A 57,671-nucleotide genomic window follows, 5' to 3' on the forward strand; every position below is an offset into this window, starting at 1 on the left:
ATGGTGTCAGTCCTTCCTGAGGAGGGCCGCCGCGTTGCCGCCGCGTACGGCGTGGAAGTCGGCCTCGGACAGGTGCGCGGCGCGCAGGGCGCCGAGGGGGTCCTCGGTGCCCATGTCGAAGGGGAAGCCGGAACCCGGCAGGACCCGGTCCGCGCCCGCCACCCGGACCGACCGAGGCGAGGGCGAACGGTCCGGCGAAGAGCACGGACGCGGGTTCGGGTTTCACGGACATGTCCTCCTGATCGCGGTGGGACTAATCTGGACCCGCTGCCCGCGATCAGGGAAATAGATTCTGTGGATGACAGTCATCCACCGCAGTTATTTCCGCCGCTCGTCGCCCTACCGCAAGGGACCGATCCCGTGAACCTGGCCCGTCTCGATCTCAATCTCGTCGTCGCCCTGCGTGCCCTGCTCGAGGAGCGGAACGTCACCCGGGCCGGGCAGCGTGTCGGTCTGAGCCAGCCCGCGATGAGCGCGGCCCTGGCCCGGCTGCGCCGGCACTTCGACGACGACCTGCTGGCCCGCGTCGGCGGTCACTACGAACTGACCGCGCTCGGCCAGGTGCTCCTGGACCGCACTTCCACCGCCTACGACGTCCTGGAACGCCTGTTCTCCAGCCAGGCCGACTTCGACCCGGCCAGGGAGAACCGCGAATTCAGGCTGGTCGCGTCCGACTACGCCGTCGCCGTCTTCGGCACCGAACTCGCCCGGGTGGTGCACGCGAAGGGCCCGGGCATCCGGCTCCGCTTCTCCCAGACCCCGCCGACCGTCGTCGACGACACCGCGACCCTGCTGAGCGCCACCGACGGCGTGTTCATGCCGCACGGCGTGATCAGTGACTTCCCCGCCACCGACCTCTACGACGACCGCTGGGTGTTCCTCGTGGCGCGGGACCACGCCGACGTCGGGGACCGGCTCACCCGGGGAGACCTGGCCCGGCTTCCGTGGGTGACGTACCAGCGCACCTATGATGCCCCCGGCGTCCGGCAGCTGGCCATGCTCGGCATCGAGCCGCGCGTCGAGGTCTCCGTCGACAGCTTCCAGCTCCTGCCCCTGATGGTCGCCGGCACCCGGCGCATCGCGCTGGTCCAGGCGCGGCTGGCGCGGCTGCTGGCGCCGATCGCCGCCGTGCGGGTGATGGAGCCGCCCTACGAGGCGGTGCCGTTGCGTGAAGCGCTGTGGTGGCACCCGGTCCACACCCATGACGCGGCCCACATCTGGCTGCGCGAGACGGCCGCGGAAGTCGGGGCCCGACTGTCCCGCACGGACGAGGAGTGACCCGGTGAAGGCACCTCACCAGGTGTCGGCCCTCTCCCGGGCTGCGGTCCCGTGCGGCCCCTGGGACGCGACCGCCGGGACCCGGCGGCTGTCCCTCACGGCCCGACGGGTCCTCGGCATCCGCTGACCGGCATCCGGCCGCATGGGCGCTCCTCGGTTCGCGGAGCACCACGCGGCCGCCCGCCACCCGCCGTCGACGGGCGTTCGTCCCGGCGGTCGTGGCGGGATGCGGGAGTGCGCCATCCCGCGAACTCAGGTGACTCCGGCCGCCGCGACGGTGAGCGCGGTCCGCAGGGTCGCTTCGAGATCGGCCCGGACCGTCGCAGGGTCGGTGCCCGGGTCGGTCGATCGAGCGGCGTGGTGTTCGACCGCGACACGCAGGGCGGCATTGAGCATGGCGGCCCGGACGGCCGGCCGTACGTCGTCGGAGGGCAGGCCGGCTCGCTCGGCCAGGGCGCGCGCGAAGGCGGGTTCCGCCTCGTCGTGGGTCTGCAACCAGACCGCGCGCAGGCCCGGTTCGGTCCGGGTCAGTCGCAGCAGGGCGCCGACGTCCGGTCCGGGCAGAGCCGCATCGGTGGCCCACAGATGGTCGAAGGCGTCCTGCAGCGGCCGGCCGGGGCGCCACTCGCGCAGCGCGGTGGCGATCGCGTCGACGCCGGTCGAGAACAGCGGCCGCACGCAGCTCTCCTTGGTGGGGAAGTAGCGCCAGACGGTGCGCGCCGAGACACCGACCGCCTGCCCGATCTGCTCGCCCGTGGTCGCGTCGACGCCCTGGGCGACGAACAGGTCGACCGCGGCGCGGGCGATCTCCAGCCGGATGGCGGCCTTGCGTTCCTCGGTCAGCGGTGGCCGCCCTGTCCGTCCGCGAGCTGCGGTCATCTGTCCCTGCCCCTCCAGCGCCCGTGGTCGATGTCGTGCCATTCTCCACCCCGACTTTATGTCGCTCAGAGACATAAAGTTGTAGGGTGCTGGCGCGATGCGACAGGAAGACGTCGCGTCAGCACTTATCCGGACGGAGCACTTCATGACCGACGATGTGAACGGGCGCAGCGTGATCGTCACCGGCGCGGGATCAGGCATCGGACGGGCGGCCGCGCTCGCCTTCGCCGCTCAGGGTGACCGGGTCGTCGTGGCGGATCTCAACGCCGAGGGGGCCGGCGCGGTCGTCAAGGAGATCGACGAGGCGGGTGGCACCGCGGTGGCCGTCACGGGCGATCTGAGTGAGCAGGCCGTGGTGGACCGGGTGGCGGCCACGGCGGTGGAGCGGTTCGGCGGCGTGGACGTTCTGGTGAACAACGCCGGGATCATGGACAGCATGTCGGCCCTGGGCGACGTGAGTGACGCTGAATGGGAACGGCTGATCCGGGTCAATCTCACGGCGCCCTTCCTGCTCACGCGTGCCGTACTGCCGCACATGCTGGCCGCGGGCCGCGGCGCCATAGTGAACACCGCCTCGGAGGCCGCCCTGCGCGGAAGTGCGGCGGGTGCCGCGTACACGGCGTCCAAGCACGGCGTGGTGGGACTGACGAAGTCGCTGGCGGTGATGTACCGCAAGAACGGCATCCGCGCCAACGCCGTCTGTCCCGGTGGCACCGCGACCGCCATCTCGGTGGACGCCGACCGGACCGCGCACGGGCCCGCGGCGATCGCCCCCCATTTCGTCAACCTCGGGCGTGTGTCGCGACCGGAGGAGCAGGCGGCGGCGATTCTCTTCCTCGCCTCGAAGGCCGCGAGCAACATCAACGGCGCGATCCTGCCCGTCGACGACGGCTGGTCCGCGGTCTGACACGGCGCCGACCGGTCGCTTCCGGAACGGTCCGGCACCGCTTGCCCGTCGACGCCGGCGGCGCCCGCTCGGCGGCGTCGACAGGGGGTGGCCGCGGGGGCGTTCAGGTGCGGGCGGGAGTCCTGGGCCGGAGGGCCTGGTCCATGGACTCCTCACGCCACCGCTTCAGGAGTGCGTGGAAGGCGAAGGCGCCGTGGGGGTAGGCGGTGGGGCCGTTCGGCCGGCCGCGTCCCTCGGCGTTGTAGTAGCCGGGAGTGCACTCGGCGTGGAACCACTCGTGGTCCGGGGCGTCCTCGGCCAGGGTGGCGAGCCAGGCCTCCTCCGCCTCCCGGGACGGCTCGACGAGGCAGCCCTTCGCCTCGGCGGCAGCGACGAGTGCCGCGGCGTGGACGGCGTGCTCGTCCAGTACGTGCGTGAAGTTGACGCTCGGGGCGCTCTGCGTCCCGCCCATCTGGATCAGGTTCGGGAAGCCGTTGCTGGTGAAGCCGTGCAGCGTGCGCGGGCCCAGCGTGGCCCACGCGTCCTGCAGCCGGGTGCCGCCCCGTCCGTGCACGGGCAGTCGGCCCGAGTGGATGCCGGAGACACCGACGGAGAACCCGGTGGCGAAGATCAGGCAGTCCAGCTCGTACTCGGTGTCGCCGACCACGACGCCGTGCTCGGTCATCCGCTCGATGCCGTGGGTGTCGGCGGTGTCGACGAGGGTGACGTTGTCCCGGTTGAACGCCTGGAGGTACAGGTCGGAGAAGGTCGGGCGCTTGCACGCGTACCGGTACCAGGGTTTGAGCTTCTCCGCCGTGTCCGGGTCGGTGACGACCTCCTCGACGCGCGCGCGGATCTCGTTCATCTTGGCGGCGTCCGCGACCTCGTAGGCCGCTTCGAACGCCGCTCGGTCGGCGGGCCGGCGGAAGCTCGGCAGGAGCTTCTCCAGGAGACCGGCCGACGACGTCCACCGGTCCGCGACGCGGTCCTCCTCGGCGGACTCGCCCGAGACGATGCGCAGGAAGTTGTCGCGACGCTCGCGCGCCCAGCCGTCGTGGTCGGCGCCGACGTCCCGAGCGGTGGTGGGGCGGTTGGCGCGCACGTCGACGGTGGACGGAGTGCGCTGGAACACGTAGAGGTGTCCGGCGTCCTCGGCCAGTTTCGGGACGACCTGAATGCCGGTGGCGCCGGTGCCCACGACGCCCACACGTTTGTCCGCGAGGCCGGTCAGGCCGCCGTCCGGGGTGCCGCCGGTGTAGCCGTAGTCCCAGCGTGACGTGTGGAAGGTGTGGCCCTCGAACTTCTCGATGCCGGGGACGCCGGGCAGTTTCAGCTCGGTGAGGGTGCCGGTGGCCGTGACGACGTACGTGGCCCGGAACCGGTCACCGCGGTCGGTCGTGACGATCCAGGTCCCGGAGGTGTCGTCCCAGGTCAGCGAGGTGACCGTCGTGGAGAACAGGGCGTTTGCGCGGAGGCCGGACTGCTCGGCGATCCGCACCGCGTGGCGGCGGATCTCCTCGCCGGGCGCGTACTTCCACTCCGGCACGTACCCGGTCTCGTCGAGCATGGGCAGGTACACGTGCGACTCGACGTCGCAGTGGATGCCCGGGTAGCGGTTCCAGTACCAGGTGCCCCCGAAGTCACCGCCCTTCTCGATGACACGGACGCGCTCGACCCCTTGCCGGCGCAGCCGCGCCCCCGCCAGGATGCCGCCGAATCCGCCGCCGACGACCGCGACGTCCACCCTGTCCCGCACCGGCTCGCGCTCGGCCGGCTCTCCCGCGTAGGGGTCGGCGGCGTAGTAACCGAACTCCGCGCCGGCGCTGAGGTACTGCCGGGTGCCGTCGGGGCGTACGCGCCGCTCCCGCTCGATCCGGTAGCGCTCCCTGAGGTCCGCGAGCGCCTCGGGCGTCAGCTCCTGTGAATGTGCCATGTGGGGGGACCTGGTTCCTTCCGGTTCGCTGCCAAAAGGCCACCTCGTCCGTGAACTGGGCAAGGGATCACAGGACTTGAGAAGCCATGCACTACGGTAACAAGAACCGGACAGCCTTGTCCGGTTGGTGTGCAGGTTGCTTCCGCATACTTTCGGACAGGAAGAGTGATTCACATGCGACGACTCCCGATCCGACCGCTCGCCGGGCTCGCCGCGGTCGGCGTGCTGGCCCTCACGGGGTGCGGTACGCAGACGGCCGCCGCCCCGGCGGACCCGGGCACCGCCGCGGGGGAGCGGACGATCCACGCGCGGCAGGTCATGCGATTGACACAGGTGCACGAGCAGACCGGGATGACCCTGCTGGAGGGACCGGTCTTCGACGAGGACGGCGAACTGCTCGTCGTCGACGTCACCGCCCCGGCCGGCGAGCCGAAGGTGCTGCGCGTGAACATCCGGAAGAAGACGTCCGAGCAGGTCCACACCGACACGCGGGGCACCTACACCTCGGCCCAGTTCAGCCCGTACGACGGACGGCTCTACCTGACCGACTTCTCCCACGGCGACATCGTGAGCCTGGCCCCGGACGGCGGCGACCCGCGGACCTTCTTCTCCGGCGAGGTCGACGGCGCACGCATGAACCCCGACGACCTCGCCTTCGACCGGGAGGGCAACCTGTACGTCAGTGACTCACGCGGCATGTCCGAGGGCGAGGCGAAGGGGCGCGTGGTCCGGATCGACCGCACGGGGAAGGACGCCACCGTCCTGGCGGACGGCCTCGCCGCGCCGAACGGCATCTCCTTCGACGCGGACCACCGCGGGCTGTGGTTCAGCGAGCTGACGCAGAACCGCATCTCCTACCTCCTCCTGGACGGGGAGGGCTCCGTGGCCTCGCGGCACACCGCCGTACGCGTCGACGGCGGGATCGCGCAGACCGACTCGATCGCGGTGGACGCGGACGGCAACCTCTACCAGGGGCTGCACGGCCGCCCCGCGATGGCGGTGTACAGCAAGAACGGCGACCGCCTGGCGACCGTGGAAGTCCCGGCCCGCGCCGCCGAAGGGCTGGAGTCGGCGACCAACGTGGCCATCACGCCCGGCGGAACCCGGGCCTACATGACGGTCAGCGGGCCGGACGGGGGCTACCTGTACGCCTTCGACGCCCTGGCGAGGGGCATCCGCCAGTCCAACGGCGGCTGACCCCGCTCATCCTCCGTAGGGCCGCACGGGTCCCACCTCGACGCCGAGCAGCCGCCAGGCCGCCTGTGCCCGGCGTTCCCGGTGCTCGCGGGTGGGACCGGTCACGGCACCGGAGACCATACCGACGGCGATCATCAGGTCGTCGGGCTCCGCGGCGAGCCGATGGCCCTCCGGAAGGTGCCCGCGCAGGGCGCGCTCGACTCGCCGGGACAGTGCCGGCACGTACGCGGGGGCGGCGGAACCGCTGCCCGCCCCGTCGGCGTGCAGGATGCTGATGAACGCCGCCGATTCCGTCAGATGCCAGGTCAGCACGCCCAGGACGCCGGCCAGGTCGGTGTCCTCCGCCGCCGCCTGCTCGATCTGCCGGACGTTCTCCTCCAGAACCGCGGTCGCCACGGCGGCCCGGTCGGGGAAGTGCCGGTACAGCACGCCCTGACCGACCCCGGCCCGGCGTGCGATGGCGGACAGCGGGGCGTCCAGGCCGTGTTCCGAGTAGACCTCCCGGGCTGCGGCGATGAGGGCGGTCCGGTTGCGAGCGGCAGCCCTCGGACCGCTGTTCGCGGGCCGCCCTGCGCCGGTCATGGGTTGCTGCTTCACTCCGTGAGGGTATCGGGCCGGTCCCCGGGGGAACCCGCCGTGGATCTCTCCGACGCCGCCGGGCCGCATCCACCGCATCCCCGGATCTGCGAACGCCAGGGCGTACCCGTCCTCACCGACCGCGCCTGCACCGGCGCCGACCCCTGGACCACGACCGGGCCCAGGCCGCCCGGCGGGAACTCACCCGGGCCCGGCGCACCGTCCACCGCGCCCTCGCCCTGGAGAGGTAGTGGTCATCGTTCGACGGACCCTTGGTCCTCGGTTCCCTCGGCAGTCTGCTCCTTTTCGGGCGGCTCGGGCCGAGCCTCGGACTCGAGCGTGCCGTCCAGGCGGATTCCGCGGAACGAAGCCCAGATCACCAGGGCGCCGCCGCACACCACGGAGCAGTCGGCGAGGTTGAATACCGGCCAGTGCGGCAGTTGGATCCAGTCCACGACGTGCCTCTGCCATGGCGAGGGGTCCCGGAACAACCGGTCGGTGAGCGGCCAGTTCGCCGCTCACCTTCCGACACCCCGCCAGGGGCGACCCCTGACGTTCCGGACGGACGGAGGCGCGAACCGACTGCGGGCATGGGCGCAGAGGTGCTCGTGTTCCCGCGCCGGCGGGGCCGGCGCCGCTGGATGCTCGAGCGGTCGATGTCCTGGCCGAGGACCGGGTGGCGCTTCGGGCTTGCGGGGCACGGGCCGGCCACCGGGCCCCTGAACTCGTCGATCTTCACGTACAGTGCGGTGGTGAGGGCGTTCCACGTTCTCGTTCGTCACACAACGAAATCGACGCCCTCTCCGCGTCCGTGAAGAGGCGGACCCGCATGACAGACCGCGATGTCCTGGAGTTCCCGACGGAACGGGACCGCGTCCACGGCCTGCCCGCCGATCACACGAGCGGCCTCCTGCTGCACGCCGACGGCCTCGGCGCACCCCGGATGACGCCGCTCCACCACTTCTCCGTCGACGCGCACCTCGACCATCCCGTAGCCCACCCCGGGGATCCGTCGGTCCTCCGGGAGCGCCGGGTCGACGACGTCGACCCGGTCCGGGCCATGCGCTTCCTCGGCCCCGCCGTGGAGGAGCTCCGCGACCTGGAGAATCCCTTCGGGTCGCTGATCCCCCTTTCCGACAGAACAGATTGGAACCTCTGTGACCGGAAGATCCCCTCGTTCCGCCTGGATGACGGGAATAGTCGCCGCCGGTGTCGCCGCCGGTCTGCTCGGCACCGCGGTCCCCGTGAACGCGGTGGTCGGCGCCGCCGTCACCGACGCCTCGTACGCGTTCACCGCGAACCTGCACATCGGTGACGGCGACCAGACACGGGCCTGCTCGGGCGCGCTCATCGACGCGCAGTGGGTCCTCACGGCCGCCGCGTGCTTCGCCGCCGACCCGGTGGCGGGCGGCACGGTCACCGCGGGCAAGCCCGCCCTGAAGGCGGTGGCGACCGTCGGCCGCAACGACCTCCTGGGCACCGGCGGCCATGTCAGCGAGGTCGTCGAGCTGGCGCCGCGCGAAGGCACCGACCTCGTACTGGCCCGCCTCGCCGCCCCGGCGACCGGCGTCACGCCGGTCCCACTGGCCGCCACGCCCGTGGCCCAGGGCGAGGTCCTGAAGGCGGCGGGCTTCGGCCGTACGAGGACCGAGTGGCGCCCCGACAAGCTGCACGCCGGCACCTTCGGCGTGGACGCCGTCACGAGCGGAACCCTGTCCCTCTCGGGCGCCACCGCCGACGACGCGATCTGCGCGGGCGACACCGGCGGCCCGCTCCTGCGCCAGAAGTCCGGCGGCGGCTTCGAGCTGGTAGGCATCAACACCCGTTCCTGGCAGGGTGGCTGCTTCGGCTCGTCCGAGACGCGTACGGGCGCGGTGGCGACCCGCACGGACGGCATGCGCTTCGGCTCGGCCCTCGCGGCCGGCCAGACGCTCCGGGCGGGCGACGTCCTGGTGTCGGCCTCCGCCCGCGTGGTGATGCGTGCCGACGGCAACCTGGTCGTCACGTCCGTCGCGGGCAAGGACCTGTGGTCCACGGGCACGGCCGGCAACGCGGGCGCGGCGGCCCACTTCGGCGCGGACGGCAATCTCGTGGTGCGCGACGCCGCGGGCACCACGACTCTGTGGCAGTCCGGCACCAGCGCGACCGGCGGCGGAGCGGCCCTCCTGAACTCCGGCGACTTCGTCATCCGCGACGCGTCCGGTGCCGCCGTGTGGTCCAGCAACACCGCCGTCCGCGGCGACCTCGACCACGACGGCCGCAGCGACATGTCGGCCTGGTACGTCTTCCCGCAGGGCACGGACGCCACGTACACCTTCTCCGGCAAGCCGGACGGCAGCCTCAGCGGCTACCAGAAGACGTACACCTCGGCCGTGGGCCAGTGGGGCAACGAGCACATGAAGCGCGTCACCGGCGACTTCAACGGCGATGGCCGCGCCGACTTCGTGGCGATCCAGGGCTACGGCGACAGCAGCGTCAAGCTGTTCATCGCGCTCGGCAAGGCGGACGGCACCTACGGCGAGCCGACCAAGGCGTGGGAGGTGGTCCCCCACCACGTCACCTTCCACGAGTCCTACATGACCCCGCTGGCCGGCGACTTCAACGGCGACGGCTACGACGACGTGGCGATCTGGAACGTGGACAGGACCACGGGTGTCACCAAGCTGTGGACGCTGACGTCGAACGGCAACGGTGGTGTCGTGCGGCTGATCCCGTCCGAGTGGTCTGGCCCCAAGGGCACCTGGCTCGCCTCCCGCTCCAAGTTCGTGACCGGCGACTTCAACGGCGACGGCCGCGACGAGGTGGGCCTGCTCTACGGCCAGGGCGACAACAGCATCAGGACGTACGTCTTCCCCACCACGCCGACCGGTGTCTTCACCACCCCGGCGACGTGGTGGACGGGCCCGGCGGCCACCACGTTCGACTGGAACCGCGCCCGCCCGCGCACCGGTGACTTCGACGGCGACAGCCGCGACGACCTGATGTTCTGGTACGACCACACCGACGGCACGGACACGGTCCGGACGCTTCTCTCCACGGGCACCGCCTTCGGCCCCACGCCGAAGCTCACCCTGAGCGGCCGCCTCGACGTCTCGTCGATGCAGCTGATGGTCGGCGACTACGACGGCGACGGCCGCGACGACCTCGGCGCCATGTACGGCGACTCGTCCACCGGCGTCGTCCGCCTGTGGACCTGGACGGCCAAGCCCGACGCCATGTTCAACGGCGCCCTCCTGGGCTGGGAGTCCTCGCCGAACAGTTTCGTGTACGGCCAGACGCACTTCATGCACCCGTACTACGCCTGACTGCCCTTCACCCACCCGCAGGCCCGGCGCCCTCCCACGGCCGGGCCTGCGGCCGCCCGGGCGGCAGGTGAAGTCGGAGTCGGGTCAGTCGGTCATGCTGCCCATCTTCCAGACGGTCATGGACTTGACGGTGCTGCCGTCGCCGAAGAGGCGCAGGCCGAGGGAGTCCTGGCGGTAGGGGTAGGCACGGGTGGTGATGGACTTGTGGTTGTTCGCGTACGCCTCGATCACCGAGCGGTCGAGGAACACGTCGAGGGTGAGGGTGCCGTTGGAGAGCGTCAGCGGTCCCCTGTGGATGCCGAAGTCCGGTTCGGCGCTGGAGTTGTTCCCGGATCGTGTCCGGTCGACGCCCAGCTGTCCGGCGGGGGCGTCGTAGAACAGGCGGCTCCTTTCCTCGTCACCGGGGCTGCGGAGCACGTCGAGGCCGAACGTGCCGGCGCTGCCGCGTTCCATCGTCAGCTTGATGTGCAGCATGTCCCCCTTGATGCCGGCGAGGCGGGTGTTGGCGTCCGCGAGGGAGGTCGGCGCGGTGATGTCGAGGAGCGGTTCACCGTCGTGGAGGCGGGAGACCTCCTCGACGGGGCGGAATCCGAGGTCTCCGTCGGGCCGCATGGACAGTTCGACGGGCAGGCCCGCGTTGTGGGCCCAGCCGGCGTCGTAGTGGGCGCGTTCGGTGCGCCGGTCCTGGGCGATGCTGAAGACGAGGGAGCGTCCCTTGTCGTCCACCGTTCCGCTGGGGCCGGTGAAGTGGTCGCCGTAGTCCATGAGCCGGGGTTCGGTGGTGTCGGGGGTCCAGCGGCGGGCCTGGGCGTCCCAGGTGCCGACCCAGTAGTGGACGTACTTGCTGCTGTACTCGCCGGGGCCGGCGGGGAAGGCCGGGTTGACGAGCAGGGCCCGGCGCTCGCGGCCCTGGGCGTCCTTCCCGATGGGCAGGAAGGTGGGCAGCTCCCAGACCTGGCCGGTCTTGGGGTGGGCCGCCACGTCACCGACCATCAGGGGGCCCGAGTAGGTCCAGTCGGTGAGGTTCCTGGAGGTGTAGAGGAGGGCGGTGCCGCCGACGTCGGTGCCCGAGGTGGTCTGGACGCCGGAGCCCATCAGCTGGAACCAGGTGTCGCCCTCCTTCCAGACGAAGGGGTCGCGGAAGTCGCCGAAGCGGACCTTGCGCCCGGCACCGACGTTCAGGTCGGCGGTCTGGCTGGTGACCAACGTGGGGTGCATCTTCCACTCGACCAGGTCGCTGTCGCCGGGATCGACGGGGCGCGCGAGGCCGGTCGCCTGGTTGGGGCGCTGGGAGTCGTTGCCGGCGGTGAACAGCAGGACGGGCACGCCGTTCTCGTCGTAGGCGGCGTCGCCGGACCAGACACCGTCGGGGGCCACGCTGTCCTCGGTGGGCGCGAGGGCGACGGGCAGGTCGCGCCAGTGGACCAGGTCCTCGCTCACCGCGTGTCCCCAGGCGATGTTGTGCCAGTAGGGGCCGTGGGAGTTGTGCTGGTAGAAGAGGTGGTACTTGCCCTTGTACTGGACGGGGGCGTGGGGTTCGTTCATCCAGTGGTTCGGGGCGGTGAAATGGTAGCCCGGACGGTAGCGGTCACCGTCGTAGCGCGAACGGTCCATCTCCATCCGGGCCTTGGGGGTAACGCCGCCTGCGAAGGTCTGTACATCCTTCTGGTGACCGGTCGTGACCGACGCCGGGGTGAGGGCACCGTTGTGGATCTTCACCTCGTCGATGAGCCCGTTGAACATGTTGACGGCGAACGTGCCGTTGACGAGGGCGGGCTGGTTGTGACGGCCGATGAGCAGGGGAACGTCGGCCTCGACCAGCCGTGCGGTGGTCGGAACGGCGGTCCGGGCGACCTGCTCGCCGTTGAGGAAGAGCCTGATCGCTCCCTCACCCGGCGCGAACACGGCCGACAGGTGCGCCCACTCGCCCGCGGCCAGGGCCGCCGGCTTCGGGACCGTCGTCTCGTACCAGGCGTCACCGGTTCCGATCCCGAACTGCCACCTGCCGTGCCGGCCGACACCGAGGGAAAAGCCCCGCTTGGCCGCCTTGTCCTGCTGGTTGACGACGACGGACGGCTTGCCGTCGTCTCCCCACTCGAACGCGCGCGGCGCGACCCACGCCTCGACGCTCAGGCCGTCCGTGGGCAGCTGCGTCTGCGCCGCGGCGCGGGTGACCCAGGTGGAGTATCCGTCGAACAGCAGGGCGCCGGAGAGTACACCGTCGGCTTCGTTCTTCGGGCGCCAGAGCGGGTCGCTGTCCGGCTTGTACTGCGCGTCGGTGAAGACGTAGCTGATGGGGTCGGCGGCCTGGCTGACCCTCTCCCTGGTCGTGGTGCCCTGCCCCTCGGTGAAGTCCCAGTGGGCGGCGAGTCCCCGCTGGGAGGGGTCGGGCGCGGGGTCGGTGCCGACGCGGACGTCGTCGAGGTTGATGTGGCCCCAGCCGCCGGTGGCCCTGTCGACGGCGGTGACGCGGAGCTGTTCGCCGAGGTGTTCGCGGGCGTCCCAGGTGACGCGGCGGTAGGCCTCGTCGTCGGTTCCGGTGGCCTTGTGCAGGACGGTTCCGTCGAGGGTGGTCAGGGCGACGTGGAGGTCGTTCTCGTTACGGCCGCCGGAGACCAGCGCGCTGACCATGCCGGTGCCGGTCAGGGTGAACGGCTCGGACGTCACCGTGCCGGTGGCGGCGTCGCCGCCTGCGGCGAACCCCCACAGGTGGTAGGAGCCCTGCTGGTTGAAGCAGCAGCCCCAGCCCCAGCCCGGGTCGTCGGTGACCGCCCCGTCGAAGGCGGTTCCGGTGGTGGTCCAGCCGGTGAGGTCGCCGGACTCGAAGCCGGGGTTCGACAGGCTGGTTTCGGCCGCGTCGGCGGTCCGCGCCATCAGGGGTGATGTCAGGCCCAGGCATATCGCGAGTGCGAGCAGCAGACGCACCAGACCGTGTCCGGTCGCGGCTCTCGATGGTGCACGGGTTCGCATGGGAACCTCCGTCGGTGTGGGGTCGGGTTGATCGGGCGCAGCAGGACGTCGGCCCTGGGCACGGCACGGCCCGGGGCCGACGCGTACGTGGGGTGGGCTGGGGGTCAGACGCGCCGGACGGGGACGTTGACGTCGGCGACGTTGATGTGGCCCCAGCCCCCGTCGGCCCGGTCGACGACCTCGATGTAGATCCGGTCTCCTCTGTGGGCGGAGAGGTCCAGGACGACGCGGCGGTACTGCTCGGTGCCGCGGCCGGTGGCCTTGGCCAGTACCTTGCCGTCGTCGGCGCGGACGGCGGCCGCGTAGAGCCGGTCGGGGTCGTCGCCGCCGGACACGAGCAGGTCGATCACGCCGTCTCCGCCGAGGACCACGGTGGTGGAGCGCAGGACGCCGGTGGCGGCGTCCCCTCCGCCGGAGGGATTGAAGCCCCACAGGTGGTGGCCGGTCGGGTCGCCTTCGGTCTCGGCCTGGTGGAAGGGTCCGCCCCAGCCCCAGTCGGTGCGGGTGGTGACGTTGGCGTCGCTGAAGGTCGTGCCGGAGACGACGGTCCATCCGGTGAGGTCGCCGGTGGCGAAGTCGTGGTTGGGCAATGCGTCGACGTCCGTCGGGCGTGGCGGGTCGTACGCGGCGGGTGCGGCCGGCGTGTCGTAGGCGCCGTTCATGCGCCAGACGTCCAGGGACACGACGCGGGCCGATCCGCCTTCGCTGGTCAGGCGCAGGCCGGTGGCGTCCTCGCGGGTGGGGTAGACGCGGCTGGTGATGCTGTTGGTGCCGTTGACGTACGCCTCCAGCATCGAGCGGTCGAGCAGGACCCTCAGGGTGAGGCGCCCTCCGTCGAGTGCGACGTTGCCGCCGTGGACGCCCTTGCGGACGTCCGGGTCGAGGCTGGAGCGGCTGCGGTCGATCAGGAAGCGGCGCTCGGCCGTGTCGTAGGTCAGCAGGGTCTCCTCGGTGCGGTCGGCGCCGGCCCGGACCGCCAGGGTGATCGTCCGCGCGCCGCGCGGCTCGATGACGGTGCTGATGTCCAGCAGGTCGCCGGAGACCCCGGCGAGCCGCCGGTTCGCCTCCGCCACCGAGGTCTGCCTGATGCGGGCGAGTCTCGTACCCCGCAGACCGGCGGCCTCGGCGACCGGTTCGACCCCGAGGGTTCCGTCCTGGCGCAGGGAGAGGGACACGGGCATGCCGGCGTTGTGCGCCCAGCCGGACTGGGCGTGCTGCTGCTCGGTGCGGCGGTCCTGGGTGATGCTGAAGACCACGGAACGGCCGTCGGGGGTGACGAAGCCGGAGGGGCCGGTGAAGTGCTCGCCGAAGTCGAACTCGCGGGGTTCGTCGTGGTCGGGCACGAAGCGGTACTCGCGCTTGTCGAAGGTGCCGATCCAGTAGTACGTGTGCTTGACGGCGTTCGGGTTGAACCCCTCCCACCACGGACAGATCAGCAGGACGTGCTTGCCGGTGCGCCGGCCTCGGGGACCGGGGAGCGGGAGGAGCACCGGCAGCTCCCACACCTCACCGGGCTCGGGCTGCGTGGCGAGGTCGTTCCAGTGCAGCGGGCCCTGGTACGTCCAGGGTCCCTCGGGCCGGCGGGCGGTGTGGAGGAGAGCGGTTCCGCCGTGCTTGCGGGTGACCTGCGCGCCGTCGTAGTCGACGATGCCGCTGCCGACCAGCTGGTACCAGACGCCGTCCTCTTCCCACACGAACGGGTCGCGGAAGTTCTCCGCCCACGCGGTCCCCGGGCCGGCCGGCAGGTTCGCGGGGGCCTCGGTGACCGGATCGGAGCGCATCGTCCAGGTGGGCAGGTCGGTGTCACCGTCGGCCGGGTAGGTGGACACGGCGAGCCCGGTGCGCTGGCGGTGGGGCAGGCGGTCGTCGCCGCCGGTGAAGAACAGGACCGGCCCGCGGTCGCCGTCGACGCAGGCGGAGCCCGACCAGACGCCGTCCGGGCCGACCGAGTCCGCGGCGGGGGCGAGAGCGATGGGAAGGTCGCGCCAGTGCACCATGTCGGTGCTCACGGCATGACCCCAGTGGATCTGGCCCCAGAACGGTCCGAGCGGGTCGTGCTGGTAGAAGATGTGGTACTTGCCCTTGAAGTACACGGGCGCGTGCGGCTCGTTCATCCAGTGCCACGGCGGCAGCATGTGGAACTGAGGGCGGTGCCGGTCACCGTCGAAACGGGCCCGATGGGGGGCCAGGTCCGGACGGGGCACGCGGTGACCGGGCAGCGCGGCGACCGTCTCGGCGTGCTCGCGCCGGGCCGTCGCGTCGTCCAGGGTGCCCGGACGGATCACGAGGCTGTCCATGAGACCCATGTACGCGTTGGCGTGGAACTCGCCGTTGAGCAGGGTCGGACGGTTGTGCCTCCCGATGAGGAGGGGCTCGCCGGGCGCCGGTTCGGGGGCCCTGTCCGGGGTGGTGGCGGTGCCGATCAGGCGGCCGTCGCGATAAAGGCGCAGCTTGTGGGCGGCCGGGTCGTAGGTGGCCGCGACGTGGCTCCACCTGTTCTTGGCGGCCGGCCGGTCCGGGTCCCCCTCGACCTCGATCAGGTCGGTGCCGAAGCCGAGCTGGAAGACGATCTGCCCGAAGCGTCGCAGGCCGAGCAGGAAGCCGGTCCTGGCGCCCGGGTCGTGCTGGTTGACCAGGGCCTGGGGCTTGCCGTCGATGCCGTGCTCGTAGGCGTAGGGGGCGATCCACACGTCGACGGTCATGCCGTCGGCGAGGTCGAGCCTGCCGGGCCCCTCGGCGGTGACGACGGTGGAGTAGCCGTCGAAGTACAGGGCCCGGCCGCGCACGCCACGGCGGCGTACGGGGTCACTGTCGGGCTTGTACCGGGCGTCGTCGAAGACGTGGTCGACGGGGGTGGCCGATCCGGAGACCGCCTCACGGACGACCGCGCCGGATCGCTCGTCGAAGTCCCAGCGGGCGGTGGGCCTTCGAGGAGCCGACCGGTCGCCGGCTGCGGCGCGAGCGGGAGTGAACGAGAGCGGTACGACAGCGCCGCCGACTGCGGCGGATACGACGCCGAGGGCTGTTCTTCTCCTCATGCTGCCTCCTGGACTGTCTGGCAGACGGCGACCTGACGGCCTGCCAATTCGATTTAGGTGATGGGTCGGCATGGTTCGGGCGTCGTCGCCGCTAAAGCAAGAGCTAACGCATACGGATTTCAACTTCGCGCTGCCTCAAAGGGCATGAATCTGTACATAAAGCCACCGTTACGCAGGTGAGATGTCCGGGGTGTTGACAGCGCATGACGGGTGACGCACTCTCATCGCATCCTGCTAATCCGATTTAGCTGAGCGGAGCTGATCCACTGATGTCCGAACGTCGCGTGACCATGGCCGACGTCGCCCGCGAGGCGGGCGTGTCGCCGACGACCGCGTCGTTCGCCCTTTCCGGCCGCACCGACATGCGCATCTCGGTCGCCTCCAGGGAACGGGTCCTCGAGGCGGCCAGGCGACTGGGCTACCGTCCGAACGTCACCGCCCGCAGCCTCCGGACGAAGTCCACGCAGACCATCGGGCTCGTGTCGGACCGGATCACCACCACGCCGTTCGCCGGCGACGTCATCCGCGGCGCCATGGAGGCCGCCCGCCGGCAGGACCACCTGCTGTTCATCACCGAGGCCGGCGGCGACCGCGCCGCCGAGTCGTCCCTGGTCCACGCCCTGCTGGACCGCCAGGTCGACGCGGTCATCTACGCGTCCATGTTCACCCGCTACGTGACCCCGCCGAAGGAGTTGTTCGGCCGCCCGGTGGTGCTGCTGAACTGCCTGGCCCCGGGTTTCGACGCCCCCTCCGTCGTCCCGGACGAGTTGGAGGCCGGCCGGGACGCGGCCCGTGCCCTGCTCGCGGCCGGGCACACCCAGGGCATCTGGGCGATCGGCGGCCACCAAGCGGTCCCGGCCACGCCCGAAGGGATCATCGCGGGCAACGAGCGCATGCGCGGCCTGGAGGAAGTACTGCGTGAGGGCGGCGCCCATCTGGACGGCGTCGTCGAGTGCGACTGGGACACGCTGGACGGCTACCGGGAGGTCTCCGCCCTGCTGGCAGCGGGGACCCGTCCCCGGGCGCTGGTGTGCCTGGCCGACCGGGTGTCCTTCGGCGCCTACCAGGCGCTCGGTGAGGCGGGGCTCTCGGTGCCCGGCGACGTGTCGGTGATCTCCTTCGACGACCAGGACATCGCGTCCGTGCTGCGTCCGGCCCTCACCACGCTGAAGCTGCCGCACTACCAGCTCGGTCGCCTCGCCGTGGAGTTGATCCTCCGCGGCGGGCCGCTCGAAGCGGTCGTCCACCGTGTGCCCATGCCGCTGAGGGAGCGTGCCTCCCTCGGTGCCCCCGCCGGGGAGTGACACCGGCATCCGAAGACAGCCGTCCCGCCGCCCGTTCCGATGGTTCCGGCGCGGGCGGCGGGACGGCCACCAAGAACAGCGACCGTCGCAACCGGTCGCCAAGGGCGGGTCCTGCAAGACCCGCCTCCGTGAGATGGAGGAACCTCGTGGTGTTCAGAACAAGGCGCCTCGCGCTTGCGAGTGTAGCCGCCGCGGCGGCGACCGCGCTCGTCGCCGGGTGCGCGTCCGGCAGCGGTGAGGGTTCGTCCGGGGCCAGCGGCAACACGCTGACCCTGTGGACGCACAACGCCGGCAACTCGGCCGAGCTCGATGTCGTCAAGAAGATCATCAAGGACTTCAACGGATCCCAGGACACGTACACGGTCGAGCTGCAGTCGTTCCCGCAGACCGACTACAACAACTCCGTCGTGGCCGCCGCCTCGGCCCGCAAGCTGCCCTGCCTGCTCGACGTGGACGGCCCCAACGTGGCGAACTGGGCCTGGGGCGGCTACCTGGCCCCCATCGACGTCACCGGCAGCGAGGTACCGGTGGAAGACCAGCTCACCAGCACCGTCGGAACGTACAAGGACCAGCTCTACTCCTTCGGCTTCTACGACGTCTCCCTGGCCTTCTTCGCCCGTAGGTCCGTTCTGAACGAGCACGGCATCCGCATTCCCACGATGGACAAGCCCTGGACCAAGGGCGAGTTCGACGCCGCGCTGGCCAAGCTGAAGAAGAGCGGCACGTTCGCCTACCCGCTGGAGATGGGCACCGGCGGCAGCGGCGAGTGGTGGCCGTACGCCTACTCCCCGCAGCTGCAGAGCTTCGGCGGCGACCTCATCGACCGCGAGGGCTACGAGACCGCCTCCGGCACGCTGGACGGCAAGGACTCCGTCGAGTGGGGCGACTGGTTCCGCTCGCTGGTGACCAAGGGCTACATGGCGAAGAAGTCCGGAGCCGACCCCAACAAGGACTTCCTGGCAGGCAAGAGCGCCATCCAGTGGGACGGCAGCTGGAACGCGGCCAAGAACGCCCAGAAGCTCGGTGGCGACCTGGCGATCATCCCGCCGGTCGACTTCGGCAACGGGCCCAAGATCGGCGGCTCCTCCTGGCAGTGGGCGATGAGCTCCACCTGCTCCAACAAGGCCGGCGCACAGGAATGGCTGAAGTTCTCCCGCCAGACCAAGTACTTCGTCGACTACGCCAAGGCCACCAGCACCATCCCCGCCACCGACGCCGCCGCGCAGCAGATCGCGGACTACCAGCCGGGCGGCAAGTTCGAGGTGCTCGTCCAGTTCGCGCGCAAGTACGCCACGGTGCGTCCGGTCACCCCGGCCTACCCCTACATCTCCACCGAGTTCCAGAAGGCGGCCCAGGACATCCTGGCCGGCGCCGGCCCCGAGGACGCCCTCGGCCAGGCCGCGAAGAACATCGACAACAACCTCAAGACGAACAGCAACTACGCAGGCTGACCCGCCCCGGTCCGGTTCGGTCCCCGACCGCGCCGCCCGAACCGGACCGGCTCCCTGGAGATACCGTGACCACCAAGACCGCAGCCCCTGAGCGGCTGCGCCCGGTCCGGCGAACCCGAACGACCAACGCCCGTCGCCGTGAGAGCCTCACCGCCCTCGGCATGGCCACCCCGGCCGTCGTGCTGCTGATCGTCTTCCTCGTCGTACCGGTCGCCCTCGCCTTCGCCCTGGCCTTCACCGATGCGAGGCTCATCTCGCCCACCCCGGCCCGCTTCGTGGGCCTGCGCAACTTCACCCAGCTCTTCGAGGATCCAGTCTTCTACAAGTCCATGCGCAACACGGCGTACTTCGCCGCCGTCGTCGTCCCGCTCCAGGCGGGCCTCGCCCTGATCCTGGCGCTGCTGGTCAACGCGAAGGTACGGGGCGTCAACTTCTTCCGCACCGTCTACTTCCTGCCGGTCGTCACCTCGATGGTCGTGGTGTCCCTCCTGTGGACCTTCCTCTACCGGAAGGACGGCCTGGTCAACCACGTCATCTCGACGCTCACCCTCGGCCACGTCCAGGGCCCGGACTGGCTGGGCGACCCGGCCACCGCGATGCCCGCCATCATCCTGATGTCGGTGTGGCAGGGCGTCGGCTTCCACATGATCATCTGGCTGGCCGGCCTGCAGACCATCCCCGCCGAGCTGTACGAGGCCGCCGAGATCGACGGCGCCACCCCCTGGCACCGCTTCTGCCACGTCACCTGGCCGGGGCTGCGCGCCACCCGTACCTTCGTGCTCGTCACCATCACGATCGCGGCATTCAGCCTCTTCACCCAGATCAGGGTGATGACCCAGGGCGGCCCGCTCGACTCCACCACCACCGTCGTCCACCAGGCGGTACGCACCGGATACGACCAGCAGCAGACCGCCTACGCGGCAGCCATCTCGCTGATCTTCTTCGTGCTCGTCCTGACCGTGTCGCTCCTCCAGCGCTTCCTGACCCGGGAGAAGGACTGACATGACCTCCCTCTTCAAGCAGCTCAGCGGTCACGCCGGCCGCATCGCCCTGGCCCTGGTCTTCGCGCTGCCGCTCCTGTTCATGCTGGTGTCGTCGTTCAAATCGGACGACCAGATCTTCGGTGACCTGGGCTCGCTGCGTGCCTTCCTGCCGGTCGGCGCCCTGTCGCTGGACAACTACACCGACATGTTCGAGCGTGTCCCGGCGGCGCGGTTCCTGCTGAACTCCGTGCTGATCTCGTCGATCACCGTGGTGCTCGGCATCGTCGTGAACAGCATGGCCGCCTTCGCGCTCTCACGGATGCGGTGGCCAGGCCGCAAGCTCGTCCTGACCGTGGTCATCGCCACCCTCATCGTGCCGTTCGAGACCTTCGCGCTGCCGCTGGTGTGGTGGGTCAACCAGCTGCCACTGCTCCGCGTGAACGGCTTCCAACTGGAGTGGACCACCGGCTGGATGGACACCTACCAGGTACAGATCCTGCCGTTCGTGGCCAACGCCTTCTCGGTCTTCTTCTTCCACCAGTTCTTCCAGAGCATCCCCAAGGAACTCGACGAGGCGGCGATCACGGACGGCGCCGGCTGGTTCACCATCTACCGCCGCATCGTGATGCCCCTGTCCGGCCCGGCCGTCGCCACCGTCGCCATCCTCACCTTCCTGCCCGCCTGGAACTCCTACCTGTGGCCGCTGATGGTGGTGCAGAGCGAGGAGCTGCGGCCGGTGATGGTCGGCATCTCCTACTTCTTCCAGCTGAACGTGGGCTGGGGCCAGATCATGGCCTACTCCTCCATGATCACCGTGCCGATCCTGGCGCTCTTCGTGGCCTTCCAGCGGTCGTTCGTCAACAGCATCGCCTCCACCGGCGTCAAGGGCTGACCCTCGCACCGCGCCCGACGGTCCCGCCGCGTCCTCATGACTTCCGTGTGCTCCGCACGCCCTGAGAAAGGCCCCGTGTGTCCACGTCGCCTGCCGACCCCCACCTGCCCACCGTCCATCTGCGACCGCCCCGCAACTGGATCAACGACCCCAACGGCCTCGTCTTCCACGACGGCCACTACCACGTCTTCTTCCAGTACAACCCGCACGGCCCCCAGCACGCGAACATGCACTGGGGCCACTACCGCAGCCGCGACCTGATCACCTGGGAACCCCTCCCCGTCGCCCTCGCCCCCACGCCCGGCGGCCACGACGCCGACGGCTGCTACTCCGGCAACGCCGTCTCCACCGGCGGCCGCATCGTGGCCTTCTACTCCGCCCACCGCAACGACCGTTGGTGGCAGCCCGTCACCACCGCCGAGTCACACGACAACGGCCACACCTGGGCCAAAAGCCCGCGCCTGCTCATTCCCGAACCGCCGGCCGGCACCACCATGTACCGGGACCCCTACGTCTGGCGGCAGGGCGAGCGCTGGCGGATGCTGGTCGGCTCCGCCCTCGACGACGGCCGCGCCGCGGCGCTGCTGTACGAGTCCGACGACCTGGAGCACTGGACCTACCGCGGCCCCTTCCACACCAGCGACGACGCCGGCACGGACCCGATCGGCTGGGAGTGCCCCCAGTACGCCACCTTCGGCGACCGAAGCGCCCTGATCCTCAGCGACTGGACCCCGCGGGGCGGCCCCAGCCACACCAGCGTCGTCACCGGCCGGGAGAAGGACGGCCGCTTCGAAGCGGCCACAGCCCCCGTCCCGCTGGACCACGGCCCCGACTTCTACGCCCCCGCCCTGCTGAGGGCCCCCGGAGAGGACCGCTGGCTGATGTGGGGTTGGGCCTGGGAGGCCCGGGACGACACCTGGGCGCACGAAGCGGGCTGGGCAGGCGTCCTCACGCTCCCCCGAGAGGTCGGCCTCACCGCCGACGGCACGGTCGCCCAGCGCCCCGCCCGCGCACTGCTGGCCCTGCGCGGCCCGCGCATCCTGCACGGAACCGGGCACGTCACCCGGACCGAGTCGACCGAACTCGGCCAGGTCGGCCACACCTTCGACCTCACCGCCACCCTCGTCCCGGACCCCACCGGTACCAGCGGGCTGCGCCTGATCACCTCGAGCGACGGCTCCGAGTACCTCGACATCGACCTCGACCCCATGGCAGGCCGCCTCGTCGTCGACCGCACCCACGCCTCACACGACGCGCGGGCACGGGGAGGGGCGTACACCGCACCGTGCCCGGCAGCGACGCGCCCCCACGCCCCCGTCGAACTCCGTGTGATCGTGGACCGTTCGATAGCCGAGGTCTACCTGGCCGACGAGCAGGTCCTCACCCTGAGGTTCTACCCGTCCACCGACGGACCGTGGCGGCTGCAGGTCCGTACGACAGGGTCAGGGCGCAGCGAGTTCGCCGTCGCGGCCTGGAACCTGACCCCGCAGGACGTCCGACAGGAAGCCCGGCCGACGCCCCGGGCAGCACAGCGTGCTTGACGACCGGGCCGCACGCGGTCTGAAGGCCGACCCACCCGCGCACTGACGGGCCCCGTGCCCCCGCACCGTGTGCGGCAGACATGTCCACCGCAGCACCCCACGCCCTTACGGCGCCCTCGGCTGCGTTCCGTGGCGCGGGGCCACAGCCCCGCGCCCTTCATGAGAGGCAGACAGCCACCATGGCCCGACCCGGGTCCCCCGGCAGCGTCGACGTCCTCGGCGAGTGCGTCGCCGACATCTTCGAGGACCGCGACCGGTCCGATTCCGGCGGACTGGCCCTGCGGGCGCTGGCCGGTGGAGGCCCGGCCAACACCGCTGTCGCCCTCGCCCGGCTCGGCACCCCCGCCCGCTTCCTCGGACGCTTCTCCCACGACGCCTTCGGCACCCTCTTCCGTGCCCGCCTCAGCGCCTCCGGCGTCGACCTGACCGGCAGCGTGACCACCTCCGAGCCCAGCACGCTCGCCGTCGCCGACCTCGACACGACCGGCCAGGCCGCCTACACCTTCTACGCCGACGGCGCCGCCGACTGGCAGTGGACCGACAGCGAACTCGCCGCGACGCGGAACGACGACGCGGTATGCCTGCACACCGGCTCCCTCGCGCTGATCCGCCGCCCCGGCGGCAGCCGAATCGAGGAACACCTCGCTCAGGTGCGCGAGCGCGCCACCGTATCCATCGACCCCAACGTCCGCCCTGCGCTCGTGCCGCCCTCCGCCTACCGCGAACGGCTGCCCCACTGGTGCGCCGTCGCCGACATCCTCCGCCTCAGCGAGGACGACTGCGCCCTCCTGGTGCCCGGTGCCGGCCTCGAAGAAGCCTGCGACACCTGGCACACCGCAGGCGCGCGGCTCGTCGTCATCACCCTCGGCGGACGCGGCGCCCTCGCGTCCTTCGACGGGGTGCGCGTCACCGTTCCGGCCCCTCCTGCGGTGGTCATGGACACCGTCGGCGCCGGCGACTCCTTCACCGCGGGCCTTCTGCACCGCCTTGCCGACGCCGGTCACCTGGGCGGCCGACTCAACGAACTGACCCTGGAAGACGTCGCTGACGCCTGTTCGTTCGCCGCTCAGGTCGCCGCCCTGACGGTTTCCGTCCCCGGTGCGAATCCGCCCTGGGCGGACGAGCTCGCCACCGCGGACCGACGCTGACCGGAACATGGGCGCCGGCGAGAGAGGCACCGGTTCTGCTCTCAGCCCGGCCGCCTCGGCTCGTGAAGTGGCCTCGGCGAACGCGAAGTTGTCGGCGGTCGGCGCGCCGTGCGAACGGCACACAGACGGACCTGGAGTGAACGGGGGCTCATGGCGGTGCCCTTCGAGTCAGTGGCTGGCTGCGGGCACGGCCCGGATGCTGATGTCCTGCACCTGCGCCTCCCGCGTGGTCACCGCGGTGAGCACGGCCGCCGCGACGGATTCCGGCCGCAGGTAGTGCTCCGCCACGTACTCGCCCCTCTCCTGGGCGCGGATGGACCGCTGCATGTCGGTGGCCACTCGGCCGGGGTAGACCGTGGTGACGCGCAGACCGGGTTCCTCGGCGCGCAACGCGTCCGCGAAGGCCCGCGCGGCGAACTTGCTGGCCGCGTAGGAACCGCAGTTCGGGTAGGCGTCGAGTCCGACACTGGAGTTGATCAGCACCACCTGCCCGCGCGCCGCCCGGAGAGCGGGCAGCAGCAGCCGGGTCAGTTCGGCGACCGCGATCACGTTCACCTCCAGGGTGTCCCGCCACACCCGGGCCGGGGTCCGGGCGACCGGCCCGAGCGTGGCGACGCCGGCGCTGTGCACCAGCAGGTCCAGGTGTTCGATGCCGGCCACCGCCGCGGCCAGGGCGGCGTGGTCGGTCAGTTCCACGGCGAAGGGCCGCGCGTGCGGAAGCCCGGCCGCCCGGTCCCGCAGCCGGCTCTCGTCGCGACCGCCCAGCAGCAGGGCGTGGCTGGGGGCGAGGGCCGAGGCGATGGCCGCGCCGATGCCGCGGGACGCCCCGGTGATCAAGGCAAGTGGCCGCATGATCCTTGTCCCTTGCTCAGTAGGGGCCCTGGAAGCCGGCGGTGACCGTCTCCAGGGCGGGCAGTCCGGACCGGGTCGTGTCGCACGCCGCCAGGCAGGCCTTGACGATCTCGGTGGCGCTGGGGTTGAACGCCTCCTCCAGCGGCCACGAGACGGGTGCGGGGCAGTCCGGCAGCGTGACCCTGCGGACCGGGGACCGCAGCGCCTCCGGGATCCGCTCGGCCACGACGGCGGCCACCTCGGCGGCGAACCCGTAGCGCGCCCAGCTCGTGTCGGCGACGACCAGCCGGCCGGTCTTGGCCACCGACTCGCAGATGATCGTGTCGTCCAGCGGCCGGATGCTGCGGACGTCGACGACCTCGACGCTGATGCCCTGGGCGGACAGTTGCTCGGCGGCACGCTCCGCCTCGTACACCATCAGGGAGGCCGCCACCACGGTGACGTCGGTGCCCGCACGGGCCACCCGGCCGGCGCCGAGCGGGACGGGGGTCAGCTCCTCCGGAACCTCGCCGGTCAGCGGGTAGAGGGACCGGTTCTCGATCAGTATGGTCGGGGTGTCGCTGGTGAGCGCCGTGATGAGCAGCCCCTTGGCGTCCGCGGGAGTCGCGGGCGTCGCGACGTGCAGCCCCGCGTAGTGGCCGAAGGTCGCGTGCGGGCTCTGGGAGTGGGTGGCGCCCTGCCCCCAGCCGCGACCCACGACTCCCCGCATGACCACGGGCGCGCCGCCCTTGTCGCCGCCGTACATGTACCGCCACTTCGCGGCCAGGTTCACCAGCGCGTCCAGGGCCAGGAACATGAAGTCCGCCCTGGTGTGGACGACGAGCGGCCGCATGCCGGCCACCGCGGCGCCGACGGCGAGCCCGGCGGTCGCGTTCTCCGAGTTGGGCACGTCCACGACCCGGTCCGGACCGAACCGGGCGAAGGCCTCCTTGGTCGTTCCGTAGGTGCCGCGGAAGTCGTCCACCCCCTCGCCGACGACGAGGACGCGTTCGTCGGCCTGCATGCACTGCACGGTCGCCTCGGAGACCGCCTGCCAGTAGGTGAGCGTGCGCATGTCCCACTCCCTCTCCATGCCTCGGTTGACGGTCATCGGCCCACGGGCAGGTAGGCGCCGTCGAGCAGGCCCGCCACGTCGGGGAACGGCAGCTCCTTGGCGTACGCCACCGCGGCGTGGATCTCCTCGTGCGACTCGGCCTGCCACTGCCGCACGAGGTCGTCGATCCGGGGTTCCTCGGCGCGCACCGCGGCCACCGCCCGCTGGATGGGGCAGCGCTCGATCCAGGAGTCGATCTCCTGCTTCGACCGGTATCCGTGGTGGTGGTCCCAGCCCGGGCCGACATGCTCGCGCCAACGGTAGGTCGCCAGCTCCAGCAGGTACGGGCCGTTGCCCTCCCGGCAGTGGCGCAGTGCGGTCTCGGCGGCCTCACGCACGGCGAAGACGTCGTTGCCGTCGACGGCGGCGGCGCGCACCCCGGCCGCCTCGGCCCGGCCGTGGACCGAGGTGCCGGCCGGCTGTCGCGCCGTCAGCGGGGACGAGATCGAGTACAGGTTGTTCTCGCAGACGAAGACGATCGGAATCCGTCGCACCGCCGCGATGTTCAGCGACTCCGCGAAGACGCCCTCCTCGGTGGCGCCGTCACCGAAGAAGGTCAGCGCCACCCGCGGTTCGCCGTTGCGGGCGAACGCCCAGCCGGTGCCCACCGCCACGGAGATCATCTCGCCGAGAATGGCCCCGGAGCCCGCGAAGCCCACCGACTGGTCGATGACGTGGATCGACCCGCCCCGGCCGTGCGAGCAGCCGTCCTGCCTGCCGTACAGCTCGGCCACCAGCGCTCGGAGATCGCCGCCCTTGGCCAGGTACGGGGCGTGCGTGCGGTGCGCCGCGTACACCCAGTCCCGCGGTGTGGTCGCCGACAGCACCCCCACCGCCGTGGCCTCCTGGCCGATCGAGAAGTGGATGGCGGTGCGCATCTCCTGCTCGTCCCGGTAGTGGTCGGCGAGAACCTCCTCCACCACACGGATGCGCACCATCTCGCGGATCAGCCGCGTGCGGTCGGATGTCATGGTCGAGCACTCCTCGCGTAGTCGTGGCGCCGGCACCGCTCAGTACCGGCGGCTCTGTCGCCAGTAGCCGGCCGACGCCGGTGCGGGACGCCGGCGCAGCGGGTCCCCGAACAGCCGGCCCAGCAGGCCCAGCACCAGCACCAGCAGATAGGCCGGCAGAAGCAGCAGGGTCAGCAGGGCGTGCCTGGCGAGTGTCATGGGGCGGGGCCTTTCTGTGCCGGTCGGTCAGTCGAGGGGAATCCGGCCGCGCCAGTCCGTGTCCTCGTGCCAGGGCGGCTGGTCGGACTTGAGGAGCAGGAAGCTGCCGATCGCCAGCGCGTCGATGTCGGTGCGCATGAAACAGCGGTAGGCGTCCTCGGGCGTGGCCACGATGGGCTCGCCGCGCACGTTGAAGGACGTGTTCACCAGCACCGGGCAGCCGGTCCGGGCGTGGAACTCGGTGAGCAGCCCGTGCAGGTCCGGGTCGGTGTCCCGCGCCACGGTCTGTACCCGCGCCGAGTGGTCGACGTGGGTGACGGCCGGGATCTGCGAGCGCCGCACCCGGAGCAGGTCCAGGCCGCGCAGGTGCTCGGTGCCGGCCTGTCGCAGCCGACGCCGCTCGGCCACCTGCGCCACGATCAGCATGTACGGGCTGTCCTGGCGCAGGTCGAAGTACTCGCCGGCGTGCTCGGCCAGCACGATCGGCGCGAAGGGCCGGAACGACTCCCGGAACTTGATCTTGAGGTTCATCGTGGACTGCATCTCGGCGTTGCGCGCGTCACCGAGGATGGACCGCCCGCCCAGGGCCCGGGGGCCGAACTCCATCCGGCCCTGGAACCAGCCGACGACCTTGCCGTCGGCGAGCAGTCCGGCGACGGTGGAACGCAGCTCGTCGGTGGCCAGGCGCCGGTACGGCAGCGCCTGGGCGTCCAGATGGTCCTGGATCCGGTCATCGTCGTAGCCGGGGCCCAGCCGGGCACCCTGCATGCCGTCCCCGCCGGAACCCAGGTGGTCGCGCGGCCCGTTCGCGGCCAGCAGTGCGGCCCCCAGCGCCCCGCCCGCGTCACCCGCCGCCGGCTGTACCCAGATCTCGTCGAACAGCCCGGACTCCACCAGCTTGCCGTTGGCCACGCAGTTGAGTGCCACCCCGCCGGCCAGGCACAGGTGGCGTTCCCCGGTGTGCTCCCGTGCGGCGGCGGCAAGGTTGAGCATGATCTCCTCGGTGACCAGCTGCACGGACGCGGCGAGGTCGAACTCCCGCTCCGTCAGCGGCCCCTCCGGCTCGCGGCGCGGCCCGCCGAACAGCTCGGCGAACCGGCGCCCGGTCATCACCTGGCCGTAGAGGAACTCGAAGTAGCCGGTGTCCAGCCGGAACGAGCCGTCCGGCCGGATGTCGACCAGCTTCTCCCGGATCAGCGGCGCGTACACCGGCCGGCCGTACGGTGCCAGGCCCATCAGCTTGTACTCGCCGGAATCCACCTTGAAACCGCAGAAGTAGGTGAACGCCGAGTACAGCAGCCCCAGGGAATGGGGGAAACGCAGCTCCCGCAACGGTTCGACGCGCCGGTCCCGGCCGTGCCACAGGGTCGTGGTCGCCCACTCGCCGACGCCGTCCACGCACAGCACGGCCGCCGACTCGTACGGGCTGGGCAGAAACGCCGACGCCGCATGCGATTCGTGGTGCCGGAAGTGCCGGATCGGCGGCACGGCGCCGAGATCGAGCCGGGCCAGCTCCTCGCGGACCACGCCGAGCGTGCGCAGCTTCCACCCGAGCCACTCGGGCATGCTGTGGCGGAACGACCTCCACGCACGCGGGGCCGTGGCCAGATAGGTGGCCAGCACCCGGGAGAACTTCAGCCGCGGATCCTCGTAGTAGGCGATGACGTCGACGTCGTCGAGTTTCCGGCCGGCCTCGGCCAGGCAGGACGCGACCGCCAGGGCAGGGAAGCCCGCGTCGTGCCGGTGCCGGCTGAACCGCTCCTGCTGGGCGGCGGCGACGATGTGCCCGCCTTCGACGACGGCGGCCGCACTGTCGTGGTAGTAGGACGAGATGCCGAGGGCAGTGGTGCTCACGGGTCCAGCTCCTTATCGCCGACCGGTCTCTGCAGTGAGTGCGCCGTACACCCTGGCCGCCGGCCCCTCCGGCGGGCTCAGGGACCGGTACCCGCCCCGGATGCGCTGCCACACGGCGTCGGTCGTCTGCCGCCCGGCCAGGTCCGGCTGTTCGGCGAGGAACGTGTCGATCGCGTCCACCGCCCACGCCGAGTGCCCCGTGGACACGTTGTCGATGGTGTTGTGCAGGTCGACGAACTGGGTGCTGAACCCGTGGTGACGCAGGGCCACCTGGGCGTCGCGGTAGCTGCCGCCGACCCCGGACAGCTCCATGGCCAGGTTGAGCCCGAGGATCTCCGGGGCGAAGGTCTGCGGGAACTTGGCTATGCACAGCCAGAACACGGGCAGCGCGAAGGAACGGTCGTCGAATCCGGGCCACGCGGCGAACTCCTCGGAGTCCGTCGGCGGCAGCTCGACGCCCATCTCCCGGAGCAGGTCCCGGTAGATCTTGGGGTGGTTCTGCCGCCAGATCCCGTTGCCCAGCTCGTCCCAGTAGGTCTGGAACAGGAAGTGCCCGGCGGGGGAGGAGGCCAGCCGGTAGTCGGTGTAGCCCTGCAGCCAGCCGCCGTCGATCAGGATCAGCGGTGCCAGCTGCAGCGTCGACTCGATCAGCTCCTCCCGGCTGGGCAGCGGCGTGTCGCGGGCGGTCCAGGCCGCGCCGTGCCGGTCGTGTTCGGCGGCCAGCCAGCCGCGCAGCCCGTTGTCCGGGTCCCAGCGCGCGGGCAGCCCCCGTTCCGCCTTGTCCATGCGGAAACGCGATCGGGCCAGCCAGCGCCGGACGTAGCGGTGGGCGAACTGTCGCAGCCCGGGGGGCTCCGTCCGGCTGAGCAGCGCCCGGTAGGCCGATCGTGCGGTGGGCCGGCCGAAGTCGCCGGCCGCCGGCGCGTCGGCGGGGCGGGCGTCGAGCTGCGTGTCCGACCGGTGCCAGGAGCCCTGCGCGACACGCAGACGCCGGTGCCGCTCGGCGGCGTCCTCGCCGGCGTCGAGGGCCGATCCCTCCTGCGGCAGGTGCGTGATCCAGTCGCGGAGCAGCGCGATCTCCTGCTCGGTGAAGACGCGGAACATGCGGCCCTTCTCACCGATCAGTCCGCGCACCAGCGGGCTGCGGTCCGGCTCGCCCGGCCGCACCAGCGTGCTGCGGGCCAGCGCCCGCAGGAATCCGCTCGGCCCGGCGTCGACGTCGGCGAACCATTCCGCCAGCGGACGGCCCTCCAGCGGGAACTGCCCGTGGTATACGGAAGCCTGCCGTGACCGGGCCCAGATCAGCCGCCACACCGGGTAGTCCGGATGGGTCGCCAGCCGCGTCTCCTGCTCCAGTGCGTCGCACCACAGCGCCAGTTCCTCGGCGGCCCAACGGAATCCATGGCGCACCCGGTCCCCGTCTCCGCGATCGGCGAGCGCCTGCGCCGCCGAGAGGGCCAAGTCCAGCGGGACCGGCTCGTCCGGCGTCCGGGGCCGGCCCAGGTCGAAGGTGTCGACCGGAACCGGGACGTCCTCGGGTTCGAGGGCGGCCAGCGGCGGGAGCACGCCGACCGCGCGCAGGCACAGATCCGCCCCCACGAGCTCAGGGCGGAACCGGTCGGGCAGCCGACTCATCGTCAGCAGCACGGCGGGCAGCCGGAAGCTGAAGCTCTCGGCCTGGTCGCCGGCGGCGAGCCGGGGTCCGGGCGCCTCGTCCTTGAAGCGGTGGGCCCGCAACACCGCCCGGTACTCGCTTCCCCTGTCCGCCAGCGGATATCCCACCCCGAGGTCGGAGGAGTAGATCCGCAGCAGGGCGAGCGTCAGCTCGCTCTCCGCGTTGCCCGCGCTGGACAGCCACTGCAGCCAGGCCCCGGCCGACAGCGCCAGCGGAGCGCAGTTGCCGAGCACACAGCGCCGGCCCGACGCCCGGTGCGGGCTGTCCAGTGCGGAGCGGAAGCCCTGCTCGCGTTCGGATGCCCATCGGCGCGCCTCGTCCACGAGACCGGTCAGGTCCCGCTCCGGCTCGCCCGGCCGACCGCCGGCCGGGTCGATGGCCGCGCGGACCATCGGCAGGTCCGTGTCCGGTGACGGGTACGCTTCGGGATTCAACGCCCGGGCGTACAGTGCCCGGTATTCCACGTTCGTCACGGCATTCCCCCTGGCCGAAAGTCTGCTCAGAACATCGGGTAGATCGAGTTGTCGTTCCTGCGATTCCTCTTACGTCGCCGGAACCAGCGTTTGATCGTCTGCCACATCAGGACTCTCCTCGTGCTCCGCCGGGCCTCAGCATGCCGCTGATGGCCGCCGCCAGCCGTTTGTTGCCCGCGTCGGTGATATGCGCCTGGTCGATGAACAGCCACTCGTCGCCGCCCAGCAGTGCGCTGGCGTCGAGGAACGAAATGCCTCTCTGGGCACAGACCGCCGCGAGCCGGTCGCGGTAGTCGCGGTAGACGTCGTCGCCCAGGATCGGAGTGAACATCGTCCAGAGCGCGGACCGCTCGACGTTCACCTCGTCGATCAGCAGTCTCTCTTCGGGCGACAAGGTCTTCTTCGTCCACGTCGCCGTCGGCTGGAGCATGAAATGCACCTTCGCGCCGGTCGGCGCGGCCAGTTCCAGCAGCCGGTCGAGGTCGCGCGCCTGTATCCCGGCGGCGAGTTCGGACCGGGCGAGCGGACTGAGCGTCTTGTCCGGTCCCGGTTCGGCCCCGGTCAGCCGACGGGCCAGACGGCCCACCGCCCACTTGGGCTGTTGGTAGTACTTCTTCAGATCCGGATTGCCGAGCTGGGTGAAGAACTCGCCGGAGAAGAAGAACTGGCCGTAATCGGCGCCGGCCTCGGGCAGCCCGGCCACCACCAGGTTGTTGAGCCCGGCCAGCACGACGATGTCCCGGATCCGCGGCAGTTGGTGCCGGTGCAGCAGGAAGACCAGCAGCTCCTGGGTGGAGTTGAAGGCGGACGCCGCCAGGTTCAGCCACGGCGGCGAGCCGGGCTCCCGCGCCAGCAGCGAGGGGATGGTGTTGGCGTCGCCCACCGCGCCCCAGCCGAACGCGGGCGAGGCGCCCAGCATCACGCTGACCTCGCCGGACGGGCGGTCCTGGAGCAGTGAGTATCGCCGGTTTCCGACCTCCGTCGGCCGGAAGCCGCCGGAGTCGGTGGTGAGCACGGGGGACCGGTAGTCGGCCCGGCTGAAGAACATCAGGTAGGGCAGCCAGCGCATCTCGCCGCTGGCGAACTCCTCGTAGTGCTTCATCTGTGGGGCGAGTGTGGCCTGCTGGTCCAACGCGGTTCTCCTTGACGACGGTTGCGGCGTTGACGGGACCCGTGGTGTGCGGCGGTTCGCGCAGGACGGGCCCGCGTCGGTCACCGGGGCAGCGAGCCGAACAGAAAGCCGTCCGGTTCGTCGGACACCGGGAACTCGATTCCGGCGTCATCGCCCACGGCGCTGAACTCCTCGTGCAGCGACACGCCCAGGCCGAGCCCCCGGTCCATGACGGAATCCAGCCGAACCTCCCAGCCTGCGGCCTTCAGCCGGGCCGGCGCCGCCTGCCGGGGTTCGGTGTTCCAGTTGACGCTGCCGATGTCCGCGCCCAGCGTCTCGGTCGTGTCGGTCAGCGCCGTGTGCTCGGCGAACCAGTGGATCAGGTCCGCCGGCATGTACTGCATGGCCAGTCGGCTGCCGGGCGCGGAAAGCTTGTGGATGGCGGTGAACAGGTCGGCCTCGCCCTGCGCGGAGAGGTAGAGCAGGATGCCCTCCGCCACCCACGCCGTCGGTCTCGTGGCGTCGAACCCGGCGCTGCGCAGGGAGAACTCCCACTCGTCCCGCCGGGGATCCACGCCGACCACGTGCCGCGCGCAGCGGGGTTCCGCGCGGGCCTCACGCAACACCTTGTCCTTCAGGTCGAGCAGGCCGGGCTGCTCCACCTCGTAGAAGTCCGTTCCGGACGACCAGTCCAGCCGGTAGGCGCGCGTGTCGAAGCCCGGCGAGAAGATCACCGCCTGGTCGACGCCCGCTGCGTTCGCCGCCAGCAGGAAGTCGTCCATCACCCGGGCCCGGATGCCGCCGAACCGGGAGGCCACCATGGCGCCTGCGGCGCCGGCGCGTCCGAGCTCATCGACCTGCGTCGGCAACGTCGTCCGTATCCGCACGGCGTGCACGAACCGGGCTGCCAGCGGGTCGTCGATCAGCCTGTCGGGGCGATCCGACTCCACCGCGCGTGCGGAGCAGTTGACCACGGCGCTGAGGCCGACGGAGTCGGACACAGTCCAGTCGGCATGTCCCTCAGACATCTGTTCTCCCAAAAGAAATCGCGAGTATCCGGCTGGTCTCAAAAACCCCGGAGACCGTAGGGATCCAACGGGACTCATCCCTCCGGCCACCGCGGCCCACCCCCGTGCGGGGCCGTCGCCCCGTCATCGGTGGCTCATGGGGGAGCCTTCTCTCGAACTGGGACGAGCCAAGGCTGCGGTCAAGGGTTCCCCGGGCGTCGCCCGCCTGCCGGCGCCGACTCCTCGGGGTCTGCGCTGCGGCTCTGCCGTCGTGGCGCCAGAGCCGGTCTTCTCATCGGCGTGCCGCGTTCGCCCGAGCGCGTTCAGCCGGGCCAACTGGTCATCGGTGAGAACGAGGTCCGACGCCGCGACGTTCTCCTTCAGATGCGCGGGCGAGCTGGTGCCGGGAATGGGGATGATCGTCGGCGAGCGGTGCAGGAGCCACGCAAGCGCCACCTGACTCGCAGTCGCCTCCAACTCGGTGGCGATGTCGGTCACCGGGCTCCCCTCGGCCGCGAGTTCACCGCGGGCGATCGGCAGCCACGCGATGAACGCGATCGAGTGCTTCTCGCAGTACTCGATCACCTCGTCGTTGTGCCGGTCGGTCAGGTTGTACAGGTTCTGCACGCTGGCCACGGTGATGTGCTCACGGGCCTCCTCCAGTTCCGCGACGGTGACCTTCGACAGCCCGATGTGCCGGACCTTTCCTTCGTCCTGCAGTTCCTTGAGCGCGCCGAACTGCTCGGCCGCCGGCACCTTCGGATCGATCCGGTGCAGCTGGAAGAGGTCGATGCGGTCGAGTCCCAGCCGGCGCAGGCTCAGCTCGGCCTGCTGGAGGAGGTACTCCGGTCGGCCGCACGGCACCCACTGGTCGGGACGGGGCCGGCACTGTCCGGCCTTCGTCGCGATCACCAGGCCGTCGGGGTACGGACGCAGCGCTTCGGCCAGCACTTCCTCACTGCTCCCCAGCCCGTAGGAATCGGCCGTGTCGATGAAGGACACACCGAGGTCCACCGCCAGCCTGGCCGTGCTGATCGCCGCCTCACGGTCTTCCGGCGGACCCCAGTGCCCCGGGCCGGTCAGCCGCAGGGCGCCGAATCCCATCCGGTGAACCGCAAGGTCGCCACCCAGGGAGAAGGTGGTCCTGTCGGGCTGCGCCATTCGTTCCTCCTGAACGACGTCCGTGAACTCGGCTGGGGCACGTGGTGACCTCGGTGCGGCGCGCCGGTGACGACGGCCGTGCCGCAGGGGTGGGCGCGCCGCCTTTGGCGACAACCGCCGCGACCCGGCCCACCACCAGGTCGTCGTCGACGCCGGCACCCGCCCGGCCGAACCGACGGGACGGCCTTCGCCGTCCGGACATGGTGGACTCCCTGATCAGGGGGCCACCGTGGAGGGCACCCGCTCGTCGGCTCTGCGGGTCACCTCGTGTCCCCGCTCCAGGGTGAGCCGTACGATGTCGCAGACCCGACGGATGTCCTCGCGGGAGACGGTGGGACCCGTGGGCAGGGCGAGCACCTTCTGCGCGAGCCGTTCGGTGTGCGGCAGGGTGACCGGCCGCTCCGACCGGTAGGGCTCCATCTCATGGCAACCGGGGGAGAAGTACCGCTGGCACACCACGTTCTCCGCTCTGAGCACCGTGTCCAGCAGGTCACGGTGGACACCGGTCACCGCGGCGTCCACCTCCACGATCAGATAGTGGTAGTTGTTGCGCTCGGCACGGTCGAACCTCATGACCTTCAGCCCGGCGAGACCGGCGAGTTCCGACTGGTAGTCGTCGTAGTTGGCCTCGTTCCGGTGAACCGTCTCCTCGAAGGCGTCGAGTGAGGTCAGGCCCATCGCGGCGGAGGCTTCGGCCATCTTCCCGTTGGTGCCCGCCTCCGTGCACACGCGTCCCTGGGTGAATCCGAAGTTGTGCATCGCGCGGACCCGCTGGGCCAGTTCCTCGTCGTCGGTCACCACCGCGCCGCCCTCGAAGGCGTTGACCACCTTGGTGGCGTGAAAACTGAACACCTCGGCTTGCCCGAAACCACCGACCGGCCGCCCTTCCGACGTGCAGCCGAGCCCGTGTGCGGCATCGTAGAACAGCTGGACGCCGTGATCGGCCGCGACCTTCTCGAACTGGTCGACCGCGCACGGACGACCCCACAGATGGACCGGAACGATCGCACTGGTGCGAGGGGTTATCGCCGCCTCGACCAGTGCGGGGTCCAGGCAGCTGGTGGCCGGGTCGATGTCGCAGAAGACCGGGGTCAGACCCAGCCAGCGGAACGCGTGGGCGGTCGCAGGGAAGGTCAGTGACGGCATGATGACCTCCCCGGACAGATCGGCCGCGCGGGCCAGCAACTGGAGGGCGACGGTCGCGTTGCAGGTCGACACGCAATAGCGCACGCCGGCCAGCTCCGCCACCCGCTGCTCGAACTCCCGCGCCAGCGGTCCGCCATTGGTGAGCCACTGGTGGTCCAGCGCCCAGTTCACGCGATCGAAGAACCGGGCTCGGTCACCGACGTTCGGCCGCCCCACGTGAAGCGGTTGCAGGAATGCCGAAGAACCGCCGAATACAGCGAGATCACCGACATTGCGTTTCATGGTCATACCTCCCCGGTGCGTGCGAAAAGGTGCACCCGGCAGCGGCCGGCACAAAGGATTCGGACGTGCCGAAGAGAAAGAGACCGCAGTGCGCGACAACACTCTCCGTCGTGCACGTGCGAGAGAAGCGTACGGACTCGATCAGTGCTCGCGGCGCCAGTAGACGCCGGTCACGTCCACCGCCTCGATCGGTTCGTCGATGCCGTGTTCACTCCGGTAGTCATGGACGGCCTGCTTGCACGCCGGGATCAGGTAGTCGTCCACGATCACGAAGCCACCCACGGAGACCTTGGGATAGAGGTTGACCAGCGCGTCCATGGTCGACTCGTACAGGTCGCCGTCCAGCCGCAGGACCGCGAGCTGATCGATCGGCGCATGCGGCAGCGTGTCGGCGAACATGCCGGGCAGGAACTTGACCTGGTCGTCGAGCAGGCCGTAGCGGGCGAAGTTCTGCCGCACCTGCTCCTCGGAGCAGCTCAGTACCCAGTTCAGGTGGTGGAACTCCATGGCCTGGTCGAGCGGGTGACTGTCCTCGGACGTCACGGGGACGCCGGCGAACGAGTCGGCGAGCCATACGTTCCGGTCCTCCACACCGTGCGCCTTGAGGAGTGCGCGCATCAGGATGCAGGCGCCACCGCGCCACACGCCGGTCTCGATGAAATCGCCGGGAACACCGTCCCGGAGCACCTGCTCCACACACTTCTGGATGTTGTCCAGGCGGTGCAGGCCGATCATGGTGTGCGCGACCGTCGGCACGTCCAGACCCTCGGCCCGGTGGTCGGCGTCGAACGTCCCGCGGTCGGCGGCCGCGCCTTCCGTGTCCGGACGCATGCTGTCCGCCAGATCCTTGTCCAGGACGTTCATTCCGACCGGGAAAGTCGGGTGGTCCCCATAAATAGTGTTCGTCACGACACGTTTGATGAGGTCCACGTAAAGCTCGGGAGTCTGCACAGTCAAAGTATCCCCCAGCTGGAGAATCGAGCAGAGAAATAAATTCTCAACCGACCCTAACGGCTATCCGGAAGGGGGGCAAGGATTCATTCTCGGCGGTATCGATAAATGCACGGCCATGCGGAGCGACAGGCTCGGGATTTCGTTGCCGACGGGGCGGCGCTGTCAGAATTGCATTTGCAGGCGGGCGCAGACCGCCGCGGTCACGTCAGCGCAAGAAGCCGCGTGCGTCCCCCCAGCCTGCGGCGACATCCGCCTCGAGCTGGTTGAGCCGTGCCGTGACCACTTGGTCGAACCCGTCCATGAAGTACTCGTCACCGTCGTGCGGCGCTATCCGGCGGTCGTCGCCGACGAACCGCTCGACGACCTCCGCGAGGGAGGTGCCCGGCCCCACCCGGCCTGCGATGTAGCGGTCTGCTCCGTCGAGATCCGGGAACCCGGCCTCCCGGTACAGGTACACGTCACCCAGTAGGTCGACCTGGACGGACACCTGGGGGTGCACGGACGGCCGCATCGTCCCGGGCCTGATCCTCAGCAGTTCGGCGTCTGCGCCGGTCTTCAGGCTGTGCAACGCGTAGCCGTAGTCGATGTTCAGCGTGGGGGTCCGCCGGCCCACCCGCTCCTCGAAGGCGAGGAGTCCTTCCTGGAGTTCGGTGCGTTCGGCCTCGGACAGCCTGCCGTCTCCCCGGCCGCTGTAGTCCTCGCGTACGTTCAGGAAGTCCACTGGCCGGTCCGGAGCCGCCTCGTTGAGCTCGGCGATGAAGTCGACGAGGTCGAGCAGGCGGTGCACGCGCCCCGGCAGCACGATGTAACTGAGCCCGACCCGTATCGGGCTCTCCCGCTCGGCACGCAGCTGCTGGAAGCGTTGCAGGTTGGCGCGGACCCTGCCGAAGGAGGCCCGCTTGCCCGTGGTCGCCTCGTACTCCTCGTCGTTGAGCCCGTACAACGATGTGCGCACCGCGTGCAGATCCCACACCCCGGGCTGTCTGGCCAGCGTCCGTTCCGTGAGCGCGAACGAGTTCGTGTACACCGTCGGACGCAGGCCGCGGGCCGCCGCACGGCTGCTGAGCGCGCCCAGCCCCGGGTTGGTCAGAGGTTCCAGGCCGCCGGAGAAGTACATGGCGTACGGGTTGCCGGCCGGTATCTCGTCGATGACGGACTCGAACATCGCGTTACCGGACTCCAGCGCCGACGGATCGTAGCGAGCGCCGGTCACACGGACGCAGAAGTGGCAGCGGAACATGCAGCTCGGCCCCGGGTACAGGCCCACGATGTAAGGGAAGACCGGCTTGTGCGCCAGTGCCGAGTCGAAGACCCCCCGCCGCTCCAGAGGCAGCAGGGTGTTCTGCCAGTACTTGCCCGCCGGCCCGGTCTCCACGGCGTGACGCAGCTCCGGGACGAGGCCGAAGAACCCGAGCAGACGGCTGAAGGAAGCCCGGTCGACGTCCAGCGACCGGCGTACGTCCTCGAGGGGAGTGAAGGGGTGGTTCCCATAGTGCTCGGCCAGCCGTACGAGCCGGCGGGCGACCGCCGGGGCCGCGTCAGCGCCGACGTGGCCGTCGGCGGTCAGGGCGCGCTGCACCGCCTGGACCGCTGCCGCGAGGTCGGCGCCCGGGCGAGCGCAGGTGGTGACCGGATCGGCCGGGGTGGAGGCTTGAGACATCATCCTTCATGTCCAATCGTCTGCGTCCGGTGCTCGGTTCGGTTCCCAGGGAACAGGGTCAGGACGGCGCCATGTCTCCCTGTCGTCGGGTCACTTCCACCCCCGAGGCGCACAGCGGCACGAGGGCGCCCACGCGTCGGACGTCCCTCGGAGGAAGGGGCGGCGTCCGTCGCGTGCGAGCTGAGAACTCCAGCAGTGCCCGGGCTCCCGACGGGGAGGGGGGTGCCGCCCCGACGCGGCGGGGCGGTCACCGGGGCAGCACCGTGACGGAGGCGGTCAGGGACGTCTTGGCGGCGGAGGGCCCCACGTACACGGTCCTCTGGCCGGTGCCCAGCCGCCACGTGCCGGCGGAGGTGTCCCAGTAGCGCAGTTGCTCCTCGTCGACGGGGACGGTGACGCGTCGCTGCTCTCCCGGTTCGAGGGTGACCTTGCCGAAACCGGCGAGTTTGCGCAGCGCCTGGGGAGCATGGGTGTCCGGGCCGGCGCCCAGGTAGACCTGGACGGTCTCCCGGCCCGCGCGGTCACCGGTGTTGCGGACCGTGACCGTGGCGTCGAGTCCCCGGGCGGTGCGCACCACGGACAGGTCGCTGTAGGCGAAGGTGGTGTAGGACAGGCCGTACCCGAACGGGAAGAGCGGTGCTACGCCGGTCCGGTCGTACCAGCGGTAGCCGACATCCAGTCCCTCGGAGTAGGTCTCCTTGCCGTCGACGCCCGGGTAGCGGTGCGGGTCGCCGGCCATGGGGTGGCCGGTCTCGGTGGCGGGGAAGGTCTGCGTCAGCCGGCCGCTGGGGTTGGTGTCGCCGAACAGCAGCGAGGCGGTGGCCTCCGCGCCCTCTTGTCCCGGATACCACATCTCCAGCACGGCGGCGGTGTCGCGCAGCCAGGGCATGAGCACCGAGGAACCGGTGTTGAGGACGACGATCGTACGGGGGTTGACCTTGGTGACCGCCGCGATGAGCTCGTCCTGCCGGCCGGGCAGGGACAGCGAGGTCCGGTCGACGCCTTCGGCGCTGTCGTCCTGGGCGAAGACGATGGCGGTGCGGGCCTTGGACGCCGCCGCGACGGCGCGGTCGAAGTCGGCCCGGGCAGCCTCCGGAGTGACCCAGCTCAGTTCCACCGACAGCGGGGTCTGTTCGAAGGCCCATCCGTTCATGGTGACCTCGTGCGTGCCGCGGGTCAGACGCATCGTGGTGGTGACGGTGCCGAACGCCTCGGTGCCGAGGACAGCGGACTGCCCCGCGATCTGCAGGTTGGCGACCCCTCCGAGAGCGGTGAAGGCGATCTTGTAGTCACCGTCGGCGGGGACGGTGAGCCGACCCGTGTAGAAGACGCCCTGGCCGCCGGGCTGCAACTGCTTCCCGCCCTTGAAGGCGGGAACGAGGGAGCTGTCGGGCACGGGCACGCCGACGAGGTCCTCGCCAGGCTCGTAGACGACCGTGGCCTTGTCGCCGGCGCGCCGTTCGATGGCGTCGACGGGGGCGGTCGCCTGGTCGGGTATGACGTGCGCGCTGCCGTTGCCGGTGACCTTGGGGTGCTTGGCGCTGTTGCCGATGACGGCTATGTCCGCGGCCTTCTCGCCCGCCAAGGGCAGCGTCTGGTGCTCGTTGCGCAGCAGCACGCCACCGTTCTCGGCGATGGTGCGGGCCGTCCTGCGGCCGGCCTCGGGGTCACGCTGCGGGCGCTCGGTGGCCTTGCCGTCGAGCAGGCCGAAACGCTCCATCTGGCCGACGATGCGGATGACGGACCGATCGAGCGTCGCCTCGGGGATGCTGCCGTCCTCGATCGCCCTCTTGAGCGCGGAGGAGAAGTACTCGGAGTCCGGCACCGGTTGGCCCAGGGTCAGCTCGACGCCCAGTTCCTGGTCGAGGCCCTTGGTGATGTCGCTGGTGGCGTGGGTCGCCAGCCAGTCGGACAGCACCCAGCCGCGGAAGTCCCACTGCTCACGCAGCACGTCCTGCAACAGGTACTCGTTGCTGCAGGCGTGTGTGCCGTTGACGCTGTTGTACGAGCACATCACCGAGGCGGCTCCCGCCTTCACGGCGCTGCGGAAGGCCGGCAGCTCCACCTCCTGCAGCGTCTGCTCGTCGACGGTGGCGTCGATGGTCTCCCGCTGATCCTCCTGGTTGTTCGCGGCGAAGTGCTTGACCGTGGCCATCAGGCCCTGGTTCTGGATGCCGCGGACCTCGTCGGCGGCCATCCGGGACGACAGCAGCGGATCCTCGCTGTACGTCTCGAAGTTCCTCCCGGCGTGAGGCACCCGGATGATGTTGGTCATGGGGCCGAGGACGATGTCCTGCCCGAGGGCCCGTCCCTCCCGGCCCAGGACGGTGCCGTACTCCTCGGCAAGGTGCTCGTCGAAGGTGGAGGCGAGTGCCACGGGTGTGGGCATGGCGGTCGCGGTACCGCCGAGCAGGCGAATGCCGACCGGGCCGTCGGCGGTGCGCAGCTCGGGTATGCCGAGTCGTGGAACGCCCGGCAGGTAACCGATGCCGGTCATGGTCGGCCCGCCCACAGGCCCGGTGGTCCAGTGGACGAACGAGATCTTCTCGTCGAGGGTCATCTTCGCCACCAGGCCGCGCACCCGCGGTGTCCCGGGATCGGCGGTCGGAGCGCCGGTGGCGGAGGGGGCGGTGAGGAGACCGCCGACGCACAGGGCTGCGAGAGCGTAGCCGACGGTGCGCCGGGTGCGGCGGCCCGTTCTCCTTGTGCCGAACAGCATGCTGACGGATGTCCTTTCTGCTGAGGCTTCCGTCCCCGTAGGGGCAGGGTCATTCGTCTCCGGTGGCACGGCCCGGTCGCCGTCCGTACGGCCCCGGCACCAGCCCCGGGCGGAAGACGCGGGCGGGACCGGGTCCGCCCGCCGCTCTCCGTGTCACCACGCTCACCAGCCCACGAGCAGGGTGCGCGGCCCGCGCACCACCATCTCCGTCTTCCACTCGACGGCCTGGGCGAGGTGCAGCCCGGGGAGTCCGTCGAGCAGGGTCCGCAGCGCCTCCTGGAGTTCCAGCCGCGCGAGGGACGCACCGAGGCAGTGATGCGGACCGTGTCCGTAACCCAGGTGCTGGCGGGCGTCGTCGCGGGTGATGTCGAGCACGCCGGGTGAGCAGAAGCGCAGGGCGTCCCGGTTGGCCGCGTTCATCTGGATCAGAACCGGCTCGCCCGCACGCACCAGAGTCCCGCCCACCTCGACGTCCTCGGTGGCATAGCGCGGGAATCCCGCCTGGCTGCCCAGCGGAACGAAACGCGTCAGCTCTTCCACCGCGTTGTCCAGCAGGTCCGGACGGTCGCGGAGGAGGGCCAGCTGGTCCGGCCGCTCGAGCAGGACCAGGACGAAGTTGCTGATCTGGCTGGCCGTGGTCTCGTGTCCGGCGAACAGAAGGAAGACGATCAGGTTGACCAACTCCTCCTGCGAGAGCCGGCCCTCGGCGTCACGGGCCTCCACGAGTGCCGATACGAGGTCGTCCTGCGGAGCGGCGCGACGGTCTGCGATCAGGTCCGCCAGATAGCCGGTCAGCTCGCCGGCCAGCCGCACATGGTCCTCGGCGGTGAGCGAGCTGGTGGACATCGCTATGTCGCACCAGCCGCGGAAGAGGGCACGGTCCTCCTCGGGCACGCCCAGCAGGCCGCAGATGACCGCCACGGGGATCGGGATGGCGTAGTGCTCCACGAGGTCGGCAGGCGAGCCGAGCGCCGTCATGTCCTGGAGCAGCGACTCGGTCATCTTCCTGACACGCGGCCGCATGGCTTCCACGCGGCGCGGAGTGAACGCCTTGGTCACCAGCCCGCGCAGCCTGGTGTGGTCAGGTGCGTCCAAGCCGAGGATGCCGTTGGGGGTCCGCAGTTCCCGCATGCGCGGTGCGTCGTTCTCCGCCTCGGCGGCGTGGCTGAACCGCCGGTCGCCGAGTACGAAACGCGCGTCGTCGTAACGGCAGACGAGCCAGCCCGGCTCCCCGTACGGCATGTGGACCCACAGGAGTCCTTCGCTCTTCTGGGCCTGCTCGTACGCCTCGTCCAGGTCCAGTCCCTTCGAGCGGCTGAAGGGATAGGCGACGGGTGCGGACTTCGTGCTGGTCAATTCGGACCCCACATCGAGTCGGTCGGGTATCTTCCTCGTCCTGGGAAACCGGAGTGGGGCACGCGTTCGTACGTGCCTGCACCTCGGTTCACGGAAGGCGGCGCTGCGTGCTCCGGAGTGGGGCACGCGTTCGTACGTGCCTGCACCTCGGTTCACGGAAGGCGGCGCTGCGTGCTGCCGGCCGCTTGCCCGGGACGGAGCCTGGGGCGGATCACTCAGCCGGGCCGCCCCACGTGACGGGGACCGCCTTGGGGGTGCGCATGAGGGAGCCGGTCCGCCAGCGGAGCTCGTTCGCCGGGACGGACAGCCTCAGCCCCGGCAGGCGTTCGACCAGCGTGCTCAGCACGACCTGCAGTTCGAGCCGGGCCAGAGGGGCGCCCATGCAGTAGTGGGCGCCGTGACCGAAACCGAGGTGCGGGTTCTGGGCGCGGGTGAAGTCGAGGGATTCGGCACCGGGAAACGCCATGTCGTCGAGGTTCGCGGACGCGATCGAGGTGATGACCGCCTCGCCCGCGCGGATGAGCGTGCCGCCGATCTCGACGTCCTCGAGGGCGATGCGAGCGAACCCGTCCATGGTGCTCAGCGGGGTGAAGCGCAGCAGCTCCTCGACGGCGGCGGGCACGAGGTCCGGGTCGGCGACCAGACGGTCGTAGAGCCGGCGGTCGCTGAGCAGGAGGTGGACGAAGTTGCCGATCTGGGTGGCCGTGGTCTCGTAGCCGCTGATCAGCAGGCCGGCGCCCATCATGAGAAGTTCGGCCTCGGAGAGCCGGTCACCTTCGTCGCGGGCCTGGACCATGGTGCTGAGGAAGTCGTCGGTGGGCCGGGCACGGCGATCGGCCACCAACTCGGCCATGTAGGCGGTGAATTCCTCGGTCGCCTGCTGTACCTCCGCGGGACTCAGGGAGGAGGAGACCAGCGCGTCGGAGAAGTCGCGGAAGCGATGGCGGTCGCTGTACGAGACGCCCAGCAGCTTGCAGATCACGGAGATCGACACGGGCAGCGCCAGGTCTTCCATGATCTCACCGGACGGCTCGTCGCGCGTGACCATGCCGTCGAGCAGCTCGTGGGTGAACCGCGAGACGTCCGGGCGCAGTTCCTCCACTCGGCGGGCGGTGAACGCCTTCCCGGCCAGCCGCCGGAGCCTGGTGTGCTCGGGCGGGTCCATGGAGATGAGGCCGCCGGCGGGCAGCGGGTACTCGGTGGGCCGGGGTACGTCACGTCCGGCCCCGGCCTCCATGCTGAACCGCTGGTCGCCCAGGACCGCCTTCACGTCGGCGTGCCGGGTCAGCAACCAGGCCTCACCCCCGTACGGCATACGGACCCGGGACACGGGCTCGTGCTCCCGCAGATGGCCGTAGAGCGGATCCAGCGCGACGCCGTCGGGTAGGGAGAAGGGGTACTGGCGAGTCTGATGGACCGGACAACTGGACGTCATGAATACTCTCTCGGTCGTACGGGGGCAGCGGGAGGACTTGAGAGGTGTGGGCGCTGTACGACGAGCCCGGTTGCCGCCTGGATCGTCCGGCATACCGCTTCGGCGTGCTCGGTGAGGTAGAAGTGGCCTCCGGGGAAGGAATGGAACGCTGTCTCCCCGGTGGTCAGCCGGTGCCAGGCCCGGGCTCCGTCGGCGGGGACGTGGGGGTCCTCGCTTCCCGTCAGCACGGTGATCGGGCAGGCGAGCGGCGCCCCCGGGCGCCAGGTGTAGGTGGCGGCGGCTCGGTAGTCGTTGCGGATCGCGGGCAGGGCCAGTCGCAGGACTTCCTGGTCGTCCAGCACACGAGGGTCGGTACCTTGCAGCTCGGCGAGCTTGGCGACCAGTTGGTCGTCGCTCAGGAGATGCGTGGTGGTCCGTTGGACGACGGTCGGGGCGACGCGGCCGGAGACGAAGAGGTGCGCCGAACTGCTTCCCGGCACCTGTTTCTCGAGGCGGCGGGCGGTCTCGAAGGCCACCAGCGACCCCAGGCTGTGGCCGAAGAGCGCCACCGGACGGTCCAGCAGGGGTTCGAGTGCCTCGGCGATGTGCGTCACCAAGCCGTCGACGGTGTCCACGAACGGCTCCAGGCGCCGGTCCTGCCGCCCGGGATACTGGACGGCGACCACCTCGACCGTGTCCGGTAGCAGGTGGGTGAAAGGGAGAAAGGCGCTGGCGCCGCCGCCGGCGTGCGGAAGGCACACGAGCCGGAGCGCGGGGTCGGCGACGGGCCGGTAGCGGCGCAGCCAGAGGTCGCCCGCGCCGGTGGAGCCGGGCGCGGTCGCGGCAGATCTCCCGCTCATGCCTGATCCGCTTTTGGGCGTCACGGTTTCAGCGCCTTCCACCATGTGCTGTGGTCCCGGTACCAGTCGACGGTCTCCGCGAGCCCGCGCTCGAAGTCGATGCGGGGAGCCCATCCCAGCTCCTCGGTGATCTTCCGGGTGTCCACGCAGTAGCGGCGGTCGTGCGCCGCTCGGTCCGGCGCCCTGTCGACCACGGACCAGTCGGCGCCGAAGATGCCGAGAAGATGGCGGGTGAGGTCGACGTTGGACAGTTCCGTACCGCCGCCGATGTTGTACACCTCTCCGGCCCTTCCCCGGTCGGCGACCATGGCGATGCCCCGGCAGTGGTCGTCCACGTGCAGCCAGTCGCGCCGGTGGAGGCCGTCGCCGTACAGGGGGAGGCGCAGGCCCTCCAGCAAGTGGGTCACGAAGAGCGGGATGACCTTTTCGGGATGCTGGTGGGGGCCGTAGTTGTTGGAGCAGCGCGTCACTCGGACGTCGAGGCCGTGCGTGCGGTGGAAGGCGAGCGCCAGGAGGTCCGAGGAGGCCTTGGACGCCGCGTAGGGGGAGTTCGGGTCCAGCGGGTCGGATTCGGCCGAGGACCCCTCGGGGATCGAACCGTACACCTCGTCGGTGGAGACGTGGACGAAGCGGCTCACGCCCGCGTCCAGAGCCGACTGCAGCAGTGTGTGCGTGCCCAGCACGTTGGTGGTGATGAAGGCGGCGGAGTTCGTGATCGAGCGGTCCACGTGCGATTCGGCGGCGAAGTGCACCACCAGGTCGATACCGCGCAGAGCCCGGGTGACCGTATGCCGGTCGCAGATGTCGCCGTGCAGGAAGGTGTAACGGGGGTGGCCGGCGACCTCGGTGAGATTCTCGGTGTTTCCGGCGTAGGTGAGCTTGTCCAGTGCGAGGACGTGGACGTCGGCCAGCTCCGGGTAGGAGCCCGACAGGACCTGTCTGACGAACTGCGAGCCGATGAAGCCCGCTGCCCCGGTCACCAGGACGCGCATCCTTGGTCTGCCTTTCTGCCGCGCTGTGGGGGTAGGGGTGATCAACCGGTGAACGTCGACCCGAGTCCCGAAGCGACCTCCATGAGATAGCTGCCGTAGCTGGAGGCGCTCAGCTCCTCGCCCAGCCGGTAACAGGTGTCCGCATCGATGAAACCCATACGCAGTGCGATCTCCTCGACGCAGGCGATGCGTACGCCCTGGCGCTGCTCCAGCAACTGGACGTACTGACCCGCCTGGAGCAGAGAGTCGTGGGTCCCCATGTCCAGCCAGGCGAATCCACGACCGAGCTGGGTCAGTCGCGCCCGGCCCTGCTCCAGATAGGAGAGGTTGATGTCCGTGATCTCCAACTCGTTGCGGGCGGAGGGCTTGAGGTCCTTCGCCAGCCCCACCACGTCGTTGTCGTAGAAGTACAGCCCGGTGACCGCGAGGTTGGAACGGGGACGGCTCGGTTTCTCCTCCAACGACAACAAGTTCCCCTGCTCGTCGATCTCGGCGACGCCGTACCGCTCGGGGGACTTGGACGGATAGCCGAACAGTTCGCATCCGTCGAGGCGTTGGATGGAGTGCTTCAGCACGGTGGAGAATCCAGGGCCGTGGAAGACGTTGTCGCCCAGAATGAGCGCCACCCGGTCGTTTCCGATGTGTTTGTCGCCGACCAGGAACGCGTCGGCGATACCGCGCGGCTCGTCCTGAACCGCGTAGTCGAGATGGATGCCGAGGCGTGAGCCGTCGCCGAGCATGACCTGGAACGTCTCCACGTGCTGGTGCGAGGAGATGATGAGGATGTCCTGGATACCGGCCAGCATCAGCACCGACAGCGGATAGTAGATCATGGGTTTGTCGTAAACGGGCAACTGCTGCTTGGAAAGCGCACCGGTCAGCGGCTGCAGTCGAGTAGCACTGCCCCCAGCGAGGACTATCCCCCTCACCTTGGGGCGTTTCAGCGGTGTCTCGAACACGGTTGGTCCTCCGAGGCATGCATTGCTGATATGGGGGTGGAGACGCTGTCTGAAGGCCGGCAGACGTGACTGCTCGGGTGCCTCGATGCGGCCGGGTTCGCCGGCCTGGTGCATGTCGTGCACGGAATCCGCCCGAAGAGACCGGCCGGACCGGCGATTGCCTCGCGGACACGGCGGCAGGCAGTCATCATTCCGGTCCGTCACCCGCGATCCGAACACGCGGGGTGCCGTGTCATGGATGTCGAGGAGTGCTTTTCGGCCTGCCGTGGGACGGCGCAGCGCTTTTTGATTCCGCTGGGGATTCTCAGGTAGCGGCGAGGGAAGGAACCATGGTCGTGCCCCCTTCGTCGGGATGGTCTCCGGTACGGCGGGCTGCGCTCGGACGCCCTATGCCTCAGACCGTTGCTGCTCCTGCCACGCCTGATAGGCCGGCAGCAGTCCAAGCCGTTCGGCTGTCGCGAGGGTCGGGGCATTCTTGTCCCTGTCGGAGAGCAGCGGCTCGATGTCGGCCGGCCACGCGATCCCGAGGTCCGGGTCGAGCGGATTGACGGAGTGCTCGCGTTCGGGGGCGTACCCGGACGAGCACAGGTAGACGAGAGTGGCGTCGTCGGTGAGGGAGAGGAAGGCGCGGCCCAGTCCCGCGGTCAGGTACACGGCGGTGCTGCGTTCCGCGTCCATGGGCACGATCTCCCAGCGCCCGAAGGTCGGTGAGCCGGTGCGGACGTCCACGATGACGTCGAGGCCCGCTCCGCGCACACAGACGCTGTATTTGGCCTGACCGGGCGGGATCTCGGTGTAGTGGATCCCGCGCAGCGCGCCGCGGTGGGACACCGCGACGTTGACCTGGGCCACCGGGAAGTCATGACCGAACGCTTGACGAAACCTTTCTCCTCGGAACCACTCGTGGGACCTCCCGCGGTGGTCGGAGTGGATGACGGGTTCCTGCGACCAGGCCCCCTCGATGCTGAGTGGGTGCATCGCGTTCTGTCCTTCGGACCGGTTGATCGGGCACTGGCAGGGCTGGGCGGTCACGGCCGGGCCCAATCAGCCGGAGCGTCTCCAGTAGGAACCCTGGCGATCGATCTGGTGGATCTCGTCCGTGATGCCGTGCTCGTCCCGGAACTCATGGACAGCCTGCCGGCACGCCGGAATGCAGTAGTCGTCGACGATGACGTATCCGCCGTCCGACACCTTGTGATAGAGGTTCGTGAGCACATCCTTGGTGGCTGCATACGAGTCCCCGTCGAGCCTGAGCACCGCGAGCTTCTCGATGGGTGCGGTAGGCATCGTGTCCTTGAACCAACCGGGGAGGAAACGGACCTGGTCGTCCAGGAGTCCGTAGCGTGCGAAGTTGCTTTTCACTGTTTCCACGTCGACCGGGATGCTGAGGACATCGTTGTACTGGCCGAGGTCGATGTCGACATCCAGCTGATGGTCTTCACCGGTGGTCTTGGGGAAACCCTGGAAGGAATCCGCAACCCACACCTTCCGGTCCCGCACGCCGTGCGCCTGGAAGACGGCGCGGGCGAAGATGCAGGCCCCGCCCCGCCAGACCCCGGTCTCCGCGAAGTCTCCCGGTACACCGTCGCGCAGCACGTCTTCGAGGCATTTCTGCAGGTTGTCGAGCCGCTTGAGACCGATCATGGTGTGCGCGACGCGCGGGTAATCCTCACCCACAGCGCGCAGTTCCGGAGAATACGAGCTGCTCGTGATGAAGCCGGCGACGTTGGTCTGGTCCTCGTAAATCATGTTCGTCACGACCTTCTTCAGAAGGTCGAGATACATGTCTGTGCCTGCAGGTTTGACTGTCATTTTCCTCGCCTACGGGTAGCAGTGCCCAGCGAGCGGCTCATTCAGGGCAGGTGCCGTCGGGGCTGCATTGCCTGTATCCACGGTGATGAGCTGGATGGGGTGACCATCTAACATCAGTGATCACATGCGGGCAAGGGTCGAAAACGAGCCATGTCAAATGCCGTACCTGTCTGGAAATGAGGGCCATATGGTGCAGTAACGACCACGGCTGCTCTGGTCGACCCTTGCTAGGTTGCGGACCGTGTGGTTGCCTGTTGGAGGAAGATCACCTCTTCACGATTGCGTTTAGGGCGAGGAATCCTTGGAATCTTCGAAAGTTGTTCACAACAGCCCTCCGGAATCAGGTGTCGCATGGCCCTTCGCGCGTACCTGCCCCTTTAGTCTCCCTGATCAGTACGCCGAAAAGCGCAAGAACGAGCCCATATGCCGGGCTCAGGTCTGGGACGGCTCCAGGACCTGGCTCATCACCAAGCACGAGCATGTGCGAGCCCTTCTCGCCGACCCCCGGGTCACCATCGAGCCGGCCAAACTGCCCAAGCTCTCCGCCTCCGACGGCGACGGCGGCGGCTTCCGGTCACTGCTGACCATGGATCCGCCGGACCACAGCGTTCTCCGCCGCATGCTCATATCCGAGTTCAGCGTGCGCCGGGTCCGCGAGATGCGGCCGGGCATCGAACACACGGTGCACGGGCTGCTGGACGGAATTCTCAAGCAGCGCGGGCCGGTGGACCTGGTGGCCGAACTTGCGCTGCCGATGTCCACCCTGGTGATCTGCCAGCTCCTCGGCGTGCCGTACGAAGACCATGAGTTCTTCCAGGAGCGCAGCGAACAGGCCACGCGGGTGGGCGGGAACGAGGAGTCACTGGCCGCCCTCCTGGAGCTGCGTGACTACCTGGACCGGTTGGTGACCACAAAGACCGGGACTCCGGGTGACGACCTGCTGGGCCGGCTCATCGCCGATCGGCTGCACACCGGTGAGATGCGGCACTCCGAGATCGTGGACAACGCCGTGCTGTTGCTCGCCGCCGGTCACGAGACCAGTGCCGGCATGGTGGCCCTGAGTATCCTGACGCTGTTGCAGCACCCGGACACCCTGGCGGAGTTGCGTGCCGACGGCACGCTGCTGCCCCAGGCGGTCGACGAGCTCCTGCGTTTCCACTCCATCGCGGACGGCCTTCGGCGGGCGGTCACGGAGGACATCGAGCTCGGCGGTCTCACGCTGCGCGCCGGGGACGGTCTCATCCTCTCGCTGGCTTCCGCCAATCGTGACGAGAGCGCCTTCGCCTCCCCGGACGACTTCGACCCGCACAGCTCGGCGCGCCAGCACGTCGCCTTCGGTTACGGCCCACACCAGTGCCTGGGGCAGAACCTGGCCCGGCTGGAGCTGGAGGTCACCGTGGGCGCGGTGGTGGACCGTATCCCCACGCTCAGGCTGGCCGGCGGAGTCGACGCACTGCGCGTCAAGCACGACTCGACGATCTTCGGGCTGCACGAGCTGCCGGTCGAGTGGTGACGGAAGGGGGATACAGCGTGCGGGTGACAGTCGAGCAGAGCCGGTGCCTGGGTGCCGGCCAGTGCGAGCAGTTGGTACCGGAGGTTTTCCGCCAGGACGAGGAAGGGCTGAGCCAGGTCCTGGTCGCCGAGCCCGAGCCGGCGTTGTGGCCGCGGGTGCTCCAGACGGTGCACCTCTGCCCCGTGCAGGCCGTGATCGTCGACGAGGGCCCCGGTCACGCGCCGCAGGACACCGAGTGACCGCTGATCGCTGGGCCGGCCGCACGGTGCTCGTCACCGGTGCACTGGGGTTCATCGGCTCCCACTTCGTCCGGCAGCTGGACGCCCGCGGAGCCGAGGTGCTGGCCCTGTACCGCACCGAACGACCCGAGGTGCAAGCCGAGTTGGCGGCACTGAACCGGGTCCGCTTCGTGCGGACGGAGCTGCGGGACGAGTCGGACGTGCGGGGAGCCTTCAAATACCTGGCGCCGTCCGTCGACACCGTCGTCCACTGCGCGGCCATGGACGGCAACGCACAGTTCAAGCTGGAGCGCTCGGCCGAGATCCTCGACAGCAACCAGCGGACCATCTCCAACCTGCTCAACTGCGTGCGGGACTTCGGCGTGGGCGAGGTCGTCGTCATGAGCTCCTCCGAGCTGTACTGCACGGCGCCCACCGCGGCGGCGCGCGAGGAGGACGACTTCCGCAGATCCATGCGGTACACGGACAACGGCTACGTCCTGTCCAAGAGCTACGGCGAGATCCTGGCCAGACTCCACCGCGAGCAGTTCGGCACCAACGTCTTCCTGGTGCGGCCGGGCAACGTCTACGGGCCGGGGGACGGTTTCGACCGCTCCCGGGGCCGGGTGATCCCGAGCATGCTGGCCAAGGCCGACGCGGGCGAGGAGATCGAGATCTGGGGGGACGGCAGCCAGACCCGGTCCTTCGTGCACGTCGCCGACCTGGTGCGGGCCTCGCTGCGCCTGCTGGAGACCGGCAAGTACCCGGAGATGAACGTGGCCGGCGCGGAGCAGGTCTCCATCCTGGAGCTGGCCCGGATGGTGATGGCCGTCCTGGGACGGCCCGAGCGCATCCGCCTCGACCCCAGCCGCCCGGTCGGTGCCCCGAGCAGACTTCTGGATCTGTCCAGAATGTCGGAAGTGATCGACTTCGAGCCCCAGCCTCTGCGGGCCGGGCTGGAGGAGACCGCTCGCTGGTACCGCCTTCACAAGCGCTGAACTCCTCTCGTACACCCCTGGAAGGTAATCCGTGGTCAAGCACGTCCCGAACTCGTTGATCCGTGAAATAATCCGAGCCGCCGGCGGACACGACGCCGACCTCAAGGACCTGGCCGCCCGGCACGCTCCGGCCGACATCGTCCGTGTGCTCCTGGACGAGATCACCACGCGCTGCCCCGCTCCCGTGAACGATGTCCCCGTCCTCGTCGAGCTGGCCGTGCGGGCGGGCGACCAGCTGTTTCCCACCTACCTGTACGTCCTCAAGGGCGGCCCGGTGCGCCTCGCCACCAAGGACGAGGCGTTCATCGCCATGCGTGTCGAGTACGAGCTGGGCGAACTGGCGCGGGAGCTGTTCGGACCGGTGCGGGAGAACGTCACCGGCGTGCGCCGGACCACCCTCTTCCCGTACGTCGCGGACGCGCAGTCGGAAGGCGGGGAGGGCTCGGGAGCCGAGCACATCGGCACCCACTTCCTGGCCGCGCAGCAGGGCTCCCAGACCGTGCTGGCCGGCTGCCACTCCCACAAGCCGGACCTCAGTGAACTCTCCTCGCGTTACCTGACCCCGAAGTGGGGTTCGCTGCACTGGTTCACCCCCCACTACGACCGCCACTTCAGCAGCTACCGTGACCAGCAGGTACGCGTACTGGAGATCGGCATCGGCGGTTACAAGCACCCCGAGTGGGGTGGCGGCTCACTGCGCATGTGGAAGCACTTCTTCCATCGCGGTGAGATCTACGGGCTGGACATCGTCGACAAGTCACACTTCGACGCGCCGCGCATCACGACCCTGCGCGGCGACCAGGGCGACCCCGACTACCTGCGGTCCATCGCCGAGGAGTACGGCCCGTTCGACATCGTGATCGATGACGGAAGCCACATCAACGACCACATCCGAACGTCGTTCCGGGCGCTGTTCCCGCACGTGCGGCCCGGGGGCCTCTACGTGATCGAGGACCTGTGGACCGCCTACTGGTCCGGCTTCGGCGGCAACAAGGACCCGAAGCAGGACAGCGGCACGAGCCTGGGCCTGCTCAAGTCCCTCGTGGACTCGATCCAGCACGAGGAACTGCCGGAGGCCGGAGGCCACCGCCCCGGCTACGTCGACCAGCACGTGGTCGGCATGCACATGTACCACAATCTGGCCTTCATCGAGAAGGGCACCAACGCCGAGGGCGGCATCCCCCCGTGGATCCCGCGCGACTTCGAGACGCTGGTCGCCGTGTCTTCCGGGGGGCACGAATGAGGAGCCGTCGGCACCAGGCACCGGGACACACCCGACCGCGCGGCGGGGGGCCGGCATGCGTGTGACCCTGCTCAGCGTGGGATCCCGAGGCGACGTACAGCCGTTCGTCGCCCTGGGGATCGGCCTGAAGGCCCGCGGCCACGACGTCACCCTGGCCGCTCCCGCCACGCTGCGACCGCTGGTCGAACGCGCGGAGCTGACGTACAAGCTCTCGCCCGGGGACCCCGACGGGTTCTTCAGCATGCCCGAGGTCATCGAAGCGCTGCGGCGCAGTCCCTCGTTCAAGAACATGCTCGCGGGGATGCCCGAGGCGCCCGAGAGCTACACGCAGCAGGTCGTCGACGCGATCCACGACGCTGCAGAGGGCGCCGACCTCATCGTGAACGCGCCCCTCACCCTGGCCGCCGCGTACGGGCACCCGCCCGCCCCGTGGGCCTCGGTGTCCTGGTGGCCCAACAGCATGACCTCGGCCTTCCCGGCCGTCGAGTCCGGGCAGCGCAGATTCGGTCCGCTGACCCCTCTGTACAACCGCTACACCCATCGCAGGGCGGCCCGCGACGAGTGGGAATGGCGGCGCCCCGAGATCGACGGCTACCGGAAGCGACTCGGTCTGCGGCCCTTCGGCGACAAGTCCCCGTTCCTCCGCCTGGGCCACGACCGCCCGTACCTGTTCCCTTTCAGCCCCAGTGTGCTGCCCAAGCCGCGGGACTGGCCGCGTCAGAGCCATGTCACCGGCTACTGGTTCTGGGACCAGCACTGGGAGCCGCCCGCCGAGCTGGAGGCGTTCCTGGAGGACGGGGAACCCCCGGTGGCGCTCACCTTCGGCAGCACCTGGTCAGTCCATCGGCAGGAAGAAGCCTTCGAGGCCGCCCTCGACGCCGTCCGCGGCGTCGGACGCCGGCTGGTCATGGTCGACGGCCCGGACGGTGACCTGCCCGACGACGTGCTCCGCCTGCACCAGGTGGACTACGCCGCCCTGTTCCCCAGGATGGCCGCGGTGATCCATCACGGCGGCGCCGGCACGACCGCCGAAGTCGTGCGGGCCGGAGTGCCACAGGTCATCGTGCCGGTCTTCGCCGATCACCCCTTCTGGGCGGCGCGGCTGTCCAGAGCAGGCGTCGCCGCCCGGCCGGTGCCCCTCACCCGGTTCAGCCGAGCGGCACTGGCACAGAGTGTTCGTCATGCGGTCACCGATCCCGCGATGGCGGCCCGGGCCAGGCGGCTGGGTGAACGGGTCTCCAAGGAAAGGGGAGTGGACACCGCCTGCGACATCCTCGAGAAGTGGGCGGAGACATCACGGGTCGCGGCCTGAGTCGGCCACCGGCGAGCGGGCGGGCCGGAACCCGCTCGCCTGCCGGCCGACGGGCCCGGGGGCCCGCGACGCTACGCCGACAGCCGGTAGGCGGAGAGCCGCACGGAGAGCGTGACCTGGGACGGCACCGGCAGCCGCTGGATCGTCTCGTGGTCCTGCTGCGCGTCACGGTGCCAGGCATTGGGCCCCATGCCGACCAGGTGGGCCAGAGCCTGGTGGTCGAGTGCCATGGTCCGGGTCAGCCGCTCCGTGCCGACGGCCGAGAAGTGCGGGGCGAGCTGCTCCGCGAGACGCGACTCCTTGCCTTCGTCCACCTGCAGCAGGCCGAGGGTGCCGATGAGTTCCTGCAGGTGATCGGGCAGGGGAGTGACGACCAGGAGGACGCCACGGGGATGGAGGATGCGATGCAGTTCAGGACCGTTGCGGGGAGCGAACGTGTTGATCACCACGGCGGCGGCGGCGTCCTGCAGCGGAAGTGTCTGCCAGGCGTCGGTGACGGCGGCCGCGATCCGCGGATGGGCCTTGGCGGCCCGGCGCACGGCGTATTTGGAGATGTCCAGCAGCAGGCCGTCGACGTCAGGGAACGCGTCCATGACCTTGGCGTGGTAGTGGCCCGTTCCACCACCGATGTCGACGATGCAACCGGGCACGGCCGGATCCGCCGTCCGCCGCGCCAGATCGACCAGCGCATCCATCACAGGGTCGTAGTGCCCCGCCGACAGGAATGCGTCCCGGGCCTCCACCATTTCCTTTGTGTCCGCTCGCAGCTTCGTCGCCCTCGGAAGCAGATTCACATAACCCTGCTTCGCGATGTCGAAGGAGTGTCCGGAGGGGCAGGAAAGTGCACGGTCGCCCAGGGCCAGCGAAGCACCGCAGTGCGGGCAGGCGAGGTATCGCACGATCCTGTTGAGCATGAGGCACCGTTCCTTCGGGCGAGTCCGTGGACCGGCCAACCCTAACGCAGGCATCCGGGCCGCCGGCCGCCCGGTGTAGTGCCGAAGAATCCCCCTGACGCGCACCCACAGCGGATGAACCCCAATTGCGCGCACGACACGACAACCGGCCAATTCCCCGGCGATTCCTTACGGAATGCCGCGCAAGTGGCCTCACCCATTTCAGCAAGTGCTGACAGTCACCCTGCTCTGCCGGCGTGACAGCCCATATCGATCGACCAGGAGTTCCGATGGCCCCGAAGAGTGGTGCGCAGCGTTCGAGCGACATAGCCGTCGTCGGCATGTCCTGCCGCCTTCCGGGGGCACCTGGCATCGAAGAGTTCTGGGAACTGCTGACCTCCGGAGGCAGCGCGATCGAGCGTCGCGCCGACGGCACCTGGCGAGGCTCCCTGGAGGGGGCCGCCGACTTCGACGCCGCCTTCTTCGGCATGTCCCCTCGCCAGGCCGCCGCCGCGGACCCGCAGCAGCGGCTCATGCTGGAACTCGGCTGGACCGCCCTGGAGAACGCCGGGATCGTCCCGGGCAGCCTCGCCGGCACGGACACCGGCGTCTTCGTCGGCATCGCGGCCGACGACTACGCGGCGCTCCTGCACCGGTCCGAGACCCCCGTCAACGGCCACACCGCGACGGGCCTGAGCCGGGGCATGGCCGCCAACCGCCTCTCCTACCTCCTGGGCCTGCGCGGTCCCAGCCTCGCGGTGGACAGCGCGCAGTCCTCCTCGCTGGTCGCGGTCCACCTGGCCTGCGAGAGCCTGCGCCGCGGCGAGTCCGACCTCGCGATCGTCGGCGGCGTCAGCCTGATCCTCGCCGAGAACAGCACGGCAGGCATGGAGCTCATGGGCGCGCTCTCGCCGGACGGCCGCTGCTACACCTTCGACGCACGCGCCAACGGCTACGTACGGGGGGAGGGCGGAGCCTGCGTCGTCCTCAAGCCGCTGGACCGGGCACTGGCCGACGGGGACCGCGTCCACTGCGTCATCCGAGGCAGCGCAGTCAACAACGACGGCGGCGGCTCGACCCTGACCACACCCCACCGCGAGGCCCAGGAAGCCGTGCTGCGCACGGCGTACGAACGGGCCGGGGTCGGCCCGGACCAGGTGTCCTACGTCGAACTGCACGGCACGGGAACGCCTGCCGGCGACCCCGTCGAGGCGGCGGCTCTCGGCGCGGTGCTCGGCACGGCCCGGGGCCGGAGCACACCGCTGTCCGTGGGGTCGGCCAAGACGAACGTCGGCCACCTGGAAGCGGCTGCGGGCATCGTGGGATTCGTGAAGGCCGCCCTGTGCGTCCGTGAGGGCGCGGTACCTCCGAGCCTGAACCACGCCACGCCCAACCCCGCCATCCCCATGGACCGGCTCAACCTGCGCGTACCCACGCGGCGGGAAACCTGGCCGCAGCCGGACGAGCAGGGGACCGGCCGGCTGCGGCTGGCCGGCGTCTCGTCCTTCGGCATGGGCGGGACGAACGCGCATGTGGTGGTGGAGGAGGCGCCGGTCCCGGAGGTGGGGGAGGCCGGGGCTGGTGCTCCGTTGGCTGTGGTGCCGGTGGTGGTGTCGGGTCGTTCTGCGGGTGTGGTGGGTGAGTTGGCGGGTCGGGTTCGGGGTGTGGTGGGGGCTGGGCGGTTGGTGGATGTGGGGTGGTCGTCGGTGGTGTCGCGGTCGGTGTTCGAGCATCGGGCCGTGGTGCTGGCGGGGGATGCTGCGGAGCTGGATGCGGGTCTGGGGGCTCTGGCCGGTGGTGGTGTGGTGGCGTCGGGTGTGGTGTCGGGTGTGGTGTCGGTCGGGGGTGGCCGGTCGGTGTTCGTGTTTCCGGGTGCGGGGACGAAGTGGTCGGGGATGGCGGCGCGGTTGTGGGCTGAGTCGGCTGTGTTCGCGGAGTCGATGGCGCGGTGTGAGGCGGTGTTCGCGGGGTTGGTGGAGTGGCGGTTGTCGGATGTGATCGCTCAGGTGCCGGGTGCTGTGTCGTTGGAGCGTGAGGATGTGGCGCAGCCGGTCGCGTTTGCGGTGATGGTGTCGTTGGCGGAGTTGTGGCGGTCGTTGGGTGTGGTGCCGGATGCGGTGGTGGGGCATTCGCAGGGGGAGATTGCTGCTGCGGTGGTGGCGGGTGGTCTGTCGTTGGAGGACGGGGCGCGGGTGGTGGTGTTGCGGTCGCGGGTGGTGGAGGAGGTTTTGTCGGGTGGGGGGATTGCTTCGGTGCGTCTTTCGCGGGCCGAGGTGGAGGAGCGGTTGGCGGGTGGGGGTGGTGGGCTGAGTGTGGCGGTGGTGAATGCGCCGTCGTCGACTGTGGTGGCGGGTGAGCTGGGGGAGTTGGAGCGGTTCGTTGCCGCGTGTGAGGCGGAGGGGGTGCGTGCGCGTCGGCTGGAGTTCGGGTATGCGTCGCATTCGGTGTTTGTGGAGCCGGCTCGTGGGCGGTTGCTGGAGGCGTTGGCGGGGGTCCGTCCGGGGAGCGGCTCGGTGCCGTTCTATTCGACGGTGGAGGCCGGTGTCGTGGATACGGCGTCGTTGGATGCGGAGTACTGGTTCCGGAATCTGCGTCGGCCGGTGCGGTTCCAGGAGACGGTGGAGCGTCTCCTGGCTGATGGTTTCGAGGTGTTCGTGGAGGCCGGCGCGCATCCGGTGCTGACGGGTGCGGTGCAGGAGACGGCGGAGTCCGTGGGCCGGCAGGTGTGTGCGGTGGGTTCGCTGCGCCGTGGTGAGGGGGGTCTGCGGCGTTTCCTGACCTCGGTGGCGGAGGCGTTCGTCCAGGGTGTCGACGTCTCCTGGCCGGCACTCTTCGAGGGCACCGGTGCCCGCACCGTCGACCTGCCCACCTATCCCTTCCAACGCCGGCACTACTGGGCGTCGGCCTCACCCGCCGGCACCGGCAGTTCCGCTGCGGCCCGCTTCGGTATGACCTGGGAGGAGCACCCGCTCCTCGGCGGTGCGCTGCCGCTCGCGGAGTCCGGTGAGCTGCTGCTCGTCGGGCGGATCTCCCCGGCCTCTCACTCCTGGATCGCCGACCACACCGTGGCCGGGACCGCCCTGCTGCCCGGGACGGCATTCGTCGACATGGCACTGCATGCCGCCACGGTCGTGGGCTGCGCGGGTGTGGAGGAGCTGAGCATCGAGGCCCCGCTGCCGGTGCACGGCGGCATCCGGCTCCAGGTGGTCGTCGACGAGCCCGACTCCTCCGACCGGCGCCGCGTGAGCGTGTTCGCGCGGCCGGAGGCGGAAGACGGGGGCACCAGCCAGTGGACCCGACACGCCGTCGGCGTACTGGCCCCTGCCTCCGCTCCCGACCCCGGCCGGCCGCAGTGGAGCCGCGCGGCCTGGCCGCCGAGCGGTTCCGTGCGCGCGGAGGCGGCGGAGCTGTACGACCGGTTCTCCGCGCTGGGATACGAGTACGGCGAGGTGTTCGCCGGGGTCGAGGATGTCTGGCTGCGCGAGGGCGAGGTGTTCGCCGAGGTCCGCCTGCCCGCGGGCGCGGCGCTGGACGCCGAGCGGTTCGGGGTGCACCCCGGCCTCC

General features: G+C 70.1%; 44 protein-coding genes and 2 pseudogenes (1 of these 46 running past the window's edge). 17 read left to right on the forward strand and 29 right to left on the reverse strand.

All coding sequences use genetic code 11. The annotated features are described in order from the left end of the window. Positions 1–6: 6 nt before the first annotated feature. Positions 7–177 (reverse strand): annotated as a pseudogene (locus tag RM812_RS30980) (amidohydrolase family protein); the annotation flags it as partial. A gap of 183 nt (positions 178–360) precedes the next feature. Between RM812_RS30980 and RM812_RS30985 the strand changes: the two are divergent. Beyond that, positions 361–1,278: a LysR family transcriptional regulator gene (locus RM812_RS30985; RefSeq protein ID WP_311579890.1), complete on the forward strand. Its 918-nt coding sequence runs from the start codon at positions 361–363 to the stop codon at positions 1,276–1,278. Positions 1,279–1,530: 252 nt separating this feature from the next. On the opposite strand, the gene RM812_RS30990 is transcribed toward RM812_RS30985, so the two are convergent. Next, positions 1,531–2,157 carry a TetR/AcrR family transcriptional regulator gene (locus RM812_RS30990; RefSeq protein WP_311579893.1) on the reverse strand — a complete coding sequence of 209 codons (627 nt, stop codon included), beginning with the start codon at positions 2,155–2,157 and terminating at the stop codon, positions 1,531–1,533. Positions 2,158–2,302: 145 nt separating this feature from the next. On the opposite strand from RM812_RS30990, the gene RM812_RS30995 reads away from it, so the two are divergent. After that, a complete protein-coding gene (locus RM812_RS30995) occupies positions 2,303–3,064 on the forward strand; it encodes an SDR family NAD(P)-dependent oxidoreductase (RefSeq protein WP_311580019.1) in 762 nt (253 codons plus the stop codon). Between the two features lie 103 nt (positions 3,065–3,167). On the opposite strand, the gene RM812_RS31000 is transcribed toward RM812_RS30995, so the two are convergent. Beyond that, positions 3,168–4,976, reverse strand: a complete 1,809-nt coding sequence (locus RM812_RS31000) for a flavin-containing monooxygenase (protein WP_311579895.1) — start codon at positions 4,974–4,976, stop codon at positions 3,168–3,170. A 174-nt stretch (positions 4,977–5,150) separates the two neighbouring features. Between RM812_RS31000 and RM812_RS31005 the strand changes: the two genes are divergently transcribed. After that, entirely contained in the window at positions 5,151–6,173 is a 1,023-nt protein-coding gene (locus tag RM812_RS31005; protein ID WP_311579898.1) for an SMP-30/gluconolactonase/LRE family protein, read from the forward strand. 6 nt (positions 6,174–6,179) lie between these two features. Here RM812_RS31005 and RM812_RS31010 read toward each other — a convergent pair whose 3' ends face one another. After that, entirely contained in the window at positions 6,180–6,755 is a 576-nt protein-coding gene (locus RM812_RS31010; RefSeq protein WP_311580022.1) for a helix-turn-helix domain-containing protein, read from the reverse strand. Between the two features lie 37 nt (positions 6,756–6,792). Here RM812_RS31010 and RM812_RS31015 point away from each other — a divergent pair. Then, positions 6,793–6,997 (forward strand): annotated as a pseudogene (locus RM812_RS31015) (IS5/IS1182 family transposase); the annotation flags it as partial. A 6-nt stretch (positions 6,998–7,003) separates the two neighbouring features. Here the strand turns inward: RM812_RS31015 and RM812_RS31020 are convergent. Both RM812_RS31020 and RM812_RS31025 read right to left on the reverse strand, forming a co-directional pair. Then, positions 7,004–7,240, reverse strand: coding sequence for a signal peptidase II (locus RM812_RS31020; protein WP_311579901.1), 237 nt, complete (start codon positions 7,238–7,240; stop codon positions 7,004–7,006). Between the two features lie 287 nt (positions 7,241–7,527). Continuing rightward, complete coding sequence (locus RM812_RS31025) at positions 7,528–7,737, reverse strand: hypothetical protein (protein ID WP_311579903.1); 210 nt, start codon at positions 7,735–7,737, stop codon at positions 7,528–7,530. Between the two features lie 199 nt (positions 7,738–7,936). Here RM812_RS31025 and RM812_RS31030 point away from each other — a divergent pair, with 199 nt between their 5' ends. Next, on the forward strand, positions 7,937–10,054 hold the full coding sequence (locus RM812_RS31030; RefSeq protein WP_311579906.1) for an FG-GAP-like repeat-containing protein: 2,118 nt from the start codon (positions 7,937–7,939) through the stop codon (positions 10,052–10,054). A gap of 84 nt (positions 10,055–10,138) precedes the next feature. On the opposite strand, the gene RM812_RS31035 is transcribed toward RM812_RS31030, so the two are convergent. Then, positions 10,139–13,024 (reverse strand): GH32 C-terminal domain-containing protein, encoded by a 2,886-nt coding sequence (locus RM812_RS31035; protein WP_311579909.1) that lies wholly within the window; start codon positions 13,022–13,024, stop codon positions 10,139–10,141. A gap of 104 nt (positions 13,025–13,128) precedes the next feature. Then, complete coding sequence (locus tag RM812_RS31040) at positions 13,129–16,062, reverse strand: GH32 C-terminal domain-containing protein (RefSeq protein WP_311579912.1); 2,934 nt, start codon at positions 16,060–16,062, stop codon at positions 13,129–13,131. A gap of 269 nt (positions 16,063–16,331) precedes the next feature. Here RM812_RS31040 and RM812_RS31045 point away from each other — a divergent pair, with 269 nt between their 5' ends. The 6 genes from RM812_RS31045 to RM812_RS31070 all read left to right on the forward strand — a co-directional run bounded on the left by RM812_RS31045 (position 16,332) and on the right by RM812_RS31070 (position 23,381). Then, positions 16,332–17,366 (forward strand): LacI family DNA-binding transcriptional regulator, encoded by a 1,035-nt coding sequence (locus RM812_RS31045; RefSeq protein WP_311579915.1) that lies wholly within the window; start codon positions 16,332–16,334, stop codon positions 17,364–17,366. 146 nt (positions 17,367–17,512) lie between these two features. Further along, on the forward strand, positions 17,513–18,817 hold the full coding sequence (locus RM812_RS31050) for an extracellular solute-binding protein (protein WP_311579917.1): 1,305 nt from the start codon (positions 17,513–17,515) through the stop codon (positions 18,815–18,817). 65 nt (positions 18,818–18,882) lie between these two features. Next, complete coding sequence (locus RM812_RS31055) at positions 18,883–19,818, forward strand: carbohydrate ABC transporter permease (protein WP_311579920.1); 936 nt, start codon at positions 18,883–18,885, stop codon at positions 19,816–19,818. A 1-nt stretch (position 19,819) separates the two neighbouring features. Beyond that, positions 19,820–20,692, forward strand: a complete 873-nt coding sequence (locus RM812_RS31060) for a carbohydrate ABC transporter permease (protein WP_311579923.1) — start codon at positions 19,820–19,822, stop codon at positions 20,690–20,692. Between the two features lie 77 nt (positions 20,693–20,769). Then, positions 20,770–22,233: a glycoside hydrolase family 32 protein gene (locus RM812_RS31065; RefSeq protein WP_311579926.1), complete on the forward strand. Its 1,464-nt coding sequence runs from the start codon at positions 20,770–20,772 to the stop codon at positions 22,231–22,233. Positions 22,234–22,412: 179 nt separating this feature from the next. Then, positions 22,413–23,381: a carbohydrate kinase family protein gene (locus RM812_RS31070; RefSeq protein WP_311579929.1), complete on the forward strand. Its 969-nt coding sequence runs from the start codon at positions 22,413–22,415 to the stop codon at positions 23,379–23,381. 168 nt (positions 23,382–23,549) lie between these two features. On the opposite strand, the gene RM812_RS31075 is transcribed toward RM812_RS31070, so the two are convergent. From RM812_RS31075 to RM812_RS31170, 20 genes are all read right to left on the reverse strand, one after another. Continuing rightward, entirely contained in the window at positions 23,550–24,233 is a 684-nt protein-coding gene (locus tag RM812_RS31075) for an SDR family oxidoreductase (protein ID WP_311579932.1), read from the reverse strand. Between the two features lie 16 nt (positions 24,234–24,249). Then, positions 24,250–25,323 (reverse strand): alpha-ketoacid dehydrogenase subunit beta, encoded by a 1,074-nt coding sequence (locus RM812_RS31080; RefSeq protein WP_311579936.1) that lies wholly within the window; start codon positions 25,321–25,323, stop codon positions 24,250–24,252. Beyond that, complete coding sequence (locus RM812_RS31085) at positions 25,320–26,297, reverse strand: thiamine pyrophosphate-dependent dehydrogenase E1 component subunit alpha (RefSeq protein WP_311579939.1); 978 nt, start codon at positions 26,295–26,297, stop codon at positions 25,320–25,322. Before RM812_RS31085 ends, RM812_RS31080 begins: the two co-directional genes overlap by 4 nt. Before the next feature lie 39 nt (positions 26,298–26,336). After that, a complete protein-coding gene (locus RM812_RS31090; RefSeq protein WP_311579942.1) occupies positions 26,337–26,495 on the reverse strand; it encodes a hypothetical protein in 159 nt (52 codons plus the stop codon). A 27-nt stretch (positions 26,496–26,522) separates the two neighbouring features. Beyond that, the gene (locus tag RM812_RS31095) at positions 26,523–28,349 is read right to left on the reverse strand and encodes a carbamoyltransferase family protein (protein WP_311579946.1); all 1,827 of its coding nucleotides are present in this window, start codon (positions 28,347–28,349) and stop codon (positions 26,523–26,525) included. Positions 28,350–28,361: 12 nt separating this feature from the next. Beyond that, a complete protein-coding gene (locus tag RM812_RS31100) occupies positions 28,362–30,497 on the reverse strand; it encodes an iron-containing redox enzyme family protein (RefSeq protein WP_311579949.1) in 2,136 nt (711 codons plus the stop codon). 106 nt (positions 30,498–30,603) lie between these two features. Continuing rightward, positions 30,604–31,629, reverse strand: a complete 1,026-nt coding sequence (locus RM812_RS31105; protein WP_311579952.1) for an IopA — start codon at positions 31,627–31,629, stop codon at positions 30,604–30,606. 80 nt (positions 31,630–31,709) lie between these two features. After that, positions 31,710–32,636: an SAM-dependent methyltransferase gene (locus RM812_RS31110; RefSeq protein ID WP_311579955.1), complete on the reverse strand. Its 927-nt coding sequence runs from the start codon at positions 32,634–32,636 to the stop codon at positions 31,710–31,712. 123 nt (positions 32,637–32,759) lie between these two features. Beyond that, complete coding sequence (locus RM812_RS31115; RefSeq protein ID WP_311579958.1) at positions 32,760–33,776, reverse strand: aldo/keto reductase; 1,017 nt, start codon at positions 33,774–33,776, stop codon at positions 32,760–32,762. 216 nt (positions 33,777–33,992) lie between these two features. Then, positions 33,993–35,210, reverse strand: coding sequence for a dTDP-4-dehydro-6-deoxyglucose aminotransferase (locus RM812_RS31120; protein WP_311579961.1), 1,218 nt, complete (start codon positions 35,208–35,210; stop codon positions 33,993–33,995). A 135-nt stretch (positions 35,211–35,345) separates the two neighbouring features. Beyond that, entirely contained in the window at positions 35,346–36,155 is an 810-nt protein-coding gene (locus tag RM812_RS31125) for a TylF/MycF family methyltransferase (protein ID WP_311579964.1), read from the reverse strand. 208 nt (positions 36,156–36,363) lie between these two features. Continuing rightward, complete coding sequence (desII, locus tag RM812_RS31130; protein ID WP_311579966.1) at positions 36,364–37,821, reverse strand: dTDP-4-amino-4,6-dideoxy-D-glucose ammonia-lyase; 1,458 nt, start codon at positions 37,819–37,821, stop codon at positions 36,364–36,366. Between the two features lie 244 nt (positions 37,822–38,065). Further along, positions 38,066–40,537 carry a beta-glucosidase family protein gene (locus RM812_RS31135; protein WP_311579969.1) on the reverse strand — a complete coding sequence of 824 codons (2,472 nt, stop codon included), beginning with the start codon at positions 40,535–40,537 and terminating at the stop codon, positions 38,066–38,068. Positions 40,538–40,699: 162 nt separating this feature from the next. After that, positions 40,700–41,893 (reverse strand): cytochrome P450, encoded by a 1,194-nt coding sequence (locus RM812_RS31140; RefSeq protein ID WP_311579972.1) that lies wholly within the window; start codon positions 41,891–41,893, stop codon positions 40,700–40,702. 211 nt (positions 41,894–42,104) lie between these two features. Further along, on the reverse strand, positions 42,105–43,328 hold the full coding sequence (locus RM812_RS31145) for a cytochrome P450 (RefSeq protein ID WP_311579976.1): 1,224 nt from the start codon (positions 43,326–43,328) through the stop codon (positions 42,105–42,107). Further along, positions 43,325–44,167, reverse strand: a complete 843-nt coding sequence (locus RM812_RS31150) for a thioesterase II family protein (RefSeq protein ID WP_311579979.1) — start codon at positions 44,165–44,167, stop codon at positions 43,325–43,327. Before RM812_RS31150 ends, RM812_RS31145 begins: the two co-directional genes overlap by 4 nt. A gap of 20 nt (positions 44,168–44,187) precedes the next feature. After that, the gene (rfbB, locus tag RM812_RS31155; RefSeq protein ID WP_311579982.1) at positions 44,188–45,159 is read right to left on the reverse strand and encodes a dTDP-glucose 4,6-dehydratase; all 972 of its coding nucleotides are present in this window, start codon (positions 45,157–45,159) and stop codon (positions 44,188–44,190) included. A gap of 41 nt (positions 45,160–45,200) precedes the next feature. Then, positions 45,201–46,088 (reverse strand): glucose-1-phosphate thymidylyltransferase RfbA, encoded by an 888-nt coding sequence (rfbA, locus tag RM812_RS31160; RefSeq protein WP_311580025.1) that lies wholly within the window; start codon positions 46,086–46,088, stop codon positions 45,201–45,203. A 417-nt stretch (positions 46,089–46,505) separates the two neighbouring features. After that, complete coding sequence (gene gerF / locus RM812_RS31165) at positions 46,506–47,096, reverse strand: dTDP-4-dehydro-6-deoxyglucose 3-epimerase GerF (protein WP_311579985.1); 591 nt, start codon at positions 47,094–47,096, stop codon at positions 46,506–46,508. Between the two features lie 66 nt (positions 47,097–47,162). After that, positions 47,163–47,903 carry a TylF/MycF family methyltransferase gene (locus RM812_RS31170; protein ID WP_311579988.1) on the reverse strand — a complete coding sequence of 247 codons (741 nt, stop codon included), beginning with the start codon at positions 47,901–47,903 and terminating at the stop codon, positions 47,163–47,165. A 508-nt stretch (positions 47,904–48,411) separates the two neighbouring features. Between RM812_RS31170 and RM812_RS31175 the strand changes: the two genes are divergently transcribed. From RM812_RS31175 to RM812_RS31195, 5 genes are read left to right on the forward strand one after another with little or no spacing between them, the layout of a single operon-like run. Beyond that, complete coding sequence (locus RM812_RS31175) at positions 48,412–49,443, forward strand: cytochrome P450 (protein WP_311579991.1); 1,032 nt, start codon at positions 48,412–48,414, stop codon at positions 49,441–49,443. A gap of 23 nt (positions 49,444–49,466) precedes the next feature. Next, a complete protein-coding gene (locus RM812_RS31180; protein ID WP_311579994.1) occupies positions 49,467–49,682 on the forward strand; it encodes a ferredoxin in 216 nt (71 codons plus the stop codon). Continuing rightward, the gene (locus RM812_RS31185; RefSeq protein ID WP_311579997.1) at positions 49,679–50,659 is read left to right on the forward strand and encodes an NAD-dependent epimerase/dehydratase family protein; all 981 of its coding nucleotides are present in this window, start codon (positions 49,679–49,681) and stop codon (positions 50,657–50,659) included. The genes RM812_RS31180 and RM812_RS31185 overlap by 4 nt, the downstream gene beginning before the upstream one ends. Positions 50,660–50,690: 31 nt before the next feature. After that, on the forward strand, positions 50,691–51,902 hold the full coding sequence (locus RM812_RS31190; RefSeq protein WP_311580000.1) for a hypothetical protein: 1,212 nt from the start codon (positions 50,691–50,693) through the stop codon (positions 51,900–51,902). Between the two features lie 55 nt (positions 51,903–51,957). Next, the gene (locus RM812_RS31195; RefSeq protein ID WP_311580003.1) at positions 51,958–53,214 is read left to right on the forward strand and encodes a glycosyltransferase; all 1,257 of its coding nucleotides are present in this window, start codon (positions 51,958–51,960) and stop codon (positions 53,212–53,214) included. 71 nt (positions 53,215–53,285) lie between these two features. Here the strand turns inward: RM812_RS31195 and RM812_RS31200 are convergent, their stop codons facing one another. Next, complete coding sequence (locus RM812_RS31200; RefSeq protein ID WP_311580007.1) at positions 53,286–54,128, reverse strand: putative RNA methyltransferase; 843 nt, start codon at positions 54,126–54,128, stop codon at positions 53,286–53,288. A gap of 269 nt (positions 54,129–54,397) precedes the next feature. Here RM812_RS31200 and RM812_RS31205 point away from each other — a divergent pair, with 269 nt between their 5' ends. Next, positions 54,398–57,671, forward strand: the 5' portion of a protein-coding gene (locus tag RM812_RS31205; RefSeq protein ID WP_311580010.1) for a type I polyketide synthase. 2,363 nt of this gene lie beyond the right edge of the window; 3,274 of the gene's 5,637 nt are visible here — the first part of the coding sequence; it begins with the start codon at positions 54,398–54,400; the stop codon falls past the right edge of the window.

This window comes from Streptomyces lancefieldiae, from assembly GCF_031845825.1.
GTDB lineage: Bacteria > Actinomycetota > Actinomycetes > Streptomycetales > Streptomycetaceae > Streptomyces > Streptomyces lancefieldiae.

What these genes read in the sequence shown, in the direction of transcription:
- RM812_RS30990 (WP_311579893.1), bottom strand. Translation starts at nt 2,157, where the DNA reads ATGACCGCAGCTCGCGGACGGACAGGGCGGCCACCGCTGACCGAGGAA.
- RM812_RS30995 (WP_311580019.1), top strand. Translation starts at nt 2,303, where the DNA reads ATGACCGACGATGTGAACGGGCGCAGCGTGATCGTCACCGGCGCGGGA.
- RM812_RS31000 (WP_311579895.1), bottom strand. Translation starts at nt 4,976, where the DNA reads ATGGCACATTCACAGGAGCTGACGCCCGAGGCGCTCGCGGACCTCAGG.
- RM812_RS31005 (WP_311579898.1), top strand. Translation starts at nt 5,151, where the DNA reads ATGCGACGACTCCCGATCCGACCGCTCGCCGGGCTCGCCGCGGTCGGC.
- RM812_RS31010 (WP_311580022.1), bottom strand. Translation starts at nt 6,755, where the DNA reads ATGACCGGCGCAGGGCGGCCCGCGAACAGCGGTCCGAGGGCTGCCGCT.
- RM812_RS31025 (WP_311579903.1), bottom strand. Translation starts at nt 7,737, where the DNA reads ATGGTCGAGGTGCGCGTCGACGGAGAAGTGGTGGAGCGGCGTCATCCG.
- RM812_RS31030 (WP_311579906.1), top strand. Translation starts at nt 7,937, where the DNA reads ATGACGGGAATAGTCGCCGCCGGTGTCGCCGCCGGTCTGCTCGGCACC.
- RM812_RS31035 (WP_311579909.1), bottom strand. Translation starts at nt 13,024, where the DNA reads ATGCGAACCCGTGCACCATCGAGAGCCGCGACCGGACACGGTCTGGTG.
- RM812_RS31040 (WP_311579912.1), bottom strand. Translation starts at nt 16,062, where the DNA reads ATGAGGAGAAGAACAGCCCTCGGCGTCGTATCCGCCGCAGTCGGCGGC.
- RM812_RS31045 (WP_311579915.1), top strand. Translation starts at nt 16,332, where the DNA reads ATGTCCGAACGTCGCGTGACCATGGCCGACGTCGCCCGCGAGGCGGGC.
- RM812_RS31060 (WP_311579923.1), top strand. Translation starts at nt 19,820, where the DNA reads ATGACCTCCCTCTTCAAGCAGCTCAGCGGTCACGCCGGCCGCATCGCC.
- RM812_RS31070 (WP_311579929.1), top strand. Translation starts at nt 22,413, where the DNA reads ATGGCCCGACCCGGGTCCCCCGGCAGCGTCGACGTCCTCGGCGAGTGC.
- RM812_RS31075 (WP_311579932.1), bottom strand. Translation starts at nt 24,233, where the DNA reads ATGCGGCCACTTGCCTTGATCACCGGGGCGTCCCGCGGCATCGGCGCG.
- RM812_RS31080 (WP_311579936.1), bottom strand. Translation starts at nt 25,323, where the DNA reads ATGACCGTCAACCGAGGCATGGAGAGGGAGTGGGACATGCGCACGCTC.
- RM812_RS31085 (WP_311579939.1), bottom strand. Translation starts at nt 26,297, where the DNA reads ATGACATCCGACCGCACGCGGCTGATCCGCGAGATGGTGCGCATCCGT.
- RM812_RS31090 (WP_311579942.1), bottom strand. Translation starts at nt 26,495, where the DNA reads ATGACACTCGCCAGGCACGCCCTGCTGACCCTGCTGCTTCTGCCGGCC.
- RM812_RS31110 (WP_311579955.1), bottom strand. Translation starts at nt 32,636, where the DNA reads ATGTCTGAGGGACATGCCGACTGGACTGTGTCCGACTCCGTCGGCCTC.
- RM812_RS31115 (WP_311579958.1), bottom strand. Translation starts at nt 33,776, where the DNA reads ATGGCGCAGCCCGACAGGACCACCTTCTCCCTGGGTGGCGACCTTGCG.
- RM812_RS31120 (WP_311579961.1), bottom strand. Translation starts at nt 35,210, where the DNA reads ATGACCATGAAACGCAATGTCGGTGATCTCGCTGTATTCGGCGGTTCT.
- desII (WP_311579966.1), bottom strand. Translation starts at nt 37,821, where the DNA reads ATGATGTCTCAAGCCTCCACCCCGGCCGATCCGGTCACCACCTGCGCT.
- RM812_RS31135 (WP_311579969.1), bottom strand. Translation starts at nt 40,537, where the DNA reads ATGCTGTTCGGCACAAGGAGAACGGGCCGCCGCACCCGGCGCACCGTC.
- RM812_RS31145 (WP_311579976.1), bottom strand. Translation starts at nt 43,328, where the DNA reads ATGACGTCCAGTTGTCCGGTCCATCAGACTCGCCAGTACCCCTTCTCC.
- RM812_RS31150 (WP_311579979.1), bottom strand. Translation starts at nt 44,167, where the DNA reads ATGAGCGGGAGATCTGCCGCGACCGCGCCCGGCTCCACCGGCGCGGGC.
- rfbB (WP_311579982.1), bottom strand. Translation starts at nt 45,159, where the DNA reads ATGCGCGTCCTGGTGACCGGGGCAGCGGGCTTCATCGGCTCGCAGTTC.
- gerF (WP_311579985.1), bottom strand. Translation starts at nt 47,096, where the DNA reads ATGCACCCACTCAGCATCGAGGGGGCCTGGTCGCAGGAACCCGTCATC.
- RM812_RS31170 (WP_311579988.1), bottom strand. Translation starts at nt 47,903, where the DNA reads ATGTATCTCGACCTTCTGAAGAAGGTCGTGACGAACATGATTTACGAG.
- RM812_RS31195 (WP_311580003.1), top strand. Translation starts at nt 51,958, where the DNA reads ATGCGTGTGACCCTGCTCAGCGTGGGATCCCGAGGCGACGTACAGCCG.
- RM812_RS31200 (WP_311580007.1), bottom strand. Translation starts at nt 54,128, where the DNA reads ATGCTCAACAGGATCGTGCGATACCTCGCCTGCCCGCACTGCGGTGCT.